Annotated in this window: 58 protein-coding genes (1 of these 58 only partly in view); 40 read left to right on the forward strand and 18 right to left on the reverse strand. The window is 69.8% G+C overall.

Annotation, left to right across the window (positions count from 1 at the left end; all coding sequences use genetic code 11):
• From A5696_RS23900 to nuoN, 26 genes are all read left to right on the forward strand, one after another.
• Nucleotides 1-348, forward strand: partial view of an NADPH:quinone oxidoreductase family protein gene (locus tag A5696_RS23900; protein WP_067883459.1) — the 3' portion only. It extends 624 nt beyond the left edge of the window; only the last 348 of its 972 coding nucleotides appear in the window; its start codon lies off the left edge, out of view; its stop codon occupies nucleotides 346-348.
• Nucleotides 349-454: 106 nt separating this feature from the next.
• Entirely contained in the window at nucleotides 455-1,561 is a 1,107-nt protein-coding gene (locus A5696_RS23905) for a homogentisate 1,2-dioxygenase (protein ID WP_067883460.1), read from the forward strand.
• Nucleotides 1,558-2,733 (forward strand): S9 family peptidase, encoded by a 1,176-nt coding sequence (locus A5696_RS23910; protein WP_067883461.1) that lies wholly within the window; start codon nucleotides 1,558-1,560, stop codon nucleotides 2,731-2,733. The genes A5696_RS23905 and A5696_RS23910 overlap by 4 nt, the downstream gene beginning before the upstream one ends.
• Nucleotides 2,734-2,837: 104 nt before the next feature.
• Entirely contained in the window at nucleotides 2,838-4,037 is a 1,200-nt protein-coding gene (locus tag A5696_RS23915) for a CaiB/BaiF CoA-transferase family protein (protein ID WP_067883551.1), read from the forward strand.
• Entirely contained in the window at nucleotides 4,034-4,930 is an 897-nt protein-coding gene (locus tag A5696_RS23920; protein ID WP_067883462.1) for a hydroxymethylglutaryl-CoA lyase, read from the forward strand. The genes A5696_RS23915 and A5696_RS23920 overlap by 4 nt, the downstream gene beginning before the upstream one ends.
• Nucleotides 4,930-5,541: a TetR/AcrR family transcriptional regulator gene (locus A5696_RS23925; RefSeq protein ID WP_067883463.1), complete on the forward strand. Its 612-nt coding sequence runs from the start codon at nucleotides 4,930-4,932 to the stop codon at nucleotides 5,539-5,541. Before A5696_RS23920 ends, A5696_RS23925 begins: the two co-directional genes overlap by 1 nt.
• A gap of 9 nt (nucleotides 5,542-5,550) precedes the next feature.
• Nucleotides 5,551-6,789 (forward strand): acyl-CoA dehydrogenase family protein, encoded by a 1,239-nt coding sequence (locus A5696_RS23930; protein WP_067883464.1) that lies wholly within the window; start codon nucleotides 5,551-5,553, stop codon nucleotides 6,787-6,789.
• The gene (locus A5696_RS23935) at nucleotides 6,786-7,760 is read left to right on the forward strand and encodes a phosphotransferase family protein (RefSeq protein WP_067883465.1); all 975 of its coding nucleotides are present in this window, start codon (nucleotides 6,786-6,788) and stop codon (nucleotides 7,758-7,760) included. Before A5696_RS23930 ends, A5696_RS23935 begins: the two co-directional genes overlap by 4 nt.
• An 84-nt stretch (nucleotides 7,761-7,844) precedes the next feature.
• On the forward strand, nucleotides 7,845-8,183 hold the full coding sequence (locus A5696_RS23940; RefSeq protein ID WP_067883466.1) for a DUF6285 domain-containing protein: 339 nt from the start codon (nucleotides 7,845-7,847) through the stop codon (nucleotides 8,181-8,183).
• An 11-nt stretch (nucleotides 8,184-8,194) separates the two neighbouring features.
• A complete protein-coding gene (locus A5696_RS23945; protein ID WP_067883467.1) occupies nucleotides 8,195-8,596 on the forward strand; it encodes a nuclear transport factor 2 family protein in 402 nt (133 codons plus the stop codon).
• Between the two features lie 25 nt (nucleotides 8,597-8,621).
• Complete coding sequence (locus A5696_RS23950; RefSeq protein WP_067883468.1) at nucleotides 8,622-9,158, forward strand: YceI family protein; 537 nt, start codon at nucleotides 8,622-8,624, stop codon at nucleotides 9,156-9,158.
• 29 nt (nucleotides 9,159-9,187) lie between these two features.
• A complete protein-coding gene (locus A5696_RS23955) occupies nucleotides 9,188-9,586 on the forward strand; it encodes a response regulator transcription factor (protein WP_067883469.1) in 399 nt (132 codons plus the stop codon).
• Between the two features lie 262 nt (nucleotides 9,587-9,848).
• On the forward strand, nucleotides 9,849-10,226 hold the full coding sequence (locus A5696_RS23960) for an NADH-quinone oxidoreductase subunit A (protein ID WP_067883552.1): 378 nt from the start codon (nucleotides 9,849-9,851) through the stop codon (nucleotides 10,224-10,226).
• Nucleotides 10,227-10,233: 7 nt separating this feature from the next.
• Nucleotides 10,234-10,788, forward strand: a complete 555-nt coding sequence (locus tag A5696_RS23965) for an NADH-quinone oxidoreductase subunit B family protein (RefSeq protein ID WP_055402988.1) — start codon at nucleotides 10,234-10,236, stop codon at nucleotides 10,786-10,788.
• Entirely contained in the window at nucleotides 10,785-11,513 is a 729-nt protein-coding gene (locus A5696_RS23970; RefSeq protein WP_067883470.1) for an NADH-quinone oxidoreductase subunit C, read from the forward strand. Before A5696_RS23965 ends, A5696_RS23970 begins: the two co-directional genes overlap by 4 nt.
• Nucleotides 11,513-12,811, forward strand: coding sequence for an NADH dehydrogenase (quinone) subunit D (gene nuoD / locus A5696_RS23975; RefSeq protein ID WP_067883471.1), 1,299 nt, complete (start codon nucleotides 11,513-11,515; stop codon nucleotides 12,809-12,811). Before A5696_RS23970 ends, nuoD begins: the two co-directional genes overlap by 1 nt.
• A complete protein-coding gene (gene nuoE, locus A5696_RS23980; protein ID WP_067883472.1) occupies nucleotides 12,808-13,572 on the forward strand; it encodes an NADH-quinone oxidoreductase subunit NuoE in 765 nt (254 codons plus the stop codon). Before nuoD ends, nuoE begins: the two co-directional genes overlap by 4 nt.
• Nucleotides 13,572-14,903, forward strand: a complete 1,332-nt coding sequence (gene nuoF, locus A5696_RS23985; protein ID WP_067883473.1) for an NADH-quinone oxidoreductase subunit NuoF — start codon at nucleotides 13,572-13,574, stop codon at nucleotides 14,901-14,903. The genes nuoE and nuoF overlap by 1 nt, the downstream gene beginning before the upstream one ends.
• Entirely contained in the window at nucleotides 14,900-17,326 is a 2,427-nt protein-coding gene (locus tag A5696_RS23990) for an NADH-quinone oxidoreductase subunit G (RefSeq protein ID WP_067883474.1), read from the forward strand. The genes nuoF and A5696_RS23990 overlap by 4 nt, the downstream gene beginning before the upstream one ends.
• An 8-nt stretch (nucleotides 17,327-17,334) precedes the next feature.
• A complete protein-coding gene (nuoH, locus tag A5696_RS23995) occupies nucleotides 17,335-18,594 on the forward strand; it encodes an NADH-quinone oxidoreductase subunit NuoH (protein WP_197517066.1) in 1,260 nt (419 codons plus the stop codon).
• Nucleotides 18,587-19,132 carry an NADH-quinone oxidoreductase subunit NuoI gene (gene nuoI, locus A5696_RS24000; protein ID WP_067883476.1) on the forward strand — a complete coding sequence of 182 codons (546 nt, stop codon included), beginning with the start codon at nucleotides 18,587-18,589 and terminating at the stop codon, nucleotides 19,130-19,132. Before nuoH ends, nuoI begins: the two co-directional genes overlap by 8 nt.
• Nucleotides 19,129-19,911 (forward strand): NADH-quinone oxidoreductase subunit J, encoded by a 783-nt coding sequence (locus A5696_RS24005; protein ID WP_067883477.1) that lies wholly within the window; start codon nucleotides 19,129-19,131, stop codon nucleotides 19,909-19,911. Before nuoI ends, A5696_RS24005 begins: the two co-directional genes overlap by 4 nt.
• On the forward strand, nucleotides 19,908-20,207 hold the full coding sequence (gene nuoK / locus A5696_RS24010) for an NADH-quinone oxidoreductase subunit NuoK (protein WP_047313174.1): 300 nt from the start codon (nucleotides 19,908-19,910) through the stop codon (nucleotides 20,205-20,207). The genes A5696_RS24005 and nuoK overlap by 4 nt, the downstream gene beginning before the upstream one ends.
• A gap of 11 nt (nucleotides 20,208-20,218) precedes the next feature.
• Nucleotides 20,219-22,105, forward strand: a complete 1,887-nt coding sequence (nuoL, locus tag A5696_RS24015) for an NADH-quinone oxidoreductase subunit L (RefSeq protein WP_067883478.1) — start codon at nucleotides 20,219-20,221, stop codon at nucleotides 22,103-22,105.
• Nucleotides 22,102-23,700, forward strand: coding sequence for an NADH-quinone oxidoreductase subunit M (locus A5696_RS24020; RefSeq protein ID WP_067883553.1), 1,599 nt, complete (start codon nucleotides 22,102-22,104; stop codon nucleotides 23,698-23,700). Before nuoL ends, A5696_RS24020 begins: the two co-directional genes overlap by 4 nt.
• Nucleotides 23,697-25,289, forward strand: coding sequence for an NADH-quinone oxidoreductase subunit NuoN (gene nuoN / locus A5696_RS24025; protein WP_067883479.1), 1,593 nt, complete (start codon nucleotides 23,697-23,699; stop codon nucleotides 25,287-25,289). The genes A5696_RS24020 and nuoN overlap by 4 nt, the downstream gene beginning before the upstream one ends.
• Before the next feature lie 15 nt (nucleotides 25,290-25,304).
• Here nuoN and A5696_RS24030 read toward each other — a convergent pair whose 3' ends face one another.
• From A5696_RS24030 to A5696_RS24050, 5 genes are read right to left on the reverse strand one after another with little or no spacing between them, the layout of a single operon-like run.
• A complete protein-coding gene (locus A5696_RS24030) occupies nucleotides 25,305-25,751 on the reverse strand; it encodes a hypothetical protein (protein ID WP_067883480.1) in 447 nt (148 codons plus the stop codon).
• The gene (locus A5696_RS24035; protein WP_067883481.1) at nucleotides 25,748-27,016 is read right to left on the reverse strand and encodes a DUF58 domain-containing protein; all 1,269 of its coding nucleotides are present in this window, start codon (nucleotides 27,014-27,016) and stop codon (nucleotides 25,748-25,750) included. The genes A5696_RS24030 and A5696_RS24035 overlap by 4 nt, the downstream gene beginning before the upstream one ends.
• The gene (locus tag A5696_RS24040) at nucleotides 27,013-27,984 is read right to left on the reverse strand and encodes a MoxR family ATPase (protein ID WP_067883482.1); all 972 of its coding nucleotides are present in this window, start codon (nucleotides 27,982-27,984) and stop codon (nucleotides 27,013-27,015) included. The genes A5696_RS24035 and A5696_RS24040 overlap by 4 nt, the downstream gene beginning before the upstream one ends.
• Entirely contained in the window at nucleotides 27,981-28,463 is a 483-nt protein-coding gene (locus A5696_RS24045; RefSeq protein ID WP_067883483.1) for a hypothetical protein, read from the reverse strand. The genes A5696_RS24040 and A5696_RS24045 overlap by 4 nt, the downstream gene beginning before the upstream one ends.
• The gene (locus tag A5696_RS24050; protein ID WP_067883484.1) at nucleotides 28,460-29,407 is read right to left on the reverse strand and encodes a DUF4129 domain-containing protein; all 948 of its coding nucleotides are present in this window, start codon (nucleotides 29,405-29,407) and stop codon (nucleotides 28,460-28,462) included. Before A5696_RS24050 ends, A5696_RS24045 begins: the two co-directional genes overlap by 4 nt.
• 190 nt (nucleotides 29,408-29,597) lie before the next feature.
• On the opposite strand from A5696_RS24050, the gene A5696_RS24055 reads away from it, so the two are divergent.
• Both A5696_RS24055 and A5696_RS24060 read left to right on the forward strand, forming a co-directional pair.
• Nucleotides 29,598-30,992, forward strand: a complete 1,395-nt coding sequence (locus tag A5696_RS24055) for a 13E12 repeat family protein (RefSeq protein WP_067883485.1) — start codon at nucleotides 29,598-29,600, stop codon at nucleotides 30,990-30,992.
• A gap of 4 nt (nucleotides 30,993-30,996) precedes the next feature.
• A complete protein-coding gene (locus A5696_RS24060; RefSeq protein WP_067883486.1) occupies nucleotides 30,997-31,602 on the forward strand; it encodes a class I SAM-dependent methyltransferase in 606 nt (201 codons plus the stop codon).
• On the opposite strand, the gene A5696_RS24065 is transcribed toward A5696_RS24060, so the two are convergent.
• Nucleotides 31,599-32,483 (reverse strand): SDR family NAD(P)-dependent oxidoreductase, encoded by an 885-nt coding sequence (locus tag A5696_RS24065; RefSeq protein WP_067883487.1) that lies wholly within the window; start codon nucleotides 32,481-32,483, stop codon nucleotides 31,599-31,601. The genes A5696_RS24060 and A5696_RS24065 overlap by 4 nt on opposite strands.
• Entirely contained in the window at nucleotides 32,480-33,082 is a 603-nt protein-coding gene (locus tag A5696_RS24070; protein WP_067883488.1) for a TetR/AcrR family transcriptional regulator, read from the reverse strand. The genes A5696_RS24065 and A5696_RS24070 overlap by 4 nt, the downstream gene beginning before the upstream one ends.
• Before the next feature lie 56 nt (nucleotides 33,083-33,138).
• On the opposite strand from A5696_RS24070, the gene A5696_RS24075 reads away from it, so the two are divergent.
• Together A5696_RS24075 and A5696_RS24080 are read left to right on the forward strand one after the other, a co-directional pair.
• On the forward strand, nucleotides 33,139-34,284 hold the full coding sequence (locus A5696_RS24075) for a phosphotransferase family protein (RefSeq protein ID WP_369803387.1): 1,146 nt from the start codon (nucleotides 33,139-33,141) through the stop codon (nucleotides 34,282-34,284).
• Nucleotides 34,284-35,399: a hypothetical protein gene (locus A5696_RS24080; RefSeq protein ID WP_067883489.1), complete on the forward strand. Its 1,116-nt coding sequence runs from the start codon at nucleotides 34,284-34,286 to the stop codon at nucleotides 35,397-35,399. Before A5696_RS24075 ends, A5696_RS24080 begins: the two co-directional genes overlap by 1 nt.
• A gap of 3 nt (nucleotides 35,400-35,402) precedes the next feature.
• On the opposite strand, the gene A5696_RS24085 is transcribed toward A5696_RS24080, so the two are convergent.
• On the reverse strand, nucleotides 35,403-36,389 hold the full coding sequence (locus tag A5696_RS24085; RefSeq protein ID WP_067883490.1) for a TIGR03617 family F420-dependent LLM class oxidoreductase: 987 nt from the start codon (nucleotides 36,387-36,389) through the stop codon (nucleotides 35,403-35,405).
• Between the two features lie 79 nt (nucleotides 36,390-36,468).
• Here A5696_RS24085 and A5696_RS24090 point away from each other — a divergent pair, with 79 nt between their 5' ends.
• Nucleotides 36,469-37,815, forward strand: a complete 1,347-nt coding sequence (locus tag A5696_RS24090) for a flavin monoamine oxidase family protein (protein WP_067883491.1) — start codon at nucleotides 36,469-36,471, stop codon at nucleotides 37,813-37,815.
• On the opposite strand, the gene A5696_RS24095 is transcribed toward A5696_RS24090, so the two are convergent.
• Nucleotides 37,810-38,775, reverse strand: a complete 966-nt coding sequence (locus A5696_RS24095) for an alpha/beta fold hydrolase (RefSeq protein ID WP_067883492.1) — start codon at nucleotides 38,773-38,775, stop codon at nucleotides 37,810-37,812. The two genes, A5696_RS24090 and A5696_RS24095, sit on opposite strands and share 6 nt — an antisense overlap.
• 150 nt (nucleotides 38,776-38,925) lie before the next feature.
• Here A5696_RS24095 and A5696_RS24100 point away from each other — a divergent pair, with 150 nt between their 5' ends.
• Nucleotides 38,926-40,281 carry an NAD(P)/FAD-dependent oxidoreductase gene (locus tag A5696_RS24100; protein ID WP_067883493.1) on the forward strand — a complete coding sequence of 452 codons (1,356 nt, stop codon included), beginning with the start codon at nucleotides 38,926-38,928 and terminating at the stop codon, nucleotides 40,279-40,281.
• A gap of 6 nt (nucleotides 40,282-40,287) precedes the next feature.
• Here A5696_RS24100 and A5696_RS24105 read toward each other — a convergent pair whose 3' ends face one another.
• Nucleotides 40,288-40,734 (reverse strand): SRPBCC family protein, encoded by a 447-nt coding sequence (locus A5696_RS24105; RefSeq protein ID WP_369803388.1) that lies wholly within the window; start codon nucleotides 40,732-40,734, stop codon nucleotides 40,288-40,290.
• A gap of 53 nt (nucleotides 40,735-40,787) precedes the next feature.
• On the opposite strand from A5696_RS24105, the gene A5696_RS24110 reads away from it, so the two are divergent.
• Nucleotides 40,788-41,741 (forward strand): helix-turn-helix transcriptional regulator, encoded by a 954-nt coding sequence (locus A5696_RS24110; protein ID WP_067883495.1) that lies wholly within the window; start codon nucleotides 40,788-40,790, stop codon nucleotides 41,739-41,741.
• A 2-nt stretch (nucleotides 41,742-41,743) separates the two neighbouring features.
• On the opposite strand, the gene A5696_RS24115 is transcribed toward A5696_RS24110, so the two are convergent.
• Both A5696_RS24115 and A5696_RS24120 read right to left on the reverse strand, forming a co-directional pair.
• Complete coding sequence (locus tag A5696_RS24115) at nucleotides 41,744-42,808, reverse strand: helix-turn-helix transcriptional regulator (RefSeq protein WP_067883496.1); 1,065 nt, start codon at nucleotides 42,806-42,808, stop codon at nucleotides 41,744-41,746.
• Between the two features lie 42 nt (nucleotides 42,809-42,850).
• Entirely contained in the window at nucleotides 42,851-43,996 is a 1,146-nt protein-coding gene (locus A5696_RS24120; RefSeq protein WP_067883555.1) for a glycosyltransferase, read from the reverse strand.
• 135 nt (nucleotides 43,997-44,131) lie between these two features.
• Here A5696_RS24120 and A5696_RS24125 point away from each other — a divergent pair, with 135 nt between their 5' ends.
• Nucleotides 44,132-45,001: a chemotaxis protein CheB gene (locus tag A5696_RS24125; protein WP_067883497.1), complete on the forward strand. Its 870-nt coding sequence runs from the start codon at nucleotides 44,132-44,134 to the stop codon at nucleotides 44,999-45,001.
• 12 nt (nucleotides 45,002-45,013) lie between these two features.
• Here A5696_RS24125 and A5696_RS24130 read toward each other — a convergent pair whose 3' ends face one another.
• From A5696_RS24130 to A5696_RS24140, 3 genes are read right to left on the reverse strand one after another with little or no spacing between them, the layout of a single operon-like run.
• Entirely contained in the window at nucleotides 45,014-46,855 is a 1,842-nt protein-coding gene (locus A5696_RS24130; RefSeq protein ID WP_067883498.1) for a CheR family methyltransferase, read from the reverse strand.
• Nucleotides 46,856-46,909: 54 nt separating this feature from the next.
• A complete protein-coding gene (locus tag A5696_RS24135) occupies nucleotides 46,910-47,668 on the reverse strand; it encodes an STAS domain-containing protein (protein ID WP_067883557.1) in 759 nt (252 codons plus the stop codon).
• Entirely contained in the window at nucleotides 47,661-48,668 is a 1,008-nt protein-coding gene (locus A5696_RS24140) for a chemotaxis protein CheB (RefSeq protein ID WP_067883556.1), read from the reverse strand. Before A5696_RS24140 ends, A5696_RS24135 begins: the two co-directional genes overlap by 8 nt.
• Nucleotides 48,669-48,789: 121 nt before the next feature.
• Here A5696_RS24140 and A5696_RS24145 point away from each other — a divergent pair, with 121 nt between their 5' ends.
• Nucleotides 48,790-50,910, forward strand: a complete 2,121-nt coding sequence (locus tag A5696_RS24145) for a catalase (RefSeq protein WP_067883499.1) — start codon at nucleotides 48,790-48,792, stop codon at nucleotides 50,908-50,910.
• Nucleotides 50,911-50,938: 28 nt separating this feature from the next.
• On the forward strand, nucleotides 50,939-51,196 hold the full coding sequence (locus tag A5696_RS24150; RefSeq protein ID WP_067883500.1) for a Rho termination factor N-terminal domain-containing protein: 258 nt from the start codon (nucleotides 50,939-50,941) through the stop codon (nucleotides 51,194-51,196).
• Between the two features lie 9 nt (nucleotides 51,197-51,205).
• Here A5696_RS24150 and A5696_RS24155 read toward each other — a convergent pair whose 3' ends face one another.
• On the reverse strand, nucleotides 51,206-51,781 hold the full coding sequence (locus A5696_RS24155) for a nucleotidyltransferase (RefSeq protein ID WP_067883558.1): 576 nt from the start codon (nucleotides 51,779-51,781) through the stop codon (nucleotides 51,206-51,208).
• Between the two features lie 169 nt (nucleotides 51,782-51,950).
• Between A5696_RS24155 and A5696_RS24160 the strand changes: the two genes are divergently transcribed.
• From A5696_RS24160 to A5696_RS24170, 3 genes are all read left to right on the forward strand, one after another.
• The gene (locus tag A5696_RS24160) at nucleotides 51,951-52,895 is read left to right on the forward strand and encodes an acyl-CoA dehydrogenase family protein (protein WP_067883501.1); all 945 of its coding nucleotides are present in this window, start codon (nucleotides 51,951-51,953) and stop codon (nucleotides 52,893-52,895) included.
• A 26-nt stretch (nucleotides 52,896-52,921) separates the two neighbouring features.
• Entirely contained in the window at nucleotides 52,922-53,695 is a 774-nt protein-coding gene (locus A5696_RS24165; RefSeq protein ID WP_067883559.1) for a PIG-L deacetylase family protein, read from the forward strand.
• Between the two features lie 71 nt (nucleotides 53,696-53,766).
• Entirely contained in the window at nucleotides 53,767-54,531 is a 765-nt protein-coding gene (locus A5696_RS24170) for an endonuclease/exonuclease/phosphatase family protein (protein ID WP_067883502.1), read from the forward strand.
• 9 nt (nucleotides 54,532-54,540) lie between these two features.
• Here A5696_RS24170 and A5696_RS24175 read toward each other — a convergent pair whose 3' ends face one another.
• Complete coding sequence (locus A5696_RS24175) at nucleotides 54,541-54,864, reverse strand: DUF3349 domain-containing protein (protein WP_067883503.1); 324 nt, start codon at nucleotides 54,862-54,864, stop codon at nucleotides 54,541-54,543.
• A gap of 120 nt (nucleotides 54,865-54,984) precedes the next feature.
• The gene (locus tag A5696_RS24180) at nucleotides 54,985-55,221 is read right to left on the reverse strand and encodes a general stress protein CsbD (RefSeq protein WP_067883504.1); all 237 of its coding nucleotides are present in this window, start codon (nucleotides 55,219-55,221) and stop codon (nucleotides 54,985-54,987) included.
• 179 nt (nucleotides 55,222-55,400) lie between these two features.
• Here A5696_RS24180 and A5696_RS24185 point away from each other — a divergent pair, with 179 nt between their 5' ends.
• Nucleotides 55,401-56,231 (forward strand): SDR family oxidoreductase, encoded by an 831-nt coding sequence (locus tag A5696_RS24185; RefSeq protein WP_067883505.1) that lies wholly within the window; start codon nucleotides 55,401-55,403, stop codon nucleotides 56,229-56,231.
• Nucleotides 56,232-56,234: the final 3 nt, after the last annotated feature.

Below are 56,234 nucleotides of genomic sequence, written 5' to 3' on the forward strand. Positions count from 1 at the left end.
GTGGTCGATCCGGTCGGCGGCGACCGGTTCACCGATTCGCTGCGCTCGCTCGCCCCGGGCGGACGGCTGCTGGTCATCGGGTTCACCGGCGGCGAGATCCCGACCGTGAAGGTGAACCGGCTGCTGCTCAACAACATTGACGTCGTCGGCGTCGGGTGGGGAGCGTGGACGGCGACGCACCCGAACGCGCTCGCCGAGCAGTGGGCCGGACTCGAGGAACTGCTCAGCTCGGGCCGGCTGACTCCCCCGACGCCGGAGGTCTATCCGCTCGAGCAGGCGGCCGCGGCCGTGGCGTCCCTCGAGAATCGAACGGCCAAGGGCAAAGTCGTGGTGCGCGTCCGCGATTGAGGCCTGCCATCCGTGCGGTGGGAGGCCTCCGAGCACCTTGTGCGCCGGGTAAACAAAAAGTAATGTCACTTTCAGTTTTGTAGCCCGCCGGTAGCCAGGAGGTTCCATGGAATCGTTCGTGCACTTGCGAAAAGGGAAGACGCCGCGACGGGTGCACGCCGACCTGGACGGGCTGAAGGACGACGAGCTGGGCCGCGGCGGATTCACCGGCCGCACCGCGAACATGTACCGCCGCAACGACCCCACCGCCTATCGCGCGGACGGTCCCCTGCGACCCGTCGACGTGCTGGCCGGCGAGCTCAAACCGAGCGACGCCACCGACGCCAACGGCGGGCCGCTGCTGATGTTCAGCAACGACGACTGCCGAATCCTGTTGAGCCGCCGTCACGAGCCGATGCCGTTCTACGCCCGCCACGTCGACGGCGACCTGCTGTGCTTCGTGCACCGCGGTGCGGGACTGCTGGAGACCGAGTTCGGGCCGCTGCGCTATCGGGAGGGCGATTGGGTGTACATCCCGAAGGCATGCACCTGGCGCCAGCTGCCCGACAGCGAAACCACGTTGCTGATGATCGAGTCCGGCGACGAGTTCCGGGTGCCGCCGCCGGGCGTGCTGGGCCGGCACTTCCCGTTCGACCCCTCGCAGGCCACCGTCCCCGAACCGGAACCGCCCACCGATGACGGCTTGCCACCTGGGAAAGACGGGTACGAGGTCCGCCTGATCCATGAGGGCGGCCCGACAACGCTGTTCTACCAACACAATCCGCTGGATGTCGAGGGCTGGCGTGGTGACAACTTCGCGTTCACCTTCAACATCGCCGACTACAACGTGATCACCTCGGACAGCGTCCACCTGCCGCCCACGGTCCATCTGTTCATGCAGGCGACGGGCGTGTACGTGATGAACTTCCTGCCGAGGCCCGCCGAAGGCGTGCGGGGCACCGAACGCACGCCCTGGTACCACCGCAACGTCGACTACGACGAGATCGCCTTCTTCCATGGCGGTTCGCTCTACGGCATCCCGATGCCGCCGGGCCTGATCACCCATGCGCCGCAGGGCGTCCACCACGGCGCGCCGGAGAAGGCGCGGGAACGGGCACGCCGCAAGTTCGACGAGCATTCGCGGGTGGACTGGCAGGTCATCGCCGTCGACACGCGAAGGCGGCTCACGCCGTCGGCCGAGGTGCTCGCCCACGACCTCGGGCAGCACTCGTGAAGCACGACTACGACCGGATCCCGTATCTGGTTGCGTTCCAGAACAATTCCGCGGTGCGCGACGTCTACGGCGGGCTTGCCGAGATCACCGTGTTGGAAAGCTATCTGCTCAAGCCGAAGGCCAAGCCGTCCGACACCGTGCTGGTGTTCATGCACCCGATCGGCGGCGGCGCGTACCTGCCGATGACGGGCGCGCTGGCCCGCGCCGGTCACCATGTCATCTACTGCAACAGCCGGTTCCGCGGCACGGATTCGGGGCTGCTGATGGAGAAGGTGGTCGAGGACCTCGGCGAGTGCATCAAGGACGCCAAGAACCGGCTCGGGTACGCCAAGGTGGTGCTGGCCGGGTGGAGCGGCGGCGGCTCGCTGTCGATGTTCTACCAGCAGCAGGCCCACAAACCGACGATCACCGCGAGCCCGTCCGGCGACGGCCCCGACCTCACCAAGCTGGACCTGCCCGAGGCCGACGGCATCATGCTGCTGGCCGCACACATCAGCCGGCACGGCACGCTCACCGAATGGCTGGACGCGTCCATCCTCGACGAATCCGACCCGACCAAGCGGGATCCCGAGCTGGACCTGTACGACCCGGACAACCCCAATCAACCGCCCTACAGCCAAGAGTTTCTGGATCGCTACCGGCAGGCGCAGATCGACCGCAACCGGCGCATCACCGCGTGGGTCCGAGCGAAGCTGGCGGAACTCAAAGCCAGCGGCCGTCCGGACGACGAATTCTGTTTCGTCGTGCACGGCACCATGGCCGACCCGCGCTGGCTGGACCCGACCGTCGATCCCAACGAACGCACCCCCGGGACCTGCTATCTGGGTGATCCTCGGGTGGTGAACATGAGCCCCGTCGGTTTGGCCCGGTTCTCCACGCTGCGCGGCTGGCTGTCGCAATGGAGCTACGACGACGCCCGCGGCGACGGGGTGGCCTGCGGGCGTGACCTCACGGTCCCGGCGCTGGTGATCGGTAACCTGGCCGATGACGCCTGCACACCCAGCCACACCCGACGGCTCTTCGAGGCGATCGGGCACCCCGACAAGGAGATGCACGAAATCCCCGGCGCCACACACTATTACGCGGGACCCGACCAGCGGGACAAGCTGCGCGCGGCCGTCGACATCGTCACCGACTGGCTGGTCCGGCACGACTTCGCGGGCGCCGAATGACTTCCGCCGGCGACGATGCAGTGGGGGCACCCCCAGCCGCGCAGCGGCGAGGGGGACGAAGCGATGAGGTGGGGGCACCTCCCGCTTGCGGGGGAGAGCGGCGCATCGTTGGTGCGCTGGACGGCGTCCGGGTGCTCGAGCTCGGAACCCTGATCGCCGGCCCGTTCGCCGGCCGGCTGCTCGGCGACATGGGCGCGGACGTCATCAAAGTGGAGCCACCCGGCGCGCCGGACCCGCTGCGCACCTGGGGGCAGGCCGAACTCGACGGGCAGCACGTGTTCTGGACGGTGCACGCGCGCAACAAGCGGGCCATCACCCTCGACCTGCGCAAGCCGCGCGGACGCGAGCTGTTCCTCGATCTCGTCGCCGAATCCGACGTCGTGGTGGAGAACTTCCGCCCGGGCACGCTGGAAAAATGGAACCTGGGCTACGACGTGCTGTCCGAGCGCAACCCGCGCGTCATCCTGGTCCGGGTGTCCGGCTACGGGCAGACGGGACCGGAGGCGCACAAGGCCGGCTACGCCTCGGTGGCCGAGGCGGCCAGCGGCCTGCGGCACCTCAACGGCTTCCCGGGCGGGCCCCCGCCCCGGCTGGCGCTCTCGCTCGGCGACAGCCTGGCCGGCATGTTCGGCGCCCAGGGGGCGCTGGCGGCCCTGTACCGCCGCGGCGTCACGGGCCGCGGTCAGGTGGTCGACGTCGCGCTCACCGAATCGTGTTTGGCCGTGCAGGAATCCACGATCCCCGACTACGACGTCGGCGGCGTGGTGCGCGGGCCGTCGGGCACCCGGCTCGAGGGCATCGCGCCGTCCAACATCTACCGCAGCGCCGACGGGTCCTGGGTGGTGATCGCCGCCAACCAGGACACCGTGTTCGCCCGGCTGTGCACGGCCATCGGGCGCCCGGAACTGGCCGCCGACGATCGGTTCGCCACCCACGGCGCCCGCGGCCGCAACCAGGACGAACTCGACGAGATCATCGGCGCGTGGGCCGCCGACCGGCAACCCGGCGAGATCATCGAAACATTAAGCGCCGCAGGAGTGATCACCGGGCCGATCAACACCGTCGCCGACGTGGTCGACGACCCGCAGCTGCGGGCCCGCGGCATGCTGGTCGAGCACTACGACGAACGGGTGCGCCGCAACGTGCTGGGACCGGGCGTCGTGCCGGTGCTCTCCGAATCCCCGGGCGGCGTCCGCAACGCCGGTCCCGCGCGCCCGGGCCAACACAACGAGGACGTGTACATCGGGCTGCTGGGCAAGACCGCCGACGAGCTCGAGGCTCTACGGCGCGAGGAGGTGCTGTGACGCAGCACGTGGACATTCGGGAGGTGTCGCTGCGCGACGGCCTGCAGATCGAAAAGCCGATCCCGTTGGCCGCCAAGCTGGAATTGCTGGCTGCGGTGGCCGCCACCGGGGTGCGCGAGGTGGAGGCCACGGCGTTCGTGTCCCCGTCCAAGGTGCCCTCGATGGCCGACGCCGCCGAACTCGCCGCACACCTGCGCGACTACCCCGACATCGAGTTTTCCGCCCTGGTGGCCAGTCCGAACGGCGCCAGGCGCGCCGTCGCCGCGGGCCTGCGGTCGATCGAGTACGTGGTGGCCGCCAGCGACGCGTTCAGCGAGGCGAACGTCGGGCGGCCCGCCGCCGAGGCCACGGACCAGATCGAGGACGTCGTCGCCATCGCCCACGACGCCGGCGTCACCGTGGAGATCATCGTCGCGACCGCGTGGGACTGCCCGTTCGAGGGGCCGACCCCGCCCCAGCGGGTCCTCGAGATCGGCGCGGCCGCGCGCGAGAAAGGCGTCGACCGCTTCTCGATCGCCGACACCATCGGCACCACCACGCCACGACGGGTGAGTTCGCTGATCGCCCAACTGCGCCCGGTGATCGGCGACATGCCGCTGGGCGGGCATTTCCACAACACCCGCGGCACCGGCCTGGCCAGCGCCTACGCCGCGGTCGGCGCCGGGGTCACCAGGCTCGACGCCTCGGTGGGCGGACTGGGTGGCTGCCCGTTCGCGCCCGGCGCCACCGGCAACATCGCCACCGAGGACCTGGTCTACCTGCTGCGCGACAGCGACATCGACGTCGACGTCGACCTGGAGGCCGCCATCGCCGCCGCCGAAGTCGCCAAATCCCTTGTCGGCCACGACTTGCCGGGCGCGCTGCTGCGTGCCGGCGACCGGATCCGGGTCTGATGCCGGCGGAAAGCCTGACCGCCAAGGGCCGCCAGACCAGGCAGGCCATCGAACAGGCCGCCCGGAAGCTGTTCGCCGAACGCGGCTTTCACGGCACCACCCTGGCGGACATCACGTCTGCCGCGGGCAAGTCGCCCGCGGTGTTCTACCGCTATTTCGGCGACAAGGAAGACCTGTTGGCCGCCCTGGCGGAGTCGTTTCTGCACGAGGTCGTGACGCCGTCCGGGCTGAGCGTGGAGCTGCCGAAGTCGCCCGACGACGACGCGTTCTTCACCGCGGTGGTCACCGGGTACTGGAATATGTTCAAGCAGAACATCGGCATCATGATCGCGGTGGCCCAGCTGGCCACCACGCAGCCACGATTCGCCACCGTCCAGAACGAGTTCCGGCGCTTCGGCATCGACATCGTCGCCGCCTCGGTTCGCCGCGCACAGGAACAGGGATATGCAACCGAGCTCGACCCCGAGCACACCGCGGCGGCCATCGCGCTGCTGTTCGAGAACTTCACCACCGTGGTCGTCGGCCCGTCGGGCCTGGGGCTGAAGATCAGCGACGGGGACGCCGTCGCCACCCTGTCCACCATCTGGAAGAAAACGCTCTACGGCGCTTAAGGAGTCGACATGGATTTCACACTGCCGGAACATCTTCCGGGGGTGCTCGCGGAGATGGACGCATTCATCGAGCGCGAGATCGCCCCGCTGCAGGCCGAGAACATGCAGTACTTCGACCGGCGCCGCGAACACGCCCGCACCGATTGGGACAACGACGGCATCCCGACGCGCGAGTGGGAGGACCTGCTCGCCGAGATGCGCAGGCGCGCCGACCGGGCGGGCTGGCTGCGCTACGGGCTGCCGGCGTCGCTGGGCGGCCGCGACGGCACCAACGTCGACATGGCCGTCATCCGGGAACACCTGGCGCACAAGGGTCTTGGCCTGCACAACGACCTGCAGAACGAGTCGTCGATCGTCGGGAACTTCCCGCAGGTGATCATGATGGAGCGCTTCGGCACCGACCAGCAACGCCGCGGCTGGTCGGAGGCGCTGATCACGGGGGAACGGTCCATGGCGTTCGGCCTCACCGAACCGCTGCACGGCTCGGACGCGACCTGGCTACAGACGCGGGCGCAGGCCGACGGGGACGGCTGGGTGATCAACGGCGCCAAGCGATTCAACACCGGCGTGCACCGCGCCACCCACGACCTGGTCTTCGCCCGCACCTCCGGCGAGCCGGGCTCCGCCGTGGGCATCACCGCCTTCCTGGTGCCGACCGACGCGCCCGGATTCCACGTCCCCTACTACTGGTGGACCTTCAACATGCCGACCGACCACGGCGAGGTCGAGCTGACCGACGTGCGGGTGCCCGCCGACGCGGTGCTCGGCGAGGTGGACCGCGGCCTCGAGGTCGCGCAAACGTTCCTGCACGAGAACCGGATTCGCCAGGCCGCGAGCAGCCTGGGCGCGGCGCAGTACTGCATCGACCGCGCCGCCGAATACGCCGGCCAGCGCACCGTCTTCGGCAAGCCGCTGTCGGTGAACCAGGCCGTGCAGTGGCCGCTGGCCGAACTGCAGACCGAGGCCCAGATGGTGCGGCTGCTCGTGGCCTACGCGGCCTGGCATCTCGACCGCGACCACCACATGGAGGTCTCGGACAAGGTGTCGATGGCCAACTACCGGGCCAACCGGCTGGTCTGCGACGCCGCGGACCGGGCCATGCAGATCTTCGGCGGCCTGGGCTACAGCCGCCACGAGCCGTTCGAGCACATCTACCGCCATCACCGCCGCTACCGGATCACCGAGGGCGCCGAGGAGATTCAGATTCGCCGGGTGGCCCAGCGGCTGTTCAAGTTCGGTCACAGGTGACCCTGCAAGAGCGCCTGCCGGCGGTGCTGGGCCCGGTCCTGGGTACCGGCGTGGCAGTCGAGAACCTGCGCGCGTTGACCGGCGGCGCCAGCCGCGCCACGTGGGCGTTCGACGCCGTCACCGGCACGCAACGCCGCCCGCTGATCCTGCGCACCGGTCCGCCCGACGACGTGCACGCCGGCATGGAACTCGAGGCCCGCGCCCAGGCCGCCGCAGCGGCGGCCGGCGCACCGGTCCCCCACATCCTGGTCGCCGACGATTCTGTTGCCGCACTGGGCAATCCGTTCCTCATCTGCGATGAGATCCCCGGCGAGACCATCGTCCGGCGCATCCAACGCGGCCTCGACGCCGATGGCGGGCACGCGGGCCGCACGCGGTTGCTACACCAGTGCGCGCGGGCGCTCGCCGCCATTCACCGGGCCGATTCGGCGATCCCCGGCCTGATCCACGAGGACCAACTGGTGCAGTGGCGCGAGCGCCTCGACGCGATGGGCGACACCACCGCCACCTTCGAATGGGCGTTTCGCTGGCTGGCCGCCCACCGGCCGCAACCGACGGCGCCGGTCCTGGTGCACGGGGACTACCGGATGGGGAACCTGATCGTGGACGGCTCCCGGCTGGCCGCCGTGCTGGACTGGGAGTTGGTACACCTCGGCGAGGCCTACGAAGACCTGGCCTGGTTCTGCATCCGGGCCTGGCGGTTCGGCGCACCGGCCAGCCTCGGGGCCGGCGGCCTCGGCAGCGTCGAAAGCTTCCTGCGGGCCTACGAGGAGGCCGGCGCGACTACCGTCGACCGGGTGGCGTTTCACTGGTGGCTGGTGCTGGCCACACTGCGTTGGGGGGTCATCTGCCGCTACCAGGCCGAGCGGCATCTCAGCGGCGAATTCCGCTCGGTCGAATTGGCGACGATCGGCCGCCGCGTCTGCGAAACGGAGTGGGACCTGCTCGACCTGCTCGAGGGGGCCCGGTGAGACGATGTGCGCCGCGCTGGGGGTACCGCCCGCTTGCGGGGGACGGCGCGAGGAGGGAGGCGGGCAATTGACGGAGGTGCGGCCGTGATCGGCGCCTACGGCCGGCCGCTCGCGGCCGAACTCGTGGCCGCGGTGGCCGAATTCCTGGAAACCGACGTCCGGGAAGCGACCAGCGGGCAGGTCAACTTCCACGCCCGGGTCGCCGCCAACGCGCTGCGGATCGTCGAGCGGGAACTGCTCGACGAGACCGAGGCGGAATCCCTTGCGGCGCTGGCCGATCTGGGCTTTGCCGACGAGGAACAGCTGGCCGCCGCCATCCGGGCCGGCGAGTTGGACGGGCGCGGTGACGAGGTCACCGCCTGCCTGCGCACCCTGGTGCGGCGCCGGCTGGCCGTCGCCCACCCCGGATACGACAGCGAATAGGAGCGGGTGTCATGCCGGCTGCCAGTACGGAAACGATCATCGACGTCGCCGACCGACTGTTCGCGGCGATCGAACAAGGCGATTCCGGCGCCGTCGACCGGATGTGGAGCGGCGACATCGCCGTGTGGCGCGCCGGGGCGCGCCGCGACCCCGCCAGGTCGGACGACAAGGCGCGCGCGATGCGGGTCATCGACTGGTTCATCACCGCGACCACGGATCGGCGCTACGAGATCCTCGACCGTCAGCTGTTCGACGGGGGCTTCGTGCAGCAGCACATCTTGCACGCCACCGGGCATGCCGGGCAATCGATCTCGATGCGGGTCTGCATCGTGATTAGGGTGGGCGAAGACGGCCTGATCGACCGGATCGACGAGTACTTCGACCCGGCTGACATCGCGCCCCTGATCGACTGAGGGGCCGGAAAGGGGCGAGTTGACGATGACGACACTGGAAACGCTGCTGAGCGATCCCGACACGGCCGGGGTGTGGAACCTCGTTCCCGACCGGTCCGCGATCACCTTCAAGATCAAGAACATGTGGGGGCTGCTGACCGTCAAGGGCCGCTTCACCGAGTTCAGCGGCGACGGGCAGTTGACCAACAAGGGCGCCGTCTTCGGCCGCGTCGACATCCGGGCGGCGTCGGTGGACACCGGCATCGGCCGCCGCGACAAACACCTGCGCTCGCCCGACTTCTTCGACGTCGAGCGCTACCCCGACATCAGCGTCGTCGTCACCGCCGTGCACCCCACCCAGGGCCGGTCCGCCGACCTCCAGGCGTCCTTCACCATCAAGGGCAGCACCGCGCCGCTGCCCCTGCCCGTCACGATCACCGAGCTCGACGACGGGGCCATCCAGATCGCCGGGGGAACCCAAATCGACCGGTCCAAGTTCGGGCTGGGCTGGAACAGGCTGGGCATGATGGGCGCGACGGTGACGGCCGCCGCGCAGGTGGTCTTCGTTCGGGCGGACGGGTAAGGCGGCGGGGTCACCGCTACCATCTGAGCGTGGCCGACTCCACCCCCCTGCGGATCCTCGTCTACAGCGACAACGCCGAAACCCGCGAGCAGGTGATGCGGGCGCTCGGCAAGCAGCTGCACCCGGACCTGCCCGAGTTGAGCTACGTGGAGGTGGCGACCGGCCCGATGGTGATCCGCACCATGGACGAGGGCGGCATCGACTTGGCCATTCTCGACGGGGAGGCGACCCCGACCGGCGGCATGGGCATCGCCAAACAGCTCAAGGACGAACTCTCCAGCTGCCCGCCGATCGTGGTGCTCACCGGCCGCCGCGACGACGCCTGGTTGGCCAGTTGGTCGCGCGCCGAGGGCGCGGTGCCGCACCCGCTGGACCCCATCGTGCTGGGCCGCACGGTGCTGGGGCTGCTCCGCACTCCCGCTCGCTAGCAATTTGCGCTTTCACCTGCGCCGACACGGAAACCTGAGCCGTGTGGGCGGTCGCCCGGCATCCCCGCCGCGACGCGCCCGGATGCGGCCACGTTAAAACCGGGCAAATAGCACCACCCCGGGCACGTGCGCCGGCCGCAACGACGCTATGTTGAAGGTCACTGCGGCGGGCTACAGACCCGGCTCGTCACAGCGGCCCGGTTACCGCCTGGCCACCGTTGAAAGGCTCAGCGGCGGCCCACACGACGGATCATGGAGCGAGTTGAACGTCTACATACCCATCCTGGTGCTGGGCGCGATCGCCGCTGCCTTTGCCGTGGGCTCGGTCGCGATCGCGAGTTTGGCCGGCCCGACCCGCTACAACAAGTCGAAGCTGGCCGCCTACGAGTGCGGCATCGAGCCCACCGAAACGCCGGTGAGCGGCCCGCACGCGACGGCCGGCCAGCGGTTTCCGGTGAAGTACTACCTCACGGCGATGCTGTTCATCGTCTTCGACATCGAGATCGTCTTCCTGTACCCGTGGGCGGTCAGCTACGACGCCCTGGGGACCTTCGCGCTGGTCGAGATGGTGGTGTTCATGCTCACGGTCTTCGTGGCCTACGCATACGTGTGGCGCCGCGGCGGCCTGACGTGGGATTGAGGTAGACGTGGGCCTGGAAGAACAGCTGCCCGGTGGCATCCTGCTGTCGACGGTCGAGAAGGTTGCGGGCTACGTCCGCAAGAACTCGTTGTGGCCGGCGACCTTCGGGCTGGCCTGCTGCGCCATCGAGATGATGGCGACGGCCGGGCCGAGGTTCGACATCGCGCGGTTCGGCATGGAGCGGTTCTCGGCGACCCCGCGCCAGGCCGACCTGATGATCGTGGCCGGGCGGGTGAGCCAGAAGATGGCGCCGGTGCTGCGGCAGATCTACGACCAGATGGGCGAGCCGAAATGGGTGCTGGCCATGGGCGTCTGCGCGTCATCGGGCGGGATGTTCAACAACTACGCGATCGTGCAGGGCGTGGATCACGTGGTCCCGGTGGACATCTACCTGCCCGGCTGCCCGCCGCGTCCGGAGATGCTGCTGCACGCAATCCTGAAGCTGCACGAGAAGATTCAGCAGATGCCGCTGGGCGTCAACCGCGAGGAAGCCATCGCCGAGGCCGAGCAGGCGGCGCTGGCGGCCCGGCCCACCATCGAGATGCGCGGTCTGCTGCGATGAGCTCGCCAGACCACGACCCGAAGGTTGCGGCCAGCGAGGTGGGAGGAGCCGTCCCTACGGCCGACGAAGAGGTCATCGACGTCCGTCGCGGCATGTTCGGCGTCAGGGGCACCGGCGACACGTCCGGATACGGGCGGTTGGTGCGCGAGGTCACGCTGCCGGGCAGCAGCCCCCGGCCCTACGGCGGTTACTTCGACGACATCGCCGACCGGCTGGCCGAGGCGCTGGGCCGCGAGGGCGTCGAATTCGACGACGCCGTAGAGAAAGTCGTGGTCGACCGCGGCGAGCTGACGTTGCACGTGAACCGCGGGCTGCTGCCGCAGGTCGCCCGGCGGCTGCGCGACGAACCGGACCTGCGCTTCGAGATGTGCCTGGGTGTGAACGGCGTGCACTACCCCCACGAGACCGGCCGGGAACTGCACGCCGTCTACCCGCTGCAGTCGATCACCCACAACCGTCGGCTGCGGCTGGAAGTGGCTGCGCCGGACAGCGATCCGCACATCCCGTCGCTGTATGCGGTCTACCCCACCAACGACTGGCACGAGCGGGAAACCTACGACTTCTTCGGGATCATCTTCGACGGCCATCCCTCGCTCACCAGGATCGAGATGCCCGACGACTGGCACGGGCATCCGCAGCGCAAGGACTACCCGCTGGGCGGCATCCCGGTCGAATACAAGGGCGCGAAGATTCCCCCACCCGACGAGCGCAGGGGCTATAACTGATGACCGACACCGAAACCGTCCTGGTCGCGGGCGGCCAGGACTGGGACCAGATCGTCGACGCCGCCCGCAACGCCGACCCGGGCGAGCGCATCGTCGTCAACATGGGCCCGCAGCACCCGTCCACCCACGGGGTGTTGCGGTTGATCCTGGAGATCGAGGGCGAGACCGTCACCCAGGCGCGGTGCGGAATCGGCTATCTGCACACCGGGATCGAGAAGAACCTCGAATACCGCTACTGGACCCAGGGTGTCACCTTCGTGACCCGGATGGATTATCTCTCACCGTTTTTCAACGAGGCCGCCTACTGCCTCGGTGTGGAGAAGCTGCTCGGCATCACCGACGAGATACCGGAGCGCGTCAACGTCATCCGCGTCATGATGATGGAGCTCAACCGGATCTCGTCGCATCTGGTCGCGTTGGCCACCGGCGGCATGGAACTGGGCGCGATGACCCCGATGTTCGTCGGCTTCCGGGGCCGCGAGATCGTCCTGACGCTGTTCGAGAAGATCACCGGCCTGCGGATGAACAGCGCCTACATCCGTCCCGGCGGCGTGGCGCAGGACCTGCCGCCCGGCGCGGAAACCGAGATCGCCGAGGCCCTCGAGCAGCTGAAGCAACCGCTGCGCGAAATGGGCGATCTGCTCAACGAGAACGCCATCTGGAAGGCGCGCACCGAGGGCGTGGGCTACCTGGACCTGACCGGCTGCATGGCGCTGGGCATCACCGGCCCGATCCTGCGTGCCACCGGGCTGCCGCACGACCTACGCAAGAGCGAGCCCTACTGCGGCTACGAGAACTACGAGTTCGACGTGATCACCGATGAAGGTTGTGATGCGTACGGGCGCTACATCATTCGCGTCAAGGAGATGTGGGAGTCGATCAAGATCGTGGAGCAGTGTCTGGACAAGCTGCGGCCGGGACCGACGATGATCGAGGATCGCAAGATCGCCTGGCCGGCCGACCTGAAGCTCGGGCCCGACGGCCTGGGGAACTCACCCGAGCACATCGCCAAGATCATGGGCAGCTCGATGGAGTCGCTGATCCACCACTTCAAGCTGGTCACCGAGGGCATCCGCGTTCCCGCGGGCCAGGTGTACACCGCGGTGGAATCGCCCCGCGGCGAGCTCGGCGTGCACATGGTCAGCGACGGCGGCACCCGCCCCTACCGGGTGCACTACCGGGACCCGTCCTTCACCAACCTGCAATCCGTCGCCGCGATGTGCGAGGGCGGGATGGTCGCCGACCTCATCGCCGCGGTCGCCAGCATCGACCCGGTGATGGGCGGGGTGGACCGATGACGGGGCCGCAGGGGCAGCCGGTGTTCATCCGGCTCGGCCCGCCGCCAGGCGAGCCCAACGCGTTCGTGGTCGAGGGCGCCCCGCAGTCGTACCCGCCGGAGGTACGGGCGCGCCTCGAGGTCGACGCCAAGGAGATCATGGGCCGCTACCCCAACAAGCGCTCGGCCCTGCTGCCGCTGCTGCACCTGGTGCAGGCGCAAGACTCCTACCTGACCCCGGCGGGCCTGGAGTTCTGCGGGGAGCAGCTGGGGCTGACCGGCGCCGAAGTGTCCGCGGTGGCAAGCTTTTACACGATGTATCGCCGCGGGCCCACCGGCGACTACCTGGTCGGGGTCTGCACCAACACCCTGTGCGCGGTGATGGGCGGCGACGCCATCTTCGAAACGCTGGTCAATCACCTCGGCGTGCGCAACGACCAGACCACGCCCGACGGCAAGATCACCCTGCAGCACATCGAGTGCAACGCCGCGTGCGACTTCGCACCCGTCGTCATGGTCAACTGGGAGTTCTTCGACAATCAGACGCCGGAGTCGGCGCGCGAACTCGTCGACTCCCTGCGCTCCGGCCGGCCCCAGGCGCCGACCCGCGGCGCCCCGCTGTGTGCCTTCCGTGAGACGTCGCGCATCCTGGCCGGCCTGCCCGACGAGCGCCCCGACCAGGGCCAGGGCGGCGCGGGCGAGGCGACGTTGGCCGGCCTGCGGGTGGCGAAGGAACTCGGCATGGAGGCGCCCGACACCCCGTCGTCCGGGAAGGATCAGTGATGGCCGCGCCCAGCGCCCAGGCGACGCCGCTGACACCGGTGATCAGCCGCTTTTGGGACGATCCCGAGTCGTGGACGTTGGAGACCTACCGCCGCAACGACGGCTATGGGGCCATGCAGAAGGCGCTGGGCATGGAGCCCGACGACGTGATCGGGGTCGTCAAGGACTCCGGCCTGCGCGGCCGCGGCGGCGCGGGCTTCTCGACGGGAACCAAGTGGTCGTTCATCCCGCAGGGCGACACCGGCCCGGCCGCCAAGCCGCACTACCTGGTGGTCAACGCCGACGAGTCGGAACCCGGTACGTGCAAAGACATTCCGCTGATGCTGGCGACGCCGCACGTGCTCGTCGAGGGCGTCATCATCGCCGCGTACGCGATCCGGGCCAGCCACGCGTTCATCTACGTGCGCGGTGAGGTGCTGCCGGTGTTGCGCCGGCTGCAGAACGCGGTGGCCGAGGCCTACGCCGCCGGTTACCTGGGCCGCGACATCAACGGTTCGGGCTTCGATCTGGAGTTGGTGGTGCACGCCGGCGCCGGCGCCTACATCTGTGGCGAGGAGACGGCGCTGCTGGACTCGCTGGAGGGCAGGCGCGGGCAGCCGCGGCTGCGGCCACCGTTCCCCGCGGTGGCCGGGCTGTACGGCTGCCCCACGGTGATCAACAACGTCGAGACGATCGCCAGCGTGCCGGCGATCATCCTGCACGGCGTCGAGTGGTTCCGGTCGATGGGCAGCGAGAAATCGCCGGGCTTCACGCTGTATTCGCTGTCCGGTCACGTCACCCGGCCGGGCCAGTACGAGGCCCCTCTCGGGATCACGTTGCGCGAGTTGCTCGCCTACGCGGGCGGCGTGCGGACGGGGCACCGGCTCAAGTTCTGGACGCCCGGCGGGTCGTCGACGCCGCTGCTCACCGACGAGCACCTCGACGTGCCGCTGGACTACGAGGGCGTGGGCGGCGCCGGTTCCATGCTGGGCACCAAGGCGCTCGAGATCTTCGACGAGACCACGTGCGTGGTGCGCGCGGTCCGCCGCTGGACCGAGTTCTACAAGCACGAATCGTGCGGCAAGTGCACCCCGTGCCGGGAGGGCACCTTCTGGCTGGACAAGATCTACGAGCGGCTGGAAACCGGTGGGGGCACGTCAGAGGACATCGACAAGCTGTCGGACATCTCCGACACCATCCTGGGAAAGTCCTTCTGCGCCTTGGGCGATGGCGCCGCCAGCCCGGTGATGTCGTCGATCAAGTACTTCCGCGACGAATACGTCGCGCACGTCGAGGGGGGCGGCTGCCCGTTCGACCCGCAAGACTCGATGCTCAACGGAGGTACCGCGTGACACAGGCCGCCGACACCGAAAACCAGGTGAGCCGGCCGGAGATGGTGACGTTGACCATCGACGGCGCCGAAATCAGCGTGCCCAAGGGGACTCTGGTGATCCGCGCGGCCGAGTTGATGGGCATCCAGATCCCGCGGTTCTGCGATCACCCGCTGCTGGACCCGGTCGGCGCGTGCCGGCAGTGCCTGGTCGAGGTAGAGGGACAGCGCAAGCCGATGGCGTCGTGCACGACCGTCGCCACCGACGACATGGTGGTGCGCACCCAGCTCACGTCCGAGGCCGCGGACAAAGCCCAGCACGGCGTCATGGAGCTGCTGCTGATCAACCACCCGCTGGACTGCCCGATGTGCGACAAGGGCGGCGAATGCCCGTTGCAGAACCAGGCAATGTCCAACGGCCGCACCGACTCTCGCTTCACCGACGTCAAGCGCACCTTCGCCAAGCCGATCAACATCTCCGCGCAGGTGCTGCTGGACCGCGAGCGCTGCATCCTGTGCGCCCGCTGCACCCGGTTCTCCGAGCAGATCGCCGGTGACCCGTTCATCGACATGCAGGAGCGCGGCGCCCTGCAACAGGTCGGCATCTACGCCAACGAGCCGTTCGATTCCTACTTTTCGGGCAACACGGTGCAGATCTGCCCGGTGGGCGCGCTGACCGGCACCGCGTATCGCTTCCGGGCGCGCCCCTTCGACCTGGTCTCCAGCCCCAGCGTGTGCGAGCACTGCGCCTCCGGGTGCGCTCAGCGCACCGACCACCGCCGCGGCAAGGTGCTGCGCCGGCTGGCCGGCGACGACCCCGAGGTCAACGAGGAGTGGAACTGCGACAAGGGCCGGTGGGCGTTCACCTACGCGACCCGGCACGACGTGATCACCAACCCCCTGGTCCGGGACGCCAACGGCGAGCTGCGGCCGGCGTCGTGGTCGCACGCGATCGTCGCGGCGGCCGAGGGGCTCGAGGCGGCCCGGGGGCGCACCGGCGTGCTGGTCGGCGGCCGGGTCACCTGGGAAGACGCCTACGCCTACAGCAAGTTCGCCCGAATCACGTTGGACACCAACGACATCGACTTCCGCGCCCGGCCGCACTCGGCCGAGGAGGCCGACTTCCTGGCCGCCCGCGTCGCCGGCCGGCCGGTGACGGTGAGTTACACCGACCTGGAAACCGCGCCGGTGGTGGTCCTGGTCTCCTTCGAGCCGGAGGACGAGTCGCCCATCGTGTTCCTGCGGCTGCGCAAGGCCGCCCGCAAGCACGGGGTCCCCGTATACGCGGTCGCGCCGTTCGCGACGCGCGCGCTGACCAAGATGGCGGGCCGGCTGATCAAGACCGTTCCCGGCGCCGAAGCGGCCGCGCTGGACGCGCTGGGCGGCGGCGAGATCGGTGAGCTGCTGTCGAAACCGGGCGCGGTCATCATGGTCGGCGAGCGCCTGGCCACGGTGCCCGGCGGGCTGTCCGCGGCCGCCCGGCTCGCCGACGCGACCGGCGCGCGGCTGGCGTGGGTGCCGCGCCGCGCCGGCGAGCGCGGCGGCCTGGAGGCCGGCGCGCTGCCCACGCTGCTGCCCGGCGGTCGCCCGGTGTCCGACGACGCCGCCCGGGCGCAGGTCGCGGCGGCCTGGAACGTCGACGAATTGCCTTCCGCCGCAGGGCGGGACGCCCATGCCATCCTGGCCGCCGCCACGGACGGCTCCCTGGCGGCGCTGCTGGTCGGCGGCATCGAACCCAACGACTTCCCCGATCCCGACGCGGTGCTGGCCGCGCTGGACGCCGCCGGTTTCGTCGTCAGCCTGGAGCTGCGGCACAGCCCGGTCACCGAGCGCGCCGACGTGGTGTTCCCGGTCGCGCCGACGACGCAGAAGTCCGGCGCCTTCGTCAACTGGGAGGGCCGCTACCGCGGGTTCGCGCCGGCGCTGCACGGCACCACCCAGCAGGCCGGGGTGTCCGACCACAAGGTGCTCGACACGCTGGCCGACGAGATGGGCGTCTATCTGGGAACCACCACCGTCGAAGCGGCCCGCGAGGAACTGTCCCGCCTGGGTACCTGGGACGGTGAGCGCGCCGCCGCCCCGCAGGTCGCCACCCCGGCGCCGGCCGAGCCGGGGCAGGGTCAGGCCGTGCTGGCCGGATGGCGGTTGCTGCTCGACGAGGGCCGGATGCAGGACGGCGAACCGCACCTGGCCGGCACCGCGCGCAAGCCCGTCGCCCGGCTGTCCGCAGGCACCGCCGCCGAGATCGGCGCCGCCGACGGCGACAACGTCACGGTCAGCACGCCGCGCGGATCGATCACGCTGCCGCTGGACATCACCGACATGCCCGACCGGGTGGTGTGGCTTCCGCTGAACTCGCCGGGTTCGGCGGTGCACCGGAAATTGGGCGTAACGATCGGCAGCACAGTGGAAATCGCAGTGGGGGAAATCGGAGTGGGCTCATGACGACCACCTTGACCGACTTCGGGCACGACACCTGGTGGCTGGTGCTGGGCAAGGCGCTGGCCATCTTCGTCTTCCTCATGCTCAACGTGCTGGTCGCGATCCTGCTCGAACGCAAGGTCCTCGGCTGGATGCAGTTGCGGCCCGGCCCCAACCGGGCGGGGCCGTGGGGCGCCCTGCAGAGCCTGGCCGACGGGATCAAGCTGGCGCTGAAGGAAAGCATCACCCCCGGCGGCATCGACAAGTTCGTTTACTTTGCGGCGCCGGTCTTTTCGGTCATCCCCGCGTTCACCGCGTTCGCGTTCATCCCGTTCGGCCCGGTGGTGTCGGTGTTCGGCCACCGCACGCCCCTGCAGCTGACCGACCTCCCGGTCGCGGTGTTGTTCATCCTGGGGCTCTCGGCGATCGGCGTGTACGGCATCGTGCTCGGCGGCTGGGCGTCGGGATCGACCTACCCGCTGCTGGGCGGGGTGCGCTCCACCGCGCAGGTGATCTCCTATGAGGTCGCGATGGGGCTGTCGTTCACCGCGGTGTTCCTCTACGCCGGCACCATGTCGACGTCGCAGATCGTGGCCGCGCAGGACCGCGTCTGGTTCGTGTTCCTGTTGCTGCCGTCGTTCGTGATCTACCTGATCTCGATGGTCGGCGAGACCAACCGCGCCCCATTCGATCTGCCCGAGGCCGAAGGCGAACTGGTCGCGGGATTCCACACCGAATACTCCTCGCTGAAGTTCGCCATGTTCATGCTGGCCGAGTACGTCAACATGATGACGGTGTCCTCACTGGCCACGGCCATGTTCTTCGGCGGGTGGCACGCGCCCTGGCCGCTGAACATGTGGGCGGGCGCCAACTCCGGATGGTGGCCGGTGCTGTGGTTCACGCTCAAGATGTGGACCTTCCTGTTCATCTACTTCTGGCTGCGCGCCAGCCTGCCCCGGCTGCGCTACGACCAGTTCATGGCGCTGGGGTGGAAACTGCTGATCCCGGCCTCACTGGTGTGGGTGCTGATCGCCGCCGTGATCCGCACGGCGCGCAACCAGGGATACGCGCACTGGACGCCGGTGCTGGTGGTCAGCAGCATCGTCGTGGCCGGCGCGCTGGTGCTGCTGTTGCGAAAACCGTTCACGGCGCCGAGCATTCGCGCGATGGAGCGTCAGCTGCGCCGGCAGCGCGACGAAATCCCCTCCCCCGCAATCACCGAGCCGGCCTTCCCGACGCCGCCGCTACCCGCGCGGAAGGTCGGCGCGAGCAAGGAGGACGCACGTGCCTAAATTTCTCGACGCCGTAGCCGGATTCGGCGTGACGCTCGGCTCGATGTTCAAAAAGCACGTCACGGAGGAATATCCGGAGAAGCCGGGGCCGGTCGCGCCGCGCTATCACGGCCGTCACCAACTCAACCGGTACCCCGACGGCCTGGAGAAGTGCATCGGGTGCGAGCTGTGCGCCTGGGCCTGCCCCGCCGACGCGATCTACGTCGAGGGCGCCGACAACACCGAGGAGCTGCGGTACTCGCCGGGCGAACGCTACGGCCGCGTGTACCAGATCAACTACCTGCGCTGCATCGGCTGCGGCCTGTGCATCGAGGCCTGCCCCACCAGGGCGCTGACGATGACCAACGACTACGAGATGGCCGACGACAACCGGGCCGACCTCATCTACGAGAAGGACCGGCTGCTCGCCCCCCTCACGCCGGAGATGACGGCGCCGCCGCACCCGCGGGCCGCCGGCGCCACCGACAAGGACTACTACCAGGGCAACGTGACCGCGGAGGGACTGCGCGAGCACGAGAGCGCCGGAGACGCAAGATGACCGCGACGCTCGCCGCCGACACCATCGTTCGCACCTCGACCGGCGAGGCGGTCACGTTCTGGGTGCTGGGCGCGCTGGCGGTGCTCGGCGCGCTCGGCGTGGTGCTGGCGGCCAACGCTGTCTACTCCGCGATGTTCCTGGCGATGACGATGATCATCCTGGCGGTGTTCTACATGGTCCAGGACGCGCTGTTCCTGGGCATCGTCCAGGTGGTCGTCTACACCGGCGCGGTGATGATGCTGTTCCTGTTCGTGCTGATGCTGATCGGCGTGGATTCCGCGGAGTCGCTGAAGGAGACGCTGCGCGGCCAGCGCATCGCGGCGGTGTTCACGGGCCTCGGGTTCGGCATCCTGCTGCTCGCGGGCATCGGCAACGTGGCGACCGGCGGTTTCCTCGGCCTCACCACGGCCAATTCCGGCGGCAACGTGGAAGGCCTGGCCGCCCTGATCTTTTCGCGCTACCTCTGGGCGTTCGAGCTGACCAGCGCGCTGCTGATCACCGCGGCCGTGGGGGCGATGGTGCTGGCGCACCGGGAGCGCTTCGAACGCCGCAAGACGCAACGCGAACTGTCCGAGGAGCGGTTCCGGCCCGGCGGGCGGGCGACCCCGCTGCCCAACCCCGGTGTGTACGCGCGCCACAACGCGGTCGACGTCGCCGCGCTGCTGCCCGACGGCTCCTACTCGGGCCTGTCGGTGTCCCCGATCCTGAAGATCCGGGGCGCGGACGGCGCAGAAGTCCGAGAGACACCCGCGGAGGCCGTGAAGGGCGGTGCGTCGTGAATCCGGCCAACTATCTGTATCTTTCGGCGCTGCTCTTCACCATCGGCGCCGCGGGTGTGTTGTTGCGCCGCAACGCCATCGTGATGTTCATGTGCGTCGAGCTGATGCTCAACGCCGTCAACCTGGCGTTCGTCACGTTCGCGCGGATGCACGGCCATCTCGACGGCCAGATGATCGCCTTCTTCACGATGGTGGTCGCCGCGTGCGAGGTCGTGGTGGGCCTGGCCATCATCATGACGATTTTCCGTGCCCGCAAATCGGCGTCGGTCGACGACGCGAACCTACTCAAAGGCTGAACAACGTCACGATGACTGACTACACCTGGCTGCTGGTGGCGCTGCCATTGGCGGGCGCCGCGATCTTGTTGTTCGGGGGCAGGCGCACCGACGGGTGGGGGCACCTGCTGGGCTGCGCGACCGCGCTGGCGGCGTTCGGCGTGGGGCTGGGCCTGCTCAGCGAGCTGCTCGGCCGCGGCGGGGACGACCGGGTCATCCACCAGAAGGTGTTCAGCTGGATTCCCGTCGGTCAACTGCAGGTGGACCTCGGGCTGCAGATCGACCAGCTGTCAGTGTGTTTCGTGCTGCTGATCTCCGGCGTCGGGTCGCTGATCCACATCTATTCGGTCGGCTACATGGCCGACGACCCGGACCGCCGCCGCTTCTTCGGCTACCTCAACCTGTTTCTGGCCTCGATGCTGCTGCTGGTGGTCGCCGACAACTACGTGGTGCTCTACGTCGGCTGGGAGGGCGTCGGCCTGGCCTCGTATCTGCTCATCGGCTTCTGGTATCACAAGCCGACGGCGGCCACCGCGGCCAAGAAGGCGTTCGTGATGAACCGGGTCGGGGACGCCGGCCTGGCACTCGGAATGTTCCTGATGTTCAGCACATTCGGCACGCTGTCGTACGCCGGCGTGTTCGCCGGCGCGCCCGCCGCCGGCCGGGGCGCGCTGACGGCGATGGGATTGCTGCTGCTGCTGGGCGCCTGCGCCAAATCCGCCCAGGTCCCGCTGCAGGCCTGGTTGGGCGACGCGATGGAGGGCCCGACGCCGGTGTCCGCGCTGATCCACGCCGCCACCATGGTGACCGCCGGCGTGTACCTGATCGTGCGGTCCAATCCGCTCTACAACCTCTCCCCCGACGCGCAATTGGGCGTGGTGATCGTCGGGGCCGTCACCCTGCTGTTCGGGGCGCTCATCGGCTGCGCCAAGGACGACATCAAGCGCGCCCTGGCGGCGTCGACCATGAGCCAGATCGGCTATATGGTGCTGGCCGCCGGCCTCGGCCCGGCCGGCTACGCCTTCGCGATCATGCACCTGCTCACCCACGGCTTCTTCAAGGCCGGGCTGTTCCTCGGCTCCGGTGCGGTGATCCACGCGATGCACGAGGAGCAGAACATGCGCCGCTACGGCGGCCTGCGCAAGGCTTTGCCGATCACCTTCGCCACATTCGGCCTGGGCTATCTGGCGATCATCGGGGTGCCACCCTTCGCCGGTTTCTTCTCCAAGGACAAGATCATCGAGGCGGCCCTGTCCTCCGGGGACACCCGCGGCTACGTGCTGGGCGGGGCGGCGCTGCTGGGCGCCGGCGTCACCGCCTTCTACATGACCCGCGTCATGCTGATGACCTTCTTCGGTGAAAAGCGTTGGGCCCCCGGCAGCCACCCGCACGAGGCGCCGGCCGTGATGGCGTGGCCGATGATCCTGCTCGCCGTCGGTTCGGCGTTCTCCGGCCTGCTGTTCTGGTGGGGCGGAGCCCTGCAGCACTGGCTCGAGCCCGTCGTCGGGACGCGCGAAGAGGCCGCCCATGCGCTGCCCGCCTGGGTCACCACCGTCGTGGCGCTCGGCGTCGTCGCGATCGGCATCGCGGTGGCCTACCGGATGTACGCGATGTCGCCCATCCCCAGGGTGGCCCCCGTCCGGGTCTCGCCGCTCACCACCGCCGCGCGCGCCGACCTGTACGGCGATGCCTTCAACGAGGAGGTGTTCATGCGCCCTGGTGCGCAACTGACCGGAGCGCTGGTCGAGGTCGACAACGCGGGCGTGGACGGCTCGGTCAACGCGCTCGCGGCGCTCGTGAGCCGGACGTCAAACGGCCTGCGGCGCTTCCAAACCGGGTTCGCCCGCAACTACGCCCTCTCGATGCTGGCCGGCGCGGTGCTGGTGGTCGCCCTGATCTTGGCGGTGCGGGCGTGGTGAGCGCCAACATCCCGTGGCTGAGCATCCTGTGGCTGCTGCCGCTGGCGGGTTCCGGGCTGATCATCCTGCTTCCCCCCGGGATGCGACAGCTGGCCAAGTGGGCGGGCCTGTTCGTCGGCGTGCTGACGCTGGCGGTGGCGATCGTCGTCACCGTCGGCTTCAAGACGGGCGGCCCCACCTACCAGTTCGTCGAAAGCCACAGGTGGATACCGGCGTTCGGCGCGGGTTACTCCCTCGGGGTGGACGGCATCGCCGTGGTGCTGGTGCTGCTGACCGCGGTGCTGATCCCGCTGCTGCAGGTGGCCGGCTGGAACGACGGCAGGCAGGGCACCCAGGCAAATTCTCGCAGCGTGCACGCCTACGTCGCGCTGACGCTGGCCATCGAGTCGATGGTGCTGGTCTCGGTGGTCGCGCTGGACGTGCTGCTGTTCTACGTGTTCTTCGAAGCCATGCTGGTGCCGATGTACTTCCTGATCGGCGGCTTCGGTTCGGGACCCGGCAGGTCGCGCGCCGCGGTGAAGTTCTTGCTGTACAACCTGTTCGGCGGCCTGATCATGCTGGCGGCCGTCATCGGGCTCTACGTGGTGACCGCGCAGCACGGCTCGGGCACGTTCGACTTCCGTGACATCGTCGCCGGCGTGGCGTCTGGCCGCTACGGTGCCGACCCCGCGGTGTTCAAGGCGCTGTTCTTGGGCTTCATGTTCGCGTTCGCGATCAAGGCGCCGCTGTGGCCGTTCCACCGCTGGCTGCCCGACGCCGCGGTCGAGGCCACGCCGGCGACCGCGGTGCTGATGATGGCCGTGATGGACAAGGTCGGCACCTTCGGCATGCTGCGCTACTGCCTGCAGCTGTTCCCCAGCGCCTCAACGTATTTCCGTCCGCTGATCATCGTGCTCGCCGTCATCGGCGTGATCTACGGCGCGATCGTGGCGATCGGCCAGGCCGACATCATGCGGCTGATCGCCTACACGTCGATCTCCCACTTCGGGTTCATCATCCTGGGCATCTTCGTGATGACCACCCAGGGACAGAGCGGGTCGACGCTGTACATGCTCAACCACGGCCTGTCCACCGCGGCGGTGTTCCTGATCGCGGGCTTCCTGATATCCCGGCGCGGCAGCCGGGCGATCGCCGACTATGGGGGCGTGCAGAAGGTGGCGCCCATCCTGGCGGGCACCTTCCTCGTCTCGGCCATGGCGACGCTGTCGCTTCCGGGCCTGGCGCCGTTCATCAGCGAATTCCTGGTCCTGCTGGGCACTTTCAACCGCTACTGGCTGGCGGCGGCGTTCGGCGTGACCGCGTTGGTCCTGTCGGCGATCTACATGTTGTGGCTCTACCAGCGGGTGATGACGGGCCCGGTGGCCGCCGGCAGCGAGGGCATCGGGGACCTGAAGGCGCGCGAGCTGGTCGTCGTCGCCCCGCTCGTCGCGCTCCTGCTGGTGCTCGGCGTCTACCCCAAGCCGGTGCTGGACCTGATCAATCCGGCCGTGCAGAACACGATGACCACCATCGGCCAGCATGACCCCGCGCCGAGCGTGACCCGCCCGGTTTCGGGCGTTGGCTCCCCGAAGACAGCCGAAGGACCGCACCGATGACCCTGCCCACCCCCAGCGTCGAGTACTTCCTGCTGTGCCCGATGCTCATCGTCTTCGGTGTCGCCGTCGCCGGGGTGCTCGTGGAAGCGTTCGTCCCCAGGCGAATTCGGTACGCCACCCAGGTGACGCTGGCCCTGGGCGGCCTGATCGCGGCGCTGGTCGCGGACGTGGAGGTCGCCGAGTCGGTGCCGGCGTCGGGTCGCGCGGCGGTGCTGGGCGCGGTGGCGATCGACCGACCGTCGCTGTTTCTGCAGGGCACCGTTCTGCTGGTCGCGGTGCTGGCCGTCATCTTCATGGCCGAGCGGACACAGGCCAAGGCCGACACCAAGTCCGTGGCCACAGCAGGGGTCGCGGCGGGCTCCGGTGGCCTGGATTCCTTTACGCCGCAGGCCTCCGCGGTTCCCGGCAGCGACGCCGAGCGCGAGGCGGAGCGGGCCGGCGCCGCGCAGACCGAGCTCTTCCCGCTGGCGATGCTGTCCGTCGGCGGCATGATGGTCTTCCCCGCGTCCAACGACCTGCTGACGATGTTCGTCGCCCTGGAGGTTTTGTCGCTGCCGCTGTACCTGATGTGCGGGCTGGCGCGTCATCGCCGCCTGCTCTCGCAGGAAGCGGCGATGAAGTACTTCCTGCTGGGCGCGTTCTCCTCGGCGTTCTTCCTGTACGGGGTGGCGTTGCTCTACGGCGCGACCGGCACGCTGCTGCTGCCCGGGATCCGGGATGCCGTTGCCGCCCATGGCGATACCTCGATGGCGTTGATCGGCGTCGCGCTGCTGTCGGTCGGGCTGCTGTTCAAAGTGGGTGCGGTGCCGTTCCACTCGTGGATTCCCGATGTCTACCAGGGTGCGCCCACACCGATCACGGGGTTCATGGCGGCGGCCACCAAGGTGGCGGCGTTCGGCGCGCTGCTGCGGGTGGTCTACGTGGCCCTGCCGCCGCTGCACGACCAATGGCGTCCGGTGCTGTGGACGATTTCGATCCTGACGATGGCGGTGGGCACGATCACCGCCGTCAACCAGACCGACGTCAAGCGGATGCTGGCCTACTCGTCCGTCGCGCACGTGGGCTTCATCCTCACCGGCGTGATCGCGGACAACGCGGCCGGTTTGTCGGCAACGATGTTCTATCTGGTCGCCTACAGCTTCAGCACGCTCGGCGCGTTCGCCATCGTGGGCCTGATTCGCAACGCCGACGGCGTCGAGGACGCCACGCTGTCGCACTGGGCCGGGCTCGGGCAGCGCTCCCCCATTGTGGGCGTGATGTTTTCGATGTTCCTGCTGGCGTTCGCGGGCATCCCGCTGACGAGTGGCTTCGTCAGCAAGCTCGCCGTGTTCAAGGCCGCCGCGCAGGGCGGCGCGGTGCCGCTGGTCGTCGTCGGCGTCGTCGCCAGCGGTGTCGCCGCCTACTTCTACGTGCGCGTCATCGTGTCGATGTTCTTCACCGAGGCGACCGACGACACCCCACACGTGGTGGCGCCGGGCGTCCTCAGCAAGGCCGCGATCGCGGTATGCGCCTTGGTCACGGTGCTGTTGGGAATCTTCCCGCAGCCGCTGCTCGACCTGGCCGATCAGGCGGCCCAGCTGCTGCACTGAACCGGCGTCGGGTAGTCAGCTCACGAACGGGCGCGTCGCCAGGACGTAGATCGCCAAGACCCCCACCGGCGCTACGAGCGGCAACCACGGCAGCTGCAGCGGGAACGACGTCGCGACCAGGCCCGCGCAGCTGAACCCCACGGCCGCAAGGGCGGTCGGCCAGCTCCACATCACCGCGCCGGGCGTCGCCGCCGCATGGCGGCACACCAGGTAGGCGGCCGCGCACAGGCCGGACCAGGCGGTGCAGACAAGCGACGGATCCGAGGCCAGGATCGTCGCCACCGACAGCAACACGGCGATCGTCGCCGCGGGGCGGAGGGCCACGCCGACACCCACGGCCAGCAGGGCTCCCGCCGCCACGACGAGCGCCGGTCCGTGCGAGCCGACGGCGGCCAGTACGGCCATGAGCGCGCCGAAAACGGTTGAGACGGCCAGTGTGGCCGGACGCGCGGTCGACTTCATACCCGGAGCCGTCCGCGCACGCGGTGGCGGCGATCCGGCAGCACACCCATCGACTGATCCAGCGTGCTGTCCCCCCGCCAACCCACGATGTCCACGCCGACCGTCGCCATGTCGCGATACATGGCCGAGCGCTGCAGCGCCCACATCCGGTCGATCAGCGGGTCCTGCTGGGCCTCGAAAGGCGAGCTGTCGAGGACGTCGACCGCGATCACGACGTGGCCGCGTTTGCGGAGGTCGATCAGCGCCAGCGCGAACTCCGTGTCGAGCAACGTGGAGAACGCGATCACGATCGCCCCCACCGGAACGGCCGCCCGCGGCGCCAGTGTGCCCGTGGTGTTTTCGAACTCGTCGCCGGCGCCGAGCACGGTGTCGAGCACCCGATAGAACTGGCGCTGTCCGATGTCGGCGCCGAGCCACCGCGGACGGTTGCCGCCGAGCGCGACCATCCCGGCGCGATCGCCGTGCCGCAGGGCGGTCTGCACCACCTGCGCCGCCCCGCGCACCACTCGTTCGGTCGCAGCGGTCGCCGGGCCCGCCGGCTGCCGGTACCTGTCGATCAGCACCACCACGTCGGCGGCGCGGTCGGTCAACCGTTGCGTCACGTGCAATTGGCGGCGGCGGGCGCTCACCGGCCAGTTCACCGCCCGCAGTTGATCACCGGGCACGTAGGGGCGAATGTCCGCGTACTCGACGCCCGGGCCCACGTGCCGGGTGAGGTGGGCGCCCAGGCGGTCGAGCAACTCCGTCTGCGGGATCGGCGTCGACTGCGGCGGCGTGAGCGGGAACACGAGCACATCGGCCGCGTCCACGGTGGCCGTCCCCGTCAGCAACCCGCCGCGCGCGACCACCTCGACCCGCGCCCGGACCGGGTAGCGGCCCCAGCGTTGCGCGGTCGCCGCAACGGTTTTCGCGTGGCCGGAATCCGCCTCGAGCGCTTCGAGCTCCATGCCTTCGACCGACGAAGTGGTGAGCTCGACCGCGGAAGCCCCCGCGCGCGAGGGGTCTTCGGTTATCCAGACTTTCACCCGCGCCCGCTCGTTTTCAAAACAGCGCTGCGAGTCCGGTTCCCCGTGCACCCGGATCTTCGGCACGGAAGGCTGCCAGCTGATCGAGCAGAGCACCCCGAGCAGCGGCGCCGCGAAGGCGATCAGCTGCCAGCGCGTCCCGATCACGGCGGCGGCCAGCGCGACCCCGGCGCATGTCGCGATCGCCCGCGTCAACGGCGATGCGCGCCAACGGAACTCGACATCGCGGCCTTGGATCACGCCCCGTGGCCGCCGCTCGTTCGAGGCACCGGCAAGCGCCGCAGCAGTTCCCCGACGACGTCGGCGCCCTGGATCTTGCGTACCCACATCTCCGGCCGCAGGGTGATCCGGTGCGCCACGGCCGCGACGGCGAGCGCCTTGACGTCTTCGGGGATCACGTAATCGCGGCCGAGCAACAACGCGCGGGCGCGCGCGAGCTGCACGAGGTCGAGCTCGGCGCGGGGGCTGGCCCCCACGGCGACCTGTGGGTGGTGCCGGGTGGCGGTGGCCAGGGACACCACGTAGTGCAGAACGTCCTCGTGCACGGTCACCTGCTCGACCGACTCGCGCATCGCCAGCAGATCATGCGCGTCCACCACCTGATTCACCGTCGGCTCGGCCGAACCCCGTTCCAGGCGGCGGCGCAGCATCGCGGTCTCGTCCCGCTCGGAGAGGTAGCGCAGTTCCAGCCGGATCGCGAACCGGTCCAGCTGCGCCTCCGGCAACGGATAGGTACCCTCGTACTCGATCGGGTTGTCGGTGGCCAGCACGATGAAAGGCGTTGGCAGCTTGTGGGTTTCGCCGTCTATGCTCACCTGGCCCTCGGCCATCGCCTCCAGCAACGCCGCCTGCGTCTTGGGCGGCGTGCGGTTGATCTCGTCGGCAAGCAGCAGGTTGGTGAAGATCGGTCCGGCCCGGAAGGCGAAACGACCGGACTGCATGTCGTAGATCGTCGAGCCGAGCAGGTCCGCGGGCAGCAGGTCCGGCGTGAACTGCACCCGGGTGAAGCGCAGCCCCAGCGCGGCGGCGAACGATCGCGCGATGAGCGTCTTGCCCAGGCCGGGCAGGTCCTCGATGAGCACGTGGCCGCGCGCCAGGACCGCGATCAGGATGAGCGTCAGCGCCGAGCGCTTCCCCACCACCGCCCGTTCGATCTCGTCGAGCACCGCCTCGCACTGGGCGGTGGTTGTCGCGGCCGGCAGCGTCATATTTGCTCCAACTTTCGCAGGATCTGTTCCAGCACCGCGCGGCCCGGACCGGTGTGATGGTCGCCGGTGCGCGTGACGTTGTTGGGATTGACCCATTCCCACAGCTCGGCGCCGAAAAGCATCCGGCCGGTCGCGTGATATGCCATGGGATCCTTGGATTGCCTTTGGCCCGTTGTCATCTCGTAACGCCGCGCCAGCATGGGGCGCAGATGGCGGTCCCAGTCCGCCCGCGTGGAGTCCGACCACCGGATCGTCGTCTCGGTGGTGGCGAGCCAGCGGCGCAACGAATCCCCCAGATCGTCGTAGCCGGTCTCGGCGGCCGGTTCGTTGTTGCGGCCCAGATAACGACGGACGTTGAGCAGCACCAGCGCAAGGGCGATGCCCGCGGCGGCGAGCAGGAACCGGCGCCCGTGCAGGATCAGCGCCAGCAGCTCGATCCCCACCACGAGGCAAATACCCAGGGCTATGAGCTTTTTCATACCGGGCTCCGCAATTCCGCCAGGACCAGCCGCAGCACGTTTACCGCCACCTCGCGATGCTCCTCGCTCATCACGTGTGGGCTGAAACGTGCCTCTTCGAACAGGTTAACCAGCCGCTCGGCGTTATCGGCCTGCAGCGCATGGTGTTCGACGGCGCGGACGAGGACCTCGGTCGGCGTGTCGAAGTCCTGGGGTGCGGCGCCGGGCACGTTGGCCAGCTCCCGCTCCATCGCGGCATAGCAGGCGATGATCGCCTCGCGCGGCTCCCGGCTGAGGTCGCCGATCTCAGCCAGTCCGACCTCGGCGGCGCGCACGAGGGATTCGGATGGCGCCGTGGCCGCCGGGGATTCGAAGTGATCGTCGGCGTGGGCGGCGGCCACCCCCGCGCCGCGCCACCGTCGCCGCGCCATGATCACCGAGCCGGCCACGATGACCACCATCATCGGGATCGCGCCGGCAAGCAGAACCCCGAACATGTCCCCGGAATTGTTCTGGGGATGTTGCTGCGCCGGCTGCCCGCCCGGGCGTCCCGACGGCTGTGCGGCTGGGGCCGGGCCGGGGGCGGCGGGGTTGACGTCGTGCGGCATCAGGTAGTGGATCAGCAGCGTCGCGATCAGCAGCCATGCCACGATCAGCGCGAGCCCGATCAGCAACACGCGCCAGCTCGGGCGGCCCTTCCCGGTGCCCAGCATGTCGGACAGGTCTTCCTGCTTCGGCGCCATCGCGCGCGGATCGCGCAACCGCGCGATGACGGCGATCGCCAGCAGAGCGAGGGTCGCGCTGAGGGTCACGATCACGAAGAGCAGAGCCGCCCGACCGCCGCCCGGCTCCGCGCGCGACCCATGGCCCTGGGCGGGCAGGTATCCGCGGAGGGCGGCGGCGACGAAGATCATCAAGACGAGCAGCGCGACGACGCGCCCCGTCGGCTTGTCAATACCGGGCATGCGCACACCACTCGACCGGTTGCCTGCCGCCGTTGCGGCACTGGCTTTCCCCATACTGGCACGTCAGGCGGGCATCCCGCCAGGAACCTGCCGATGGGGGTTTGTGCACAGTTGCGGTTCTATCCACAGGCCGCGGCCGGCATGCTCGGGGGTGTGGGGTCTTGACGGGGGTGGTTTTTAGCGTCGGGGCATGGGTGTCAGTGCGGAGGTGGCGCGGGAGCGGATCGGTGCGGCTCTGGACGCGATCGATGCCGCCCACGACGTGCTGCGTCAGACCAGCTCCGATCTGGTGGGCAACGAGTTTCGCGTCGAGGTGGCCGAGCGGCTCGAGACACAGGAGCGCACCAACCGGGGGTTGATGTATCGGGTGTTCGGTGAGATCGCCGAGCCGCCCGACGGCGCCGAGTCCGCCCCGGCCGTGCGGGCGCGGCTGTGCGCGCGGCTGCGGATCACCCCCGGCGAGCTGCGCCGCCGGTTCAAACTCGCCGCCCGGATTAGGCCGCGGCGCTCGCTGAGCGGCCCCCCGCTGCCCCCGGAACTGACCGAGGTGGCGGCCGCGGTGGCCGCCGGCGCGCTCGGCGAGGACCACATCCGCGCCATCTGCCAGGCCCTCGACCTGCTGCCGGCCGCCGTGTCGCCGACCGACGTGACCGAGGCCGAACGCACCCTGGTCGCCCATGCCAGAAAGCTGGACTCCGGCGTGCTCACCCGGCTGGGACAGCGCATCGCCGACTACCTCAACCCCGACGGGCTGTTCACCGACGAGGACCGGGCCCGCCGCCGCGGCCTGCGCCTGGGCCCGCAAGGACCCGACGGCATGTCACGGCTGTCGGGGTTGCTCGACCCCGAGGCCCGCGCCTACCTCGAGGCCCTCGAGGCCGCCGTGCGCCCCGGCCGCCACCAACCCGACAACGCCCCGCCCGAGCAGCCCGACACCCGCACCGCCGCGCAGCGTTGCCACGACGCGCTCAAACTCGGCCTTAAGATCGCCATCGACTCCGGCAAGCTCGGCACCCACCGCGGCCACCCCGTCACCGTCATCGTCACCACCACCCTGGCCGAACTCAACCAGGCCGCCCACGCCGCCGCGGACTCCTCGATCCCGATGCCACCGCCGGCGCGCACCGGCGGCGGCTCCCGGCTGCCGATGCGGGACCTGATCCGGCTGGCCACCCACGCCATCCACTACCTGGCCGTGTTCGACGACCACACCAACCGGCCGCTGTATCTGGGCCGGCAAAAACGGATCGCCACCGCCGACCAACGACTGATCTGCTACGCCCGCGACCGCGGCTGCACCCGCCCCCACTGCCTCATCCCCGGCTACCGCAGCGAAGTACACCACGCACCCGACTGGGCCGCTGGCGGACGCACCGACGCCGACAAACTCTTCTTCGCCTGCGACAACGACCACGACGCCGCCACCCGCGGCGACTACCACACCGAAGTCACCGACACCGGACGCCTCGCCTGGACCAACGGCACCACCCCACCGGCAATCAACCACGCCCACCACCCCGAAGAACTCCTCCACAGCAACCCCGACCCACCCGACGAAGAACAAGAGCCTCCAGTGACACACTGAACGCGTGCCGCCTTATCGCGACCTGGCCGCGTATGACGATCGGGCGCCCGGGTACGACCGCGGGTGGCGGGGCCGGCTGCACCATCAGATCACCGACCGCACCGCCGATCTCGCGGTGGCGACCGCGGCCTCGCCCCGGCGTGTGCTCGACGTGGGCTGCGGGACGGGCCACCTGCTGCGCACCCTCGGCCACCGATACCCCGATGCCCGCCAGCTCTGCGGCATCGACGCCGCGCCCCAAATGATCGCGACGGCAAGCGCTTTCGCCGGGGATGACCGGCTGAGCTTCGCCGTCGGCGTGGCCGAACGGCTCGGCTACCCCGACGAGTCTTTCGACCTCGTCGTCAGCACGACGTCGTTCGACCACTGGACGGACCAGCAAGCGGGACTGGCCGAGTGCGCCCGGGTGCTGCGCCCCGGCGGCCACCTGGTGCTCGTCGACCAGTTCTCGTGGTGGCTGCTGCCGACGCTGGCCACCAGCCGTCGGGGCAAGGCCCGCACGCGTGGCCGCGCCACCGCTTTGCTGCGCCGCGCTGGGTTCACCGCCCCACACTGGCACCGGCTCTACGCCGTGATCATCAACGCCGTCACGGCGACCAAACCGGCCTAACCACCCAGCGTGAACGGGGAGAAGCTGCCGTCGAGCACCTGCAGATGGCCGATCGTGCGCCCGGTGACCGCCTCGGGATCGACCAGCGCCAATTCGACTGCCGCCCGGGCGAATTCATCGGCCGGGGCGGTGTCGACGAATTCACGGGCGTAGTAGGCCAGGCCCGGCGTCAGGATCGGTTTCGACGGCGACAGCGCGTTCACCGCGATGTTGTGATCGGCGAGGTCGAACGCCGCGCACTGCGTGAGATGCTCCAGCGCGGCCTTGGACCCGCCGTAGCCGGGCAGCACACCGCCGCTGCGGTCGGCGTACGGTCCGTTGCCGGGCATCCGCGACGCGACCGAGGTGATGTTGATGATCGAGCCGCCACCCGCCTCGATCATGTCGGGGCACACCAGTTGCATCAGCTCGTAGGCGGCGAACACCCCGATGTCGAAGTGCCGGCGAAACGCCTGCAGCGGCGTGCTGACGAAGCCGGGCCAGCCGGGTTTCGCGCCGCCGCCGGGCGGCTTGACCGCCTTGGCTCGCGGCGCCCCGTCCGTTTTCGAACCCGGCACCGGCGGGCGGCCGGGCGCGGTGAACGCCGCGTTGTTGACCAGGATCGTGATGGGCCCCAACGCCTCTCGGGCCTCGGTCACCAGCCGGGCGACGTCGTCGCGGTCGGTCAGATCGGCGCGGATCGCCACGGCCCGTTCGCCGGCCGCGCCGATCTCGGCGACCGTCTCGCCGATGGTTCCGGGCAGCCGCTCGTCCCACACCTCCTCGGTGCGCCCGGCGACGGCCACCGCCGCACCCTCCGCGGCGAGCGCCAGCGCGATCGCGCGGCCCAGGCCGCGGCTGCCGCCGGTGACGATCGCGGCGCGACCCGCCAGCCGCGTCATCCGGTCACCCCGTGCACCACGATGGCCGTCGTCTGCTCGACCCAGGTGTCATCCAGGGCCTCCTCCGGTCGCAGCAGCATCCGCAGCATCGTCGCTCCCCCGATCAACTCGATCAGCCGGTCCGGGTCCACGCCCCGATGGGCCTCACCCCGATCGATGGCCGCGCCCAGCCGCACCCGAACCGCCGCAAACAGCCCGGCGAAACGCGACATCACCCGGGCGTTCAGGGCGGGATCGGCCGTCATGTCGGCCACCAGCCCGGGCAGCGCGGCCCGCACCACCGGCGTGGTGAACACGTCGCGGGTGGCCTCGATCATCATCCGGACATCGGCGGCGATGTCGCCGGCCGGGGCCACCAGCGCGGTGGGCGCCGTCGGGAACGCCGCCTCGTGCACCAGTTCGGCCTTGCTGGACCACCGGCGGTACAGCGCCGATTTCGTGGTGCCGGCCCGCTCCGCCACGGCGGCCAGGCTCAAATTCGAATAGCCGATCTCCACAAGCAGTTCCGCGGTCGCCGACAGGATGGCCGAGTCGATGCGCGGATCGCGGGGCCGCCCGGCCCCCGGGGCCTTGTCAAGGTAGGACGGGTCTGCTTTCATAACGCTACCTACCGTATCGTAATTGCCGCGAAGAAGTCTCCAAGACGTCTCGGAGAATGGAGGCACCCGTGTCCAATGAACCTGTGCTGGACAAAGTCGACCGGCTGCAGCGCTCCAGCCGGGACGTCAGCACGCTGCCCGCCGTGATGTCGCGATGGCTGTCGACGGTCCTTCCCGGCGGGGCCGAGCCCGAGGTGACGGTGGAGAGCGGCGTGGACTCGACGGGCATGTCGTCGGAGACCATCATCTTGATCGCACGCTGGGAACAGGACGGCCGGCCGATCGAGCAGAAATTGGTCGCCCGGGTGGCGCCGACCGCCGAGGACGTCCAGGTGTTCCCGACGTATCGGCTCGACCACCAATTCGAGGTGATCCGCAAGGTCGCGGAGCTCACCGACGTCCCCGTCCCGCGGGTGCGCTGGCTGGAGCCCACCGGCGACGTCCTGGGCACGCCGTTCTTCGTGATGGATTACGTCGACGGCGAGGTGCCGCCGGACGTCATGCCGTACACGTTCGGCGGCAACTGGTTCGCCGATGCGCCCGCCGAGCGACAGCGCGAACTGCAGGACGCCACGGTGGGGGTGCTGGCCAAGCTGCACTCGATCCCCAACGCCGAGAAAACCTTTGGCTTCCTCGCCGCAGGAGAGGGCGACACCGCCCTGCGCAGGCACTTCAACTGGGTGCGGTCCTGGTACGACTTCGCGGTGCCCGACATCGGCCGATCCCCTTTGCTGGAGCGCACTTTCGAATGGCTGGAGGCCAACTGGCCGAGCGAGGCAGCCGCGCGCGAACCGGTGCTGCTCTGGGGCGACGCGCGGGTGGGCAACGTGCTGTACCGCGACTTCCGGCCGGCGGCCGTGCTGGACTGGGAGATGGTGACGCTGGGGCCGCGCGAGCTCGATGTCGCGTGGATGATCTACGCGCACATGGTCTTCCAGGAGCTCGCCGGCCTGGCGACCCTGCCTGGCCTGCCCGACGTGATGCGCGAGGACGACGTGCGCGCCACCTACCGGCAACTCACCGGCGTCGACGTGGGCGACCTGCGCTGGTTCTACGCCTACTCCGGGGTGATGTGGGCGTGCGTGTTCATGCGCACCGGCGCGCGACGGGTGCACTTCGGGGAGACCGAGAAACCCGAGGATGTCGAATCGCTGTTCTACCACGCGGGATTGATGAGACGGCTCATCGGAGAGGATCAGTAATGCTCGGACCGCTCGACGAGTTTCCGGTACATCAGGTACCCCGGCCGATCGCGTGGGCGGGCACCTCGGACCGCAACTTCTACGACCGCTCCTATTTCAACGCCCACGACCGCACCGGGAACATCTTCGTCATCAGCGGCATCGGCTACTACCCCAACCTGGGCGTCAAGGACGCGTTCTTCCTCGTCCGGCGCGGGGACACCCAGACCGCGGTGCACCTGTCGGACGCCATCGACCAGGACCGGCTCAACCAGAACGTCAACGGCTACCGCATCGAGGTCAGCGAACCGCTGCGCAAACTGCGCCTCGTCCTTGACGAAACCGAAGGCATCGCAGCCGATCTCACCTGGCAGGGCCTGTTCGACGTCGTCCAGGAGCAGCCGCACGTGCTGCGGTCCGGCAACCGGGTGACCCTGGACGCCCAACGCTTCGCCCAGCTCGGCAGCTGGAGCGGCCGCATCGCCATCGACGGCGAGGAGACCGCCGTCGACCCCGCGACCTGGCTGGGCAGCCGGGACCGGTCCTGGGGCATCCGGCCCATCGGCGAACCGGAGCCGGCCGGCCGGCCCGCCGACCCGCCGTTCGAGGGCATGTGGTGGCTCTACGTGCCGATGGCCTTCGACGAGTTCGCGATCGTGCTGATCATCCAGGAGGAGCCCAACGGGTTCCGCTCGCTCAACGACTGCACCCGGGTGTGGCGCGACGGCCGCGTCGAGCAGCTGGGCTGGCCGCGCGTGGCGATCCACTACCGGTCCGGCACCCGCATCCCGACCGGGGCGACGATCGACGCGACCGCCCCCGATGGCACGCCGGTCCGCTTCGACGTCGAGTCCAAGCTGCCCGTCCCGATCCATGTCGGCGGCGGCTACGGCGGCGACTCGGACTGGCTGCACGGCATGTGGAAGGGCGAAAAGTTCGTCGAGCGGCGGACCTACGACATGACCGACCCGGCCATCGTCGCGCGGTCCGGCTTCGGCGTGATCGACCACGTGGGCCGCGCGGTGTGCCGCGACGGCGACGGGGATCCCGTGGAGGGCTGGGGCCTCTACGAACACGGCGCACTGGGCCGCCACGACCCGTCGGGCTTCAAAGACTGGCTGACCGTCGCGCCGTAGGGCTCAGCGCAGCTCGTCCACAATCTCCGACAACGTCTGCAGCTGTATCGGCGACGGCTGATAGAGGCACACGGTGTCCGAGACGCCGTCGACGCGATCGCGGATAGCCGCGGCGATCTCCTTCGGCGTGCCGCACGCCGCGATGGTGTGCAACATCTTGTCGTCGATGAGGTCGCCCATCTCCTGCCAGCGGCCCTGCTTCGACATCGCGTTGAGCTCGGGCTGCAGGTCCTCCCAGCCGTGCGCGGCCAGCACCGGCCGGTACGCCGGGGTCGACCCGTAGAACGCCAGCAGCCGCCGCGTCGCCGCGTGGTCCCCCGCGTCCGAGCCCGCCGACACGATGATCTCGGGAATGACGGCGAACTCCGAGGCCCCTCGGCCACCGGCCCGCAGGCCGTCGCGCACCGCCGGCATCGTGTGCTCGTGCAGAAACCGCTTCGAGCCGAACGGCATCACCAACAGGCCGTCGGCGTGCTCGGCCACGGCGCGGGTCAGCCGCGGCCCGAGCGCCCCGACGTAGATCGGTGGCGGGCCGTAGGGATTGGGGCCCGGGGAAAACGTCGGCGTCATCAGCGTGTGCCGGTAGTACTCGCCGCGAAAGTCCAAGCGGCCGCCCGTCTTCCAGGCCTCGAAGATCGCGCGGAGGGCCGCGATCAACTCGGTCATGCGGGCCACCGGGTGCTCGAACTGCGCGCCGAAGCGCTTCTCGATCTGCGGGCGGACCTGGGTGCCCAGGCCGAGGAAGAATCTCCCGCCGCTCAGCAGCTGGTGATCGTTGGCCTGGTGCGCCAGGTGGATCGGATTGCGCGGAAACGCGATGGCCACGTTGGTCATCAGGTCCAGCCCGCCCACGGTGGCGGCCAGCGTCAGCGGGGCGAACACGTCGTGCGGTCCCTCGAAGGTGGCCACACCGCCGGCCCCGGCGTCGCGCAGCGCCCGCGCCCGCTCGACCGCATCCACCGGCCCGTACAACGCGGTGAAGACCTTCATCCGGCCACCTGAGCACCTACTTAGACGGGCAAGGGAAATTCATCGTACGAAATCGTCAAAATGCGGTTGACTAAGGGACGTGACGAAGCCGCCGCCGGTTGTCGACGTGGTCGTGGTCGGTGCCGGCTTCGCCGGGCTGTCCGCGGCGCGCGAGCTGACCCGACAGGGCCATGACGTGCTGGTGTTCGAGGGCCGCGACCGGGTCGGTGGCCGGTCGTTCACCGGCAGCGTCGCCGGGTTGCCCGCCGACCTGGGCGGCACCTTCGTGGGCCCGACGCAGGAGGCCGTGCGGGCGCTGGCCGCCGAGCTCGAAGTGCCGACGATCCCGACCCACCACGACGGCAAGAACGTCATCCACTGGCGCGGCTGGGCGCGTCCCTACCACGGCACCATCCCCAAACTTTCGCTGACCGGGCTGCTCGACATCGGCCGGCTGCGTTGGCAATTCGAAAGGATCGCCCGCAGCGTCCCGGTGGCGGCGCCGTGGGACGCGCGCCGCGCACGCGAGCTGGACGGCATGTCGCTCGGCGGCTGGCTGCGCTCGGTGCGCGCCACGGCTTCCTCGCACGACCTGATGGCCATCGTGGCCCGGGTGACCTGGGGGTGTGAACCCGACGACGTGTCGATGCTGCACGCGGCCCGTTACGTGCACGCCGCCGGGGGGCTGGACCCGCTGCTCGACGTCGAAAACGGCGCCCAGCAGGACCGTTTCCCCGGCGGCACCCAGCAGATCGCCGAGGCGGCGGCCGCCGAACTCGGCCCGCGCGTGGTGCTCGGGGCGCCGGTCCGTCGCATCGAGCGGCACGGCTCGGGGGTCACGGTGACGACCGACGCCGGGTCGGCCGAGGCCGGCTTCGTCATCGTCGCCGTCCCGCCGGCCCATCGGGCATCGATCGAGTTCGCTCCCCCGCTGCCCGACGAGTACGAGCAGCTCGCGCGGAATTGGCCGCAGGGCCGGCTGAGCAAGGCCTACGCGGCCTACGAGACGCCGTTCTGGCGGGCCGACGGGTTCTCCGGGCAGGCGCTTTCCGACCGCGGCCCCGTGTTCATCACGTTCGACGTCAGCCCGCACGCGGACGGCCCCGGCATCCTGATGGGCTTCGTCGACGCCCGCGCGTTCGACTCGCTGCCCGGCGAACAGCGCCGCCGCGATGCGCTGCACTGCTTCGCCGCGCTGTTCGGCGACGAAGCGCTCAAACCCCTCGACTATGTCGACCAGCGTTGGGGCGCAGAAGGTTTCGCGCCTGGCGGTCCGACGGCCGCGGTGCCGCCCGGGTCGTGGACGCGGTTCGGGCGGTGGCTGCGCGAGCCGGTGGGGCCGATCCACTGGGCGGGTACCGAGACCGCCGACGAGTGGACGGGCTTCCTCGACGGCGCCGTGCGGTCCGGCCAGCGGGCGGCCGCCGAGATCACCGCATTGCTATGAGCTGATCCGGCTTGCCCGCACGTCGTGGGTCACCGATTCCACCAGGGCGCGCAGGTGCCGGTTGACCTCGCCGGGCTGTTCCAGCATCGAGCAGTGGCCGCCGGGCAGCTCGACCAGGCCGACCACGTTGGGCGCGGTGCGCGCGATCCTGCGGGACTGGCTGATCGGCGTCAGCCGGTCGCGTTCGCTGCCGATGACCAGCGTCGGCACGGTCAGCCCGTCCAGGTCGAGATGCCGGGACCCCAACGCGTCGACGAGCATCTTCGCGCAGCCGCCGCGCCCGGCCGGCGAGGTCTGCGCGAACAGCTCGCAGATCACCCGCGCGGCGCCCGGTTCGGCGCCGGCTCCGACCGCGAGCATCGCGATCAGATAGCGGCTGGGGACCCGGGTGCCGGGGGGCAGCGGGAACCCGCCGAAGGCGGTGATCAGGCCGCGGGCGGCCAGGACCCGCGCGTCGGAAAATCCGCGCGGCACCGACAACAGTCTCACCTGCCGCACCAGGTCCCCGGTGGTGGTGTTGATCAGCGCGACGGCGTCGGCGCGGCGATCGACCTGGTGCCGGTAGTGCGCCGACCAGGCGGCGATGGCGATGCCGCCCATCGAGTGGCCGGCCAGCACCGCGCGCTCGTGCGGCGCCAGGGTCGCCTCGAGCACCGAATTCAGATCGGAGGCAAGGTGTTTGAGGCTGTAGCCGCCGCGCCGCGGGACGCCGCTGCGCCCGTGGCCCCGGTGGTCGAACGCGATGACCCGGTAATCGGTGGCCAGGCCGCGGATCTGGTGTGCCCACGCCCGGATGGCGCAGGTGATGCCGTGCGTGAGCACGATCGGATAACCCTCGGGCGGCCCGAAAACCTCTGCGTGCAAAGGGGTTCCGTCGGCCGCGCGCACGGTCACGGCGCGGCCGGGCGGCAGTTCGCCGGGGAGCCGCTCACTTGTTCGACTCGATGACACAGCGCTCATCGCCGCTCCCCCTTCGAACGCGGCCACGTCGCCGCACTCCGGATGTAGGCGAAGTGTAGCCCTTGCTCAACGACGAACTGGTGAAAACGGCCCATTACACACCGCGAATTCGGGCACGATCGTGCAACAACGTGTGAGACGCTGGCTGCCGTGTCCCCGATGTCCCGTCGGGAGTTCCTCGCGACCACGACGAGCCTGGCCGGCGGGCTGGCGGCCGCCTGCACGCCGCCCCCGCCGGACACAGCGTCAGACAACAAAGCGGTGCTCGTCGTCGGCGCCGGCATGGCGGGCCTGGCCGCCGCGCGCAGCCTCGCCGACGCGGGATGGCCGGTGCGCGTCCTCGAGGCCCGCGACCGCATCGGCGGGCGGGTGCATACCGACCGCGGCTGGGGCGTACCGCTGGAGATGGGCGCGTCCTGGATCCACGGCACGACCGACAACCCGCTGATGGAGCTCGCGCAGCAGGCGCGGGCCCAGCTCGCCCCCACCGACTACTACGGGTGGGCGAAGCTGGTGGTCGACCCGCGGCTCCCGGCGCTCGAGTACGACCCGGAAACCTGGCGCACCTTCGTCAAACGGGCTCGGGGCCACGTCGACGGCGGCAGCCTGGGCGCCGCGGTGGACGGCGCGGCCACCCGGGCCGAGCTTTCCGACGCCGACCGGGCGCAGTTGGGGTTCTATGTCACCACCGAGATCGAAAACGAATATGGCGCCGGCGCGGACCAGTTGTCCGCCAACACCTTTGACCACGGCGATTATGCAGACGGTGACCAGGACGTCGTCACCAACGGCTACGACGCCCTGCCGCGGCTGCTCGCCGACGGGCTGCGGATCGAGCTGAAGACGCCCGTCACCGCGATTGCGCGGCGCGACAATTCGGTCGTCGTGCGCGCCGGGGACCGCTCGTTCGAGGGGCCCGCGGCAATCGTCACCGTCCCCTTGGGCGTGCTGAAATCCGGTGCGATCGCGTTCCATCCGCCGCTGCCCGAACTGCACGCCCACGCCGTCGACGCGCTGGGATTCGGGGTGCTGTCCAAGAGCTACTTTCGGTTCAACCGCCGCAGCTGGGCGGCCGAGAACGCCTTCTTCCAGTACCTCGGCGCCGAGCCGGGCGCTTGGTCGCAATGGTTCAGCCTGCCGAGCGCCGCGGGGCCGATCGTGTTGGCCTTCAACGCCGGTGACCGCGGCCGGTGGGCCGAGTCGGCGCGACCCGCCGAGCTGATGGCCAGCGCGCTACCCATCGCGCACCGGCTGTTCGGCGACGACGTCGCACCGGTCGAGGTGCGCAGCTCCAACTGGGCGGTCGACCCGTACGCGCTCGGCTCGTATTCCTTCCACGCTCCCGGTTCCGGCCTGGCCGACCGGCGCAGGCTGGCCGAACCGATCGGGGACCGGCTGTACCTCGCGGGTGAGGCCGTTGGGGTGAACAATCCGGCCACCGTGACCGGCGCCGTGGTCAGTGGCCGGCACGCCGCCGGCCGATTGATGCACCGGTTGAGCGGCTGACGGTCGCTACCGGCGCTCCAGCGCGCCGGCACAGGCATCGAGGATGGCGGCAAAGCTCGAGCGCAGCAGCCGATGGCTGAGCGCCTCCAACAGCTTTCCCCCGGCCCAGGCCGGATGGGTGTAGTTGGTCACCCAGTCCACCCGCGTCCCCTCCCCCGCGGCGGCGAACGTCAGCGTGCCGCCCTCGTGGTTGAACGGCGGGAACGAGCGGACGATGAGGTAGGAGTAGCTGTGCGGCCGGTCGTAGGCGGTGATCTCCTCGCGGAACCACGTGCCGACCCCGATCACCTCGCGCACGGCGCCGGCGCCGGGCCGCGGCGAATCCTTCGCGTAATCGGCCTTCAGCACCAGCGGAGCGGCGGCCAGGTTCGGCGGGTCGGCCAGCCAGTCGAAGACCCGTTCCGGGGCCGCGTCGATCGTTCGCTGCAAGTTGATCTGGACCACCCGACACATGCTAGACGCCGATGTCTCGCACATAATTGGGTAGCGTCAACGAACGGTACGCGATGACAACTGTGTTGGTGGACACGCACGATCTGGGTGAGGCCGAGCAGATCCTCGGTCAGACCTACGCCGCCGTGCGCATTCTCGGCACCGCAACCGACGGCGCCCGCATGAGAATCTCGCGAAGGTCGTTGGGCCCGCTGACCATCGACGACGGTGAGGTCGGCTACGAGTTCAGCTACGACGCCGAGTCCCCCGAGAAGATCTACCTGTGCCGGGTGCGTTCCGGGCTGGTGGAGGAGCGGCTACCCGACGGGGGGACGAATTCCGTTGGCGCCGAGGGGATCCTGGCATTTGGGGCGCTCGACGTGCCGTTCACCGGCCGGGTGAGCCGCGCGCACTGCGACATCGTCACGATCGACCGGGGCCTCTTCGATCGGGTGGCGACGATGGGCGGCGGTCGCCGGCCCGGACCGGTCCGATTGACCGATTCCCGACCGGTTTCCGCGGCGGCGGCCCGGCATTTGGTCCGCACCGTCGACTACGTGCGGGACGGCTTGCTGGCCGACGCGGCCACCAGCGGCGCGACGCTGATCGCCGCCACCGCGATGCAGCATCTGGCGGCCACCATGCTTGCCACTTTCCCGAACAACGCGTTGTTCGATCCGACGATCGAGGATAGCCGCGACACCACCCCGGCGTTGCTGCGGCGCGCGATCGCCTTCATCGAAGAGCACGCCGACAGCGACATCGGCATCGCCGACATCGCGCGGGCCACCTACGTCACGCCGCGCGCGATTCAGTTGATGTTCCGTCGCCACCGCGATTGCACGCCAATGGAATATCTGCGCCGGGTCCGGCTGCACTACGCACACCAGGACCTGCTGGCCGCCGAGCGGGCGCACACCACCGTCACCCAGATCGCCGCCAGGTGGGGGTTCGCGCACACGGGCCGGTTCGCCGTCTACTACCGCGAGGTCTACGGCCAAAGCCCGCATACCACGTTGCGCGACTGACGCTACGTCAGCTGTTTGAGCGTGGCGTGGGGGCTGTGGCCGTAGGTCTGCCGATAGAGCACCGCGAATCGCCCGGTGTGCGCGAACCCCCACCTGGCGGCGATCTCGGTGACGGTGCTGCCGGACGGCTCGGCGGCGATGAGATCGTCGTGCGCGCGCTGCAGCCGGACGCGACGCACGTATTCGGTTGGCGTGGTGTCTAGCTGACGCCGGAAGAGGTACTGCACCGCCCTGGGCGTCAGATGGACCGCGGCCGCGATGTCGTTGATGCTCACCTCGCCGGCTGCGTGGCGGTGGATATAGGCCACCGACTCCTTGAGCGCTTCCGGGAGTGTGGGGTCGCCGGCCAGGCCCTGGTCGGAGGCGGTGGAGGGGTAGCACTCGAGCAGCGCCCCGGCCAGCAGCGGGGCCAGTGCGGCAACGATCAGCGGCTGCTGGGCGGTATCCGGCGCGGCAAGCGTCGCAGTCGCGTAATCCAGCGCCCGATGCCATGCGCGCACCGCGCCGCGCGAGCGTGGGCGCCAGTTCAGGAACCGGATCTGGTGCGGCAGCGGGGCGTGCCCGTCCGCGGCGACCCGGTGCAGCGCGTCCGCACCGACGCTCACCACGTCGAACCGCGCGCCACTCACCCGCAGCGCGCACGACATGCCGTGCGCGACCAGGATGGGGCAATCGACGTCCGGGAACGGCCCCCCCGTCACGGTCAACGATCCCGCGCGGGGCTGGATCACGACAACGGTGTCGGCGGGCGGGACTTCGAAGGTCAATCGGCCCTGGATCGAGACCTCGTCGAGGGTCATCGAAGCTGTCGCGGAGCGCCGGTGCGTGACGGCGGAGCGGCCGGTGACGCCGCTGACGCGCCACCCCGGCGTGTAAGCGCCGGCATAGAACCGGCGGGTCGCTACCGGCTCGACGATGCGGAATTGCTCATACCGCACGGCGGCTCCGCTGTGGGCCGACCCCGGGTCGGGCGGGACGTTGGGACGCAGATCGACCTGGATCGCGTCCGGTACGCCGGCGAGCCCGACGGCCAGGCCGGGTGCCGTGCTGTCGGCGACGGCCGTCATCGGGGACCCGCCCCGCGGTCACCGGGTCGCGTCACGGTCGCATCACCGGACGCCCGCCGACTGAGACTCCGCGGGCAGCCGACGTTGCGACCCCAGCTGCCGGTAGATGTTCAGTGAGTCGAGCGCGATCCGGTCCCACGTGTAGCGGGACACCGCGCGGCTTCGACCGGCCGCTCCCATGCTCTCGCAGTGAAAGCTTTGGGCAAGCAGCCTTCTCAAGGCCTCCGCCAGCGCGGCGGGGCTGGGCCGCGACAGCAGCTGCCCGGTGACCCCGTCCACGACCGCGTCGCTCAGGACACCGACCGGCAGCGCGACCACCGCCACCCCGCTGGCCATCGCCTGCAACGCCGGCGTCGCGCGCAGTGGCCGCCGCGGCGTGCACACGACCACGTCGGCGGATCGCAGCAACGCCGGCAGGTCGTCGGCGCCGACCTTGCCGGCGAACCGGACCCGGTCGGATACGCCCGACTCGGCCGCGACACGTTCGAGCGCGGCCCGCGCACGGTCGTGACCGGGCCCACCGGCGGCGGTTTCGGCCAACACGAGTTCGGCGCCCATCACCCTGGGCAGAGCCCGGATGGCGATGTCGAAACCGTTGCATTCCAACGGGTCAGGCGCCAGGCAGAGAATGCGATGCAGGCCGTTGCGGGCGGCCGCCGGGCCGACCGGACTGAATCGCTCGACGTCGACGCCGCCGCACAGGCTCGACACCCGGGACCGGCCCCGACGCACCCGGGACAGCACGTCGACGTCGCCCGTGCACTCGGCGGTCACCCACGTCGCGCCCCGCGCCAACAGCGGCTCGATGCGTTCGCGCTCGCACTCGCGGCGGCCATCAGCGGGACGTGACGTCGCCGCCAGCCCCAGGAAGGTCTGCACCGTCGGCAGCCGCTGCCGGCTTGCGGCCAGTTGAGCGGCCAACCCGCCGAGCCAACCGTAGGCGTGCACCACTTCGGGCGCATCCGCCGACCACAGCCGCTCGAGGGTTTCCGCCCACTCCCCGACATACGGCAACACCTCGGCTGCCGAAGCCACCGCGCGGGGACCCACGCGGACCACCTTCGCGGGTCGCCGCCCTTGTTGCCGGACGTAGGCCGTCGCCTCGTGACCCCGGGCCGCGAGCGCGGCGCACAGCTGCTGGGGGTCGTCGTCGACCAGGTCATCACCGGTGACGATCGCGATCTTCACCATGGCCCACGGCCTACCCGGCTCGCCGCCGGCGAAACGCCGCCCCCCTTTCTCTTCGTCGGACGGCCCGACGTTTCGCATATCGGATCGTCCGGCGCCTTGGGAAGCGGCCGCCCACCGGAGGACACTGGGGAAATGACGACCGCACCAGAGCGCCCGCCGGTTGAGCTGGTGGTCCTGCTGGCGTCGGCGGGCGGACTGGACGCGTTGTCCATCGTCCTGCACGACCTGCCGGCCGAGTTTCCCGCCGCCGTCGTCGTGCAGCAGCACCTCGGCGGCCTCAGCAGCGTGCTCCCCACCATCCTCGGCAGGCAAACCGCCCATCGGGTCAGTTGGGCGCAGGACGGTCAGCCCGTCGTGCCGGGCCAGGTGGTGGTTTGTCCCCCGGGCATGCACCTGGAACTCACGCACGACGGCCGCTGTCGGCTGCGCGGGGTGGCGGCGCTGGTCGAGCGGCGCTTCGACCTGCTGCTGGCGTCGGTGGCCAAGTCGTACGGGGCGCGCAGCGTGGCGGTGGTGCTGTCGGGCTCCGGGCACGACGGCGCCACCGGCACCGTCGCGATGAGGCGGGCCGGCGCCATCGTCATCGCCCAGAGCCAGGAGACCGCCCAGTACCCGTCGATGCCGCTGGCGGCGATGCGTGCCGGCGCCGATCTGGTGTTGCCGGTGCACGAGATCGGGCACGCCCTGGCAGAGATCGTCGCCGGCGCGGCGCCCAGGCCCTCGGCACAGCGCCCGCCCGAGACCCACGGCGACCAACCGAGCGCCGCGGAGGCGGAACCGGCGGCCGACGGGCGCACCGCGCCCAACAGCGCGGCCGCCCGCGCCGAATTGGCCCGGCAGCGCGCGGCCGAGCTCAAGCGCAGGCGCCAAGATCTGTCCGAAGGGATCGGCGCCACGGCGCAGACCGTGGCCGTCGCGCAGCGCAGAGCCAACGAGTCGCTGCGCCGGGCGCAACTCGCCCATCAGGCGGCGTCGGAGGCAGCCGCACGCTGGGGGCAATGACCGTCAATACGGCTAGCCCACGACCTCCATCAGCAGCAGCGCCCCGCCGACGGTACCGTCGGCCGAACGGAACGACGTGCACACGACCCGCACCCGGGCCGGGCGCCCGCGCCGGTTGACCGCGTCCACCACGGTTTCCCCGGAGCTGTCCGGGTCGACGAACGCGTTGCCGATCAGCGGCCGCACGGTGTCCAGCGGCAGGCCGATGTCCAGTCCGGTCAGGCGGGATCCCGTCGTCTCGTCGGACCGCAGCCCCCACAGGTCCTCGCAGCCGCGGTTCCACACCACGACCCGCATTTCCCGGTCCACCACCACCATGCCCAGCTGAACCGAGTTGATCAGCGAATCCAGGAAGTTCTTGGCGTCGTCCAGTTCCACGCTGCGTTCGCGCAGCGTGTCGTTGATGGTGTGCAGCTCGTCGTTGGTGGACTGCAGCTCCTCGTTCATCGTCTCGAGCTCTTCGTTGGTGGACTGCAGCTCCTCGTTGGTGGTCTCGAGCTCCTCGACCGTGGACTGCAGTTCCTCGTTGGTGGTCTCGAGTTCCTCGTTGGTGGATTGCAGTTCCTCGTAGGCCGCCTCGAGCTGGCGGTTGGTCTGGACGACCTTGTCGAGCAGCGCGCGCGTCGCGGTGACGTCGAAGAACACGATCGACACGCCGAGCAGGCCGTTCTCGGCGTCGACGAGCGGGTTGACATGGATCTCGAACCACACCGTCTCGGCGCCGGGTCGCTGCCATTTGACGTCCGGGATCCGCGTCGAGCGCCGCTCCACCTTGGCCTGCTCGAGGTAGGCGCGCAGCTCGACCGGGCGGTAGGACACCTCGAGGTCGCGCAGGAGCCTGCCGATGTCGCGGGCCGACAGGCCGAAGATGCTCTCCGCCTGCTGGTTGATCATCGCGACGGTGTCCTCGCCGGTGATCACGATCTGGGCGACCGGGCTGGCGCGAAAGGCCAAGTCGCGCACGGTGGTCAGGCCCGGCAGGTCGGCGTGGCGGTCGTAGAAGGCCGCGGCCGGGTCGTAGCGGTCGACGGCGGCCTGGATGCCGGCGACCTTGCGGAAAATCCGGTTCTTGAGGTTCAGCGGAGCGAAGCGGTCGCTGTGGCTCAGTAGCATCTCGGCGTGCCCGAGGAACAGCGTGCCCTGGGGCGCGAGCGCGAAATGCAAGCGCCCCACCACGTTTCGCTGCGTCTCGGCATTGAGGTACATCAGGGTGTTGCGGCACACCAGCAGGTCGACGCGCGAGATCGGCGCGTCCTTGACCAGGTCGTTGCGGCCGAAGATGACCGCTCGGCGCAGATCCTTGTGGAACACGTAGCGGCCGTTGACCTGTTCGAAATAGCGGGCCAGCAGGTCCGCCGGCACCGACTCGACGGCCTTGGCGTCATACGACGCCGCGCGCGCCTCGGTCAGCGCCTCCTCGTCGATGTCCGTGGCGTAGATCTTGACCCGCTGGCGGAACGCGTCGGGGCCCAGCGCCTCGGCCAGCAACATGGCCAGCGTGTAGGCCTCCTGCCCCGAGGCGCATCCTGCGCTCCAGACCCGGATCGGGTCGGTGGGCCCCCGCTCGGCCAGCATCCGCGGAATGACCTCGGCGGCGATGAACTCCCACGCCTCCGGGTCGCGGAAGAATGCGGTGACGTTGATGAGGATGGTGTTGAACAGCGCCGCGAATTCTTCCGAGCTGGCCTGCAGAACGTCGAGGTACTCCTCGAAGGTGCTGTAGCCGGCCTGATCCATGCGGTGCCGGACCCGGCGCATCAGCGAGGTGCGCTTGTAGCCCGTGAAGTCGAAGCCGCGGGAATCCCGCATATAGCGCAACAAGGCCTCGAAGGCCTCGTCAGTGGCAGCGTCCATCAGCGTCCCGTTCGAATGCGCGTTCGGCGAAGGATTCGAACACTACTCGCAGGGTTACAGCTGGTTCTCGCGACCGACCAGTGCCCACACCGTCTTGCCCGACGACGTCGGGGTGGCCCCCCACGCCCGGCACAGCGCGGACACGATGGCCAGCCCGGAGACGATCTCGGCACCGCGGTAGGCGTCTTCGTGCCGGCCCGGCAGGTGCTCGCTGCAATCCGCGACCGCGACCGTGACGGTGTCGCGATAGCTCTCGATGATCAGCACCGGGGCGCTCTGGGTGTGGTCGAGGACGTTTTCGACGAAGACGGTGCCCACCGTAGCGGCGACCGGAACCAGGTCGGCGATGTCCCACTGGGTGAGCCAGTCGGTGATCATGGCGCGGGCCAGGCCGACGGCCACCCGGGTGGCGGGAAGCTCGCTGCGGGCCCTCCGGCGCACCGGTAACGGCTCGTCCCGCAGGGCATCCAGCGCCAGCTCGAGGTTGGGATGAACGGGGACGTACCGGGTCACGCCGCCGGCGGCGATCGCCCTTCGCACCTGCGGTCGCGCGCACACCAGCAGGATCGGGACGTCGGGCCAGGTGCTCACGTGCCAGCGCGCGCTGGTGAACACCGTCCAGGCCGACGCGGACGGCGCCGACAGGCCGTTGACGTCGACGATGACCGCCCGCGGCTCGTCGAGGGCGGCCTTGATCACGGTGTCGCGGATCGTCCGATAGGTGTTGCTGTCCAGCACCCCGTCCATCGCGAGAATCGGCACGTCCCGGTGGGGCGCCGCGTCGATCCGGACCGCCGACCGCCGCTCATCCACCGGCATCACCGCCGTCCGGGGCATTGGCCGCCAGGCGGTCGCTAAGCACGCTCAGAGCCCGTTCGCTTTCCTCGGCCAGCATGTTGTAGTGCCGCGACAGCAGCCCGGGACCGGCCCTTTCGGCCGATTGCCGCGCCAGTTTGGCCTTCTCCTGCAGGCTGCGCAGCGCGACCCATAGGGCGCCCTCGATCTCGGCGTCCCGCGCCGCCAGCAATGCATCGGCCGTCCAGGCGTGGCCGACGCGGCAGCGAAAGTGGCCGTCGGTGATCGAGGTCAGCGAGCCGTTGCAGTCGGGGCACGTGTATCCCGAAGGCGCACCCAGATCTTGGGTGTCGAAGTCGATCGCGAACCGCGACCTCATGGCGATACGGTTCTCCAGGTCCAGCGCCACGTCGGGTTCCATGACCGGGTCCTCGAATTCTTCCTGGGACAACTCTTTGAGGATCGCACCGATGTCGGCCGCCGCCGCCTGGCGATCGACCACGCCGGCGTGTTGTGCGTTGGCGGGCAGCGCCGGGAACAGCGCGTCTTGCGGTGACTGGCCGATGGTGGTGCCGCCGCGCGAGCGGATCGCGGCCAAGCCCTGCACGCCGTCGTCGAGCACGCCCGAGAGCAACACGCCGATCGCGCGGGGCCCGAACGCCAGGGCGACCGAGCGGAACAGTGCGTTGATGGCGGGCCGGTGCCCGTTCTCGGTCGGCCCCTCCGACAGCACTATATGGTGGTCGGCGACCAACAGGTGACGGTCCGGGCGGCTGACGTAGATACGGCCGGGCTCAAGGCTGTCGCCGTCCTCGGCGGCGACCGCCGGCAGCGGACCGCTGCGATTAATGATTCGCGCCAGTACGCTCGGCGCACCGGCGGGCACATGCAGCACGACGAGGTAGGCGTATGGCACATCCACCGACAAGCCGGCGGCCAACCGTGACAGCGCGTCAACACCGCCCGCCGAGGCCCCTATCGCGACCACTCCGCGCAGGCCGTCGCTTACATCGCCCATTTCGCTGGTCGCGTCACTCACCACCCTCGGCTACCCGCATCAAGCCTACGTAACCGGGAGTCCGGTGGATAGGGACCGATCGGCCCTGTTTACCGCGGGTGAGCCGTGGTAACCGAACGCCATGGACACCGACCACACGTCCGATCCGAAGCAGCGCGACCTCGAGCCATCGCGGGTCCCCGGCGACACCGGGTACCTGACCACCCAGCAGGGGGTTCGGGTCGACCACACCGACGATGCGCTGACCGCCGGGGAGCGGGGACCCACGCTGCTGGACGACTTCCACGCCCGCGAAAAGATCACCCACTTCGACCACGAGCGCATCCCGGAGCGGGTGGTGCACGCGCGGGGGGCCGGCGCGTACGGCTTCTTCGAGCCGTACGACGACTGGCTGGCCGAGTACACGGCGGCGAAATTCCTGACCACGCCGGGCACCAGGACCCCGGTGTTCGTGCGGTTCTCGACCGTGGCCGGCTCCCGCGGCTCGGCCGACACCGTCCGCGACGTGCGCGGGTTCGCCACCAAGTTCTACACCGAGCAGGGCAATTACGACCTGGTCGGCAACAACTTCCCGGTGTTCTTCATCCAGGACGGCATCAAGTTCCCCGACTTCGTCCACGCGGTAAAGCCGGAGCCGCACAACGAGATTCCGCAAGCCCAGTCGGCCCACGACACGCTGTGGGACTTCGTCGCGCTGCAGCCCGAGACGCTGCACACCATCATGTGGCTGATGTCCGACCGCGCGCTGCCGCGCAGCTACCGGATGATGCAGGGTTTCGGCGTGCACACCTTCCGCCTGGTAAACGACCGCGGCGAGGGCACTTTCGTCAAGTTCCACTGGAAGCCGCGCCTGGGTGTGCATTCGCTGATCTGGGACGAGTGCCAGAAGATCGCCGGGAAGGACCCCGATTACAACCGGCGCGACCTGTGGGAGGCCATCGAGTCCGGCCAGTATCCCGAGTGGGAGCTCGGGGTGCAGCTGGTGCCCGAGGCCGACGAGTTCGCGTTCGACTTCGACCTGCTCGACGCCACGAAACTCATTCCGGAGGAACAGGTTCCGGTCCGACCGGTGGGCAAGATGGTGCTCAACCGCAACCCCGACAACTTCTTCGCCGAGACCGAGCAGGTGGCGTTTCACACCGCGAACGTGGTGCCGGGCATCGACTTCACCAACGACCCGCTGCTGCAGTTCCGCAACTTCTCCTACCTCGACACGCAGTTGATCCGTCTGGGCGGCCCCAACTTCGCGCAGCTGCCGGTGAACCGTCCGGTCGCCGACGTCCGCAACAACCAGCGGGACGGCTACTCCCAGCACGCCATCCCGCAGGGCCGGTCCAGCTACTCCAAGAACACTGTCGGCGGCGGCTGTCCCGCGCTGGCCGACCACGACGTGTTCCGCCATTACACGCAACGGGTGGACGGCGCCGCGATGCGCAAGCGTGCCAAGTCCTTCCAGAACCACTACAGCCAGGCGCGGATGTTCTTCAAGAGCATGTCGCCGGTCGAGGCCGAACACATCGTCGCCGCGTTCGCCTTCGAGCTCGGCAAGGTGGAGGTGCCCGACATCCGCTCGGCGGTGGTGGCCCAGCTGGCCCGCGTCGATCATGATCTGGCCGCGCGGGTGGCGGCGAAGCTCGGCCTCCCCGAGCCGCCCGACGAAGCGGCCGACGGCGCGGTGGCCACCTCGCCGGCGCTGTCCCAGGTCGGCGTGAGCGACGGCATCGCCACGCGCAAGATCGCCGTGCTCGCCGCCGACGGTGTGGACGTCGTTGGTACGCAACGCTTCACCGAGCTGATGCGGCAGCGCGGCGCGGTGGTCGAGGTGCTGGCGCCGGTCGCCGGCGGCACCCTGCGCGGCGGTTCCGGCGGCGAACTCGCCGTCGACCGGGCGTTTACGACGATGGCGTCGGTGCTCTACGACGCCGTGGTGGTGGCGTGCGGGCCTGATTCGGTGGAGACGCTCTCGCGCGACGGCTACGCCGTGCACTTCGTGGTCGAGGCCTACAAACACCTCAAACCGATCGGCGCGTACGGTGCCGGGATCAAGCTGTTGCGCGCCGCGCACATCGACGCCCGCCTCGCCTCCGACAGCGAACCGGCCACCGACGTCGTCAGCGATCGGTCGGTGGTGACCACGACCGCGGCCGCCGACGAGTTCCCCGACGCGTTCGCCGCGGATTTCGCCGCCGCGCTGGCCCGCCACCGCTGCTGGGAACGCCAAACGGACCCGGTACCCGCCTAACACCGGGTTTCACAAAGGAGGAGGAATCATGCCACGTTCGTCGATCAAGAACGAAAAGATGTATCAGGATCTCCGCAAAAAGGGCGACTCCAAAGAAAAGGCCGCGCGGATCTCCAACGCGGCGGCCGGCCGCGGCAAGTCGTCGGTCAGCCGCAAGGGCGGGAAGTCCGGTTCATATGCGGACTGGACGGTTCCGCAGCTGAGGAAGAAGGCCAAAGAGCTTGGCATGTCGGGCTATTCGAGCCTGACGAAGGACAAGCTGGTCGCCAAGCTGCGCAACCACTGATCCGCCCGCTCAGCGGGTCAGGCCGAGCCGGTCGGCCAACACCAGAAATGCGACCGCGTAATCGTTGTCGGCGGTCTGGGCCCTGATCTGCTCCCAGTCCAGCCGTTCGCGCACCGCCCGCACGGCCGGCAGCAGCCTCGCGAAGTCGCAGTGATGTTCGTTGAGGGAACGCAGCTTCTGGATAACCACCATGGTGGGCGGGAGCACCGGCATCGCGATCGCCAGCACATCGCGCTGCTCGGCGCGCTGCAGCGTCGACGGTCCCACCCGTTCGCCGTTGATGCGGTGCAGGATGTCGACCACCGTATCGCCGTTGCGCGCCTTGAACAGCCAGTCCTCCGGGGGATGCTCGATGGCGAATCCGGCATCGGCGAGGGTGGCCTCGGCCCCGGCCACGTCGGACTCGGCCACCACCAGATCGACGTCGTGGCTGGGTTCGGGCGCGCCGAAGGCCCACAGCGCATAGCTGCCTGCCAACGCGAAACTCGGCCCGTTCTCCTTGAGCGCGGAGGCCGCGCTGCGCAACGCTTCTCGCAGGTGCGCGCGGGCTACGGGGGTTTCGGTGGGCGTCTCGGTGGGTGTCATCGTGCATAGGTCATACCCCGCCCCCGGATCGTGCAACCTGGCCGGCACCGGTGCGGCGTTTTTCGTCATCCGTTTAAGCGGCGGCCAGATTGGCAAATCTTCAAGTTATGTCAGCCCCCGTATTTCGCGCTCGCCATGCCCGCGAGAGATCGGCGGCGGGTGATAACGCGTGACGGCGGGATTGGTCAAGCACTGGCTGGAGTCGGGGCGACTCGAGTTGCCGTTGCCCGCCTCGGGGCGCACCCCCGAACGGTGGCAGCGCCTCGCCCGGCTGGCCGAGGACGACATCGTGGCGGCCCGCATCGCCGAGTCCCACGTCGACGCCGTCGCGATCCTGCACGAGCTGGGCGGCAAGCCGCCCGATTCGGACCAGCTGTGGGGGGTGTGGTCGACCGAGTCGCCTGACGCCACGTTGATCGCCACCACAGTCAGCGGCGGCGCGGTCGTGCTCAACGGCACCAAGGTGTGGTGCTCAGGCGCGGGCTTCTGCACCCACGCGCTGGTGACGGCCCGGCTCGACGACGGACGGCGCGGCCTGTTCGCGGTGGCGGTCACCGAACCTGCCGTCAAGGCGTTGCCGACCACGTGGTGGAACGTCGGGATGGCCGGCAGCGACACCAGGGCGGTGCAGTTCACCAACGCCCAGGCCGTCGCCGTCGGCGATCCCGACGACTACGTGAATCGGCCGGGATTCTGGCACGCCGCGATCGGCGTGGCCGCGTGCTGGCTGGGCGGCGCGCGCAGGGTCGCCGAGCCGCTGTATCGCTGCGCCACAAGCAAATCGGCGGACGCGTATTCGCTGGCCCACCTGGGCGCCGTGGACGCCGCGCTCGCCGCGGGGGACGCGATCCTGGCGGCCGCGGCGATGCAGATCGACTCGGACCCCTTCGACCGCTCCGACACCGCCCAACTGCTGGCCCGTCGCGCCCGCACGGTGGTGGAACACGCGGCCGACGAGGCCATTACGCGCACCGGGCGCGCCCTCGGGCCCGGTCCGCTGTGTCAGGACGGCCGGCACGCTCAGCGGGTCGCCGACCTGACCATCTACATCCGGCAAAGCCACGCGGAGCGCGATCTGGCGGAGCTCGGCAGGCTCGTCGGGCGCACGCAATGACCACCATCGAGCGCCCGGTCCGCTCCCTGAGGACCCTGCCCCCGAGCAACCTCGCCAAGTTCGCGGCCAAACCGCTGACCCGCGGCGGCACCCCGGTCCCGGTTTGGCTGGCCGCCCTCGACGGACGACCGCCGCCCACACTCGACCTGAGCGCCTGCCCGGGGCTGATCGTCGTGGCGCCCCACCCCGACGACGAGACGCTCGGCCTCGGCGCGACGATCGCGCAGCTGGCCGCGGCGGGCGTCGATGTCCGGGTGATCACGGTCAGCGACGGCGGCGCAGCGCGCCCCGGCACGACGGCACGCGAGCGGGCGCGCGCGGAAATCACCCGGCGGTATGAATCACGAAGGGCGGCAGCAATTTTGGGCATCGCGGCGCCGGTGTCGCTGGGGCTGCCCGACGGCGAACTGGACGACCACGAGGACGTCATCGCCGACCTGCTCACGGGAATCCTCGGCGACACCGCGCCGGGGACGTGGTGCGCCGCCACCTGGCGCGGCGACGGGCACCCCGACCACGAAGCCGTCGGGCGCGCGGCCGCCGACGCCTGCGAGCGCACCGGCGCCGCGCTGCTGGAATACCCGGTGTGGATGTGGCACTGGGCCAGCCCCGCCGACCCCGCGGTGCCCTGGGACCGGGCACTTTCCGCGCGCCTACCCGGCTGGACGCTCGATCGCAAACGCCTTGCGGCCCAGTGTTTTCGCAGCCAGCTCGAGCCGGGCGGCGGGGGCACCCCGCCCGTGTTGCCGGGGTTCGTGCTGCAGCGGCTGATCGCGGTGGGAGAGGTGGTGTTCCGCTAGCCGGGCGCGGCGGGTCGCCGCAAAAGACCAGCCGCCGAGTGCACTCCCCGAGAGTGGGTATCGAAACACCTATGCGCGTAGCGACGTTCAACATCTTGCACGGCCGCACCGTCGGGAACGGGGTGCACCCTGCGCGCCTGGCGGACTGCGTGCGCCGCCTGGATCCCGACGTGCTCTCGCTGCAGGAAGTCGACTGTGACCAACCGCGGTCTTCCCTCGCGGATCTCACCGCGGTGGCGGCCGAGGCGATGGGAGCGGTGGAGCATCGGTTCGTGGCCGCGATCTCGGGCACGCCGGGAGCGACCTGGATGGCCGCCACCGGCCATGAACAACCCGGGACCGCCGCCTACGGAATCGCGCTGCTGTCACGGTTTCCGGCCGCCAGCTGGCAGGTCGTGCGGTTGCCACGAATTCCGATGCGGTTTCCCATGTACCTGCCGGGGCCGAACCGGGTGATGATCGTCGACGAGGAACCGCGAGCGGCGGTCATCGCGCAGCTGCACACCCCGTGGGGCGGGCTGACGGTGGCCAACACGCATCTGTCGTTCGTGCCGGGCTGGAACCGGCGCCAGCTACGCCGGCTGATACACGACCTGCGCGGCTTCCCGGGCCCCCGGCTGCTGACGGGCGACCTCAACATGACGCCCGACGCGGTGCGCCGCTGGTCGGGCATGCGGGCGCTGGCCGTCGCCCGGACTTTTCCCGCGGAAACCCCCCACCGCCAGCTCGACCACATCCTGACGGACGACCCGGGGCTGCGCGGCGGCGCCGTGCAGTCCGACGCGATGCCGATCTCCGATCACCGGCCGCTGGCCGTCGACCTGGAACGGGTGTGAGCTCCGCGCCTACCCGCCGGCCCGGCCGATCGCGTCGAGCCGCTGCTGAACCCGATCGATGTCCTCACACGAGGGCATCTCGTCGGTGATCCGGGTGATCGCCACGCCGACATCGGCATTGTCGATGGCTTTGTCGATGGCACTGTCGATCGCTACGTCGATGGTTCGAGGCGGGTGCCCGATCAACGCGCTCGCGATCACCGCGACCTCGTCGTCGCCGATCCGCCGCGGCAACAACGCCAACAGCGGCGCGTAGCCGACGGCGGGCGCGTGGTCCGGGTAACCCGCGCGCAGAAACGCAACGATGCTCGAAAACCCGTTGCGCAGGCCCATCTCTTCCCTCTCCCACCACCGGCGGCCGGTTCTTGCCGAATAGCCCGGGGCGCCGGTTTGAAACCATCAAAATAGGGGGTCCGGCCCGACATGCGGACCGGACCCCCTGTTGGTATCGACTTACTGGTTTTCCTTCTGGCGCTCTTCGGCGGCCTTCGCGCCGGCGCGCGCCGACTCCGCTTCGGCTTCCTTCTTGCCCGCGTCGCGCTGGGCGTCGGCCTTGTCCTGCTGAGCCTGGCCTTCCTCGACCAGGTCGTCGCGGCCGGTGACGGTCCCGCCGAACTCCTTGACTTTGCCCTTGACGCCCTCGACGGCGCCCTTGACGGCTTCCTGCGGTCCGCTCTTGTCATCCCCCATGGGTCGACCTCTCTTTCGGTGGTTACGTCTTGATTCGCATCTACCGGCTTCCCGCCCGGCGCGCGGCCAAACACCGCGGCGCCGATCGTGTGCGCATGATCACGAGCGCGCTCCGCCGCGCGAAAGTCATGTTTGAAAACCCAATTCCCGGGTAGTTACAGCCGTCGACCAGGAAGGGGGTGGCGTCACTGAGCACCATCGCTGTCATCGGGGCGACCGGCACGGCCGGATCGCGCGTCGTCGCCAGGCTGAAGGCCCGCGACGTCGCGGTGGTCGAGATCTCCCGCCGGCACGGCGTCGACGTGGTGTCCGGGCGGGGATTGTTCGAGGCGCTGGAGGGGGCGGACGTCGTGATCGACGTCTGCAATCCGCTGTCCGAGCGGTCCGACATCATGCGGACGGTGGCCACCGCCGCCCGCAACGTCGTGGCTGCGTGCGCCGCGCGGGACATCCGGCGACTGGTCGTGTCGACGGTTGCCAACGTGGAAGACCCGGTGTTCGACGGCTTTCCGTACTACGAGGCGAAACGGGAGGCGAAGGCCATCGTTCTCGACAGCACGGTTCCGGCGACGATCGTGAAGTCCACCCAGTGGTACGAGTTCGCCACGAACCCCGTCGCGGTGAGCTCGCGCGACGGCGAGGTGGTGGTCGAGGACTGGCTGATCCAGCCCATCGCCGCCGACACCGTCGCCGATGTGCTCGTCGAGGCGGCCCTGGGTCAGACGCATCCGCCGCGCACCATCACCGGCCCGCAGGCCGTCCACCTGCCGGAGCTGACGTCGAAACTGCTGGCGCAGCAGGGCGACAACCGTCGCGTGCGCGCCGTGCCGCCCGGGCTCGGCGCGCTCGGGACCGGGGCGCTGCTGCCCTCCGACGGCGCGGTGGTCGTCGGCCCCGACGTCGACACCTGGCTGCATACCTTGGCCCCGGGCGCCGCGGACGGCGTTTCGGCCGACGGCGACGGCGCCGTGGCGAGCACGAGGCGGCTGCGGGACTTGTCCAAGACCTGAGTG

Source organism: Mycobacterium sp. E2699 (genome assembly GCF_001666745.1).
Classification (GTDB): Bacteria; Actinomycetota; Actinomycetes; order Mycobacteriales; family Mycobacteriaceae; genus Mycobacterium.

Bases quoted from the DNA above. Each gene is read 5' to 3' on its own strand.
- A5696_RS24150 (WP_067883500.1), top strand. From the start codon at position 50,939: ATGCCACGTTCGTCGATCAAGAACGAAAAGATGTATCAGGATCTCCGC.
- A5696_RS23950 (WP_067883468.1), top strand. From the start codon at position 8,622: ATGACGACACTGGAAACGCTGCTGAGCGATCCCGACACGGCCGGGGTG.
- A5696_RS24140 (WP_067883556.1), bottom strand. From the start codon at position 48,668: ATGGGCGATGTAAGCGACGGCCTGCGCGGAGTGGTCGCGATAGGGGCC.
- A5696_RS24085 (WP_067883490.1), bottom strand. From the start codon at position 36,389: ATGAAGGTCTTCACCGCGTTGTACGGGCCGGTGGATGCGGTCGAGCGG.
- A5696_RS24110 (WP_067883495.1), top strand. From the start codon at position 40,788: ATGACAACTGTGTTGGTGGACACGCACGATCTGGGTGAGGCCGAGCAG.
- nuoE (WP_067883472.1), top strand. From the start codon at position 12,808: ATGACGGGGCCGCAGGGGCAGCCGGTGTTCATCCGGCTCGGCCCGCCG.
- nuoF (WP_067883473.1), top strand. From the start codon at position 13,572: ATGGCCGCGCCCAGCGCCCAGGCGACGCCGCTGACACCGGTGATCAGC.
- A5696_RS24175 (WP_067883503.1), bottom strand. From the start codon at position 54,864: ATGGGCCTGCGCAACGGGTTTTCGAGCATCGTTGCGTTTCTGCGCGCG.
- A5696_RS24030 (WP_067883480.1), bottom strand. From the start codon at position 25,751: ATGAAGTCGACCGCGCGTCCGGCCACACTGGCCGTCTCAACCGTTTTC.
- A5696_RS24095 (WP_067883492.1), bottom strand. From the start codon at position 38,775: ATGAGCGCTGTGTCATCGAGTCGAACAAGTGAGCGGCTCCCCGGCGAA.
- A5696_RS24075 (WP_369803387.1), top strand. From the start codon at position 33,139: ATGGAGGCACCCGTGTCCAATGAACCTGTGCTGGACAAAGTCGACCGG.
- A5696_RS23945 (WP_067883467.1), top strand. From the start codon at position 8,195: ATGCCGGCTGCCAGTACGGAAACGATCATCGACGTCGCCGACCGACTG.
- A5696_RS24055 (WP_067883485.1), top strand. From the start codon at position 29,598: ATGGGTGTCAGTGCGGAGGTGGCGCGGGAGCGGATCGGTGCGGCTCTG.
- A5696_RS24115 (WP_067883496.1), bottom strand. From the start codon at position 42,808: ATGACGGCCGTCGCCGACAGCACGGCACCCGGCCTGGCCGTCGGGCTC.
- A5696_RS23905 (WP_067883460.1), top strand. From the start codon at position 455: ATGGAATCGTTCGTGCACTTGCGAAAAGGGAAGACGCCGCGACGGGTG.
- A5696_RS24040 (WP_067883482.1), bottom strand. From the start codon at position 27,984: ATGACGCTGCCGGCCGCGACAACCACCGCCCAGTGCGAGGCGGTGCTC.
- A5696_RS24045 (WP_067883483.1), bottom strand. From the start codon at position 28,463: ATGAAAAAGCTCATAGCCCTGGGTATTTGCCTCGTGGTGGGGATCGAG.
- A5696_RS24130 (WP_067883498.1), bottom strand. From the start codon at position 46,855: ATGGACGCTGCCACTGACGAGGCCTTCGAGGCCTTGTTGCGCTATATG.
- A5696_RS23970 (WP_067883470.1), top strand. From the start codon at position 10,785: ATGAGCTCGCCAGACCACGACCCGAAGGTTGCGGCCAGCGAGGTGGGA.
- nuoL (WP_067883478.1), top strand. From the start codon at position 20,219: ATGACTGACTACACCTGGCTGCTGGTGGCGCTGCCATTGGCGGGCGCC.
- A5696_RS24070 (WP_067883488.1), bottom strand. From the start codon at position 33,082: ATGAAAGCAGACCCGTCCTACCTTGACAAGGCCCCGGGGGCCGGGCGG.
- A5696_RS24155 (WP_067883558.1), bottom strand. From the start codon at position 51,781: ATGACACCCACCGAGACGCCCACCGAAACCCCCGTAGCCCGCGCGCAC.
- A5696_RS24145 (WP_067883499.1), top strand. From the start codon at position 48,790: ATGGACACCGACCACACGTCCGATCCGAAGCAGCGCGACCTCGAGCCA.
- A5696_RS24080 (WP_067883489.1), top strand. From the start codon at position 34,284: ATGCTCGGACCGCTCGACGAGTTTCCGGTACATCAGGTACCCCGGCCG.
- A5696_RS23925 (WP_067883463.1), top strand. From the start codon at position 4,930: ATGCCGGCGGAAAGCCTGACCGCCAAGGGCCGCCAGACCAGGCAGGCC.
- A5696_RS24050 (WP_067883484.1), bottom strand. From the start codon at position 29,407: ATGCCCGGTATTGACAAGCCGACGGGGCGCGTCGTCGCGCTGCTCGTC.
- nuoD (WP_067883471.1), top strand. From the start codon at position 11,513: ATGACCGACACCGAAACCGTCCTGGTCGCGGGCGGCCAGGACTGGGAC.
- A5696_RS24105 (WP_369803388.1), bottom strand. From the start codon at position 40,734: ATGTGTCGGGTGGTCCAGATCAACTTGCAGCGAACGATCGACGCGGCC.
- A5696_RS24005 (WP_067883477.1), top strand. From the start codon at position 19,129: ATGACCGCGACGCTCGCCGCCGACACCATCGTTCGCACCTCGACCGGC.
- nuoN (WP_067883479.1), top strand. From the start codon at position 23,697: ATGACCCTGCCCACCCCCAGCGTCGAGTACTTCCTGCTGTGCCCGATG.
- A5696_RS24065 (WP_067883487.1), bottom strand. From the start codon at position 32,483: ATGACGCGGCTGGCGGGTCGCGCCGCGATCGTCACCGGCGGCAGCCGC.
- A5696_RS24125 (WP_067883497.1), top strand. From the start codon at position 44,132: ATGACGACCGCACCAGAGCGCCCGCCGGTTGAGCTGGTGGTCCTGCTG.
- A5696_RS23930 (WP_067883464.1), top strand. From the start codon at position 5,551: ATGGATTTCACACTGCCGGAACATCTTCCGGGGGTGCTCGCGGAGATG.
- A5696_RS24180 (WP_067883504.1), bottom strand. From the start codon at position 55,221: ATGGGGGATGACAAGAGCGGACCGCAGGAAGCCGTCAAGGGCGCCGTC.
- A5696_RS24170 (WP_067883502.1), top strand. From the start codon at position 53,767: ATGCGCGTAGCGACGTTCAACATCTTGCACGGCCGCACCGTCGGGAAC.